General features: G+C 62.3%; 59 protein-coding genes, 1 tRNA gene and 3 pseudogenes (2 of these 63 running past the window's edge). 29 read left to right on the forward strand and 34 right to left on the reverse strand.

Annotated features, from left to right (window positions below; all coding sequences use genetic code 11):
• Positions 1–168, forward strand: partial view of an aldo/keto reductase gene (locus NKI64_RS27885; RefSeq protein ID WP_023669424.1) — the end only. It extends 855 nt beyond the left edge of the window; only the last 168 of its 1,023 coding nucleotides appear in the window; its start codon lies beyond the left edge, outside the window; it ends in the stop codon at positions 166–168.
• A 90-nt stretch (positions 169–258) separates the two neighbouring features.
• On the opposite strand, the gene NKI64_RS27890 is transcribed toward NKI64_RS27885, so the two are convergent.
• The 4 genes from NKI64_RS27890 to clpP form a co-directional block, all read right to left on the reverse strand.
• Positions 259–531, reverse strand: coding sequence for an HU family DNA-binding protein (locus NKI64_RS27890; RefSeq protein WP_023669423.1), 273 nt, complete (start codon positions 529–531; stop codon positions 259–261).
• Between the two features lie 196 nt (positions 532–727).
• Entirely contained in the window at positions 728–3,139 is a 2,412-nt protein-coding gene (gene lon, locus NKI64_RS27895) for an endopeptidase La (protein WP_023682304.1), read from the reverse strand.
• A gap of 273 nt (positions 3,140–3,412) precedes the next feature.
• Positions 3,413–4,687, reverse strand: coding sequence for an ATP-dependent Clp protease ATP-binding subunit ClpX (clpX, locus tag NKI64_RS27900; protein WP_023682305.1), 1,275 nt, complete (start codon positions 4,685–4,687; stop codon positions 3,413–3,415).
• 295 nt (positions 4,688–4,982) lie between these two features.
• Positions 4,983–5,612, reverse strand: coding sequence for an ATP-dependent Clp endopeptidase proteolytic subunit ClpP (gene clpP / locus NKI64_RS27905; protein WP_023682306.1), 630 nt, complete (start codon positions 5,610–5,612; stop codon positions 4,983–4,985).
• Between the two features lie 310 nt (positions 5,613–5,922).
• On the opposite strand from clpP, the gene NKI64_RS27910 reads away from it, so the two are divergent.
• The gene (locus NKI64_RS27910) at positions 5,923–6,513 is read left to right on the forward strand and encodes a hypothetical protein (protein ID WP_352671377.1); all 591 of its coding nucleotides are present in this window, start codon (positions 5,923–5,925) and stop codon (positions 6,511–6,513) included.
• A 107-nt stretch (positions 6,514–6,620) separates the two neighbouring features.
• A complete protein-coding gene (locus NKI64_RS27915; protein WP_352671380.1) occupies positions 6,621–7,868 on the forward strand; it encodes a cytochrome P450 in 1,248 nt (415 codons plus the stop codon).
• A 44-nt stretch (positions 7,869–7,912) separates the two neighbouring features.
• Here the strand turns inward: NKI64_RS27915 and NKI64_RS27920 are convergent, their stop codons facing one another.
• The 8 genes from NKI64_RS27920 to NKI64_RS27955 all read right to left on the reverse strand — a co-directional run bounded on the left by NKI64_RS27920 (position 7,913) and on the right by NKI64_RS27955 (position 13,185).
• Positions 7,913–8,215, reverse strand: a complete 303-nt coding sequence (locus NKI64_RS27920) for a type II toxin-antitoxin system RelE/ParE family toxin (protein ID WP_352671383.1) — start codon at positions 8,213–8,215, stop codon at positions 7,913–7,915.
• Positions 8,212–8,502 (reverse strand): ribbon-helix-helix domain-containing protein, encoded by a 291-nt coding sequence (locus NKI64_RS27925; RefSeq protein ID WP_023711523.1) that lies wholly within the window; start codon positions 8,500–8,502, stop codon positions 8,212–8,214. Before NKI64_RS27925 ends, NKI64_RS27920 begins: the two co-directional genes overlap by 4 nt.
• 100 nt (positions 8,503–8,602) lie before the next feature.
• Positions 8,603–8,929 carry a cupin domain-containing protein gene (locus NKI64_RS27930; protein ID WP_502901407.1) on the reverse strand — a complete coding sequence of 109 codons (327 nt, stop codon included), beginning with the start codon at positions 8,927–8,929 and terminating at the stop codon, positions 8,603–8,605.
• A gap of 249 nt (positions 8,930–9,178) precedes the next feature.
• Positions 9,179–10,459 carry an O-acetylhomoserine aminocarboxypropyltransferase gene (locus NKI64_RS27935; protein WP_023693295.1) on the reverse strand — a complete coding sequence of 427 codons (1,281 nt, stop codon included), beginning with the start codon at positions 10,457–10,459 and terminating at the stop codon, positions 9,179–9,181.
• A gap of 167 nt (positions 10,460–10,626) precedes the next feature.
• Positions 10,627–11,148, reverse strand: coding sequence for a CoA-binding protein (locus NKI64_RS27940; RefSeq protein WP_352671392.1), 522 nt, complete (start codon positions 11,146–11,148; stop codon positions 10,627–10,629).
• A complete protein-coding gene (locus NKI64_RS27945) occupies positions 11,145–11,921 on the reverse strand; it encodes an AAA family ATPase (RefSeq protein ID WP_023693294.1) in 777 nt (258 codons plus the stop codon). The genes NKI64_RS27940 and NKI64_RS27945 overlap by 4 nt, the downstream gene beginning before the upstream one ends.
• Positions 11,922–11,929: 8 nt before the next feature.
• Positions 11,930–12,352: a VOC family protein gene (locus NKI64_RS27950; RefSeq protein ID WP_023689472.1), complete on the reverse strand. Its 423-nt coding sequence runs from the start codon at positions 12,350–12,352 to the stop codon at positions 11,930–11,932.
• An 11-nt stretch (positions 12,353–12,363) separates the two neighbouring features.
• Positions 12,364–13,185: an enoyl-CoA hydratase gene (locus tag NKI64_RS27955; protein ID WP_023689473.1), complete on the reverse strand. Its 822-nt coding sequence runs from the start codon at positions 13,183–13,185 to the stop codon at positions 12,364–12,366.
• Positions 13,186–13,331: 146 nt separating this feature from the next.
• Here NKI64_RS27955 and NKI64_RS27960 point away from each other — a divergent pair, with 146 nt between their 5' ends.
• The 3 genes from NKI64_RS27960 to rpsI all read left to right on the forward strand — a co-directional run bounded on the left by NKI64_RS27960 (position 13,332) and on the right by rpsI (position 14,961).
• A complete protein-coding gene (locus tag NKI64_RS27960; protein WP_023693292.1) occupies positions 13,332–13,796 on the forward strand; it encodes a PaaI family thioesterase in 465 nt (154 codons plus the stop codon).
• 216 nt (positions 13,797–14,012) lie between these two features.
• Positions 14,013–14,477, forward strand: coding sequence for a 50S ribosomal protein L13 (gene rplM, locus NKI64_RS27965; protein WP_023669409.1), 465 nt, complete (start codon positions 14,013–14,015; stop codon positions 14,475–14,477).
• A 1-nt stretch (position 14,478) separates the two neighbouring features.
• A complete protein-coding gene (rpsI, locus tag NKI64_RS27970; RefSeq protein WP_023669408.1) occupies positions 14,479–14,961 on the forward strand; it encodes a 30S ribosomal protein S9 in 483 nt (160 codons plus the stop codon).
• A 267-nt stretch (positions 14,962–15,228) separates the two neighbouring features.
• Here the strand turns inward: rpsI and NKI64_RS27975 are convergent, their stop codons facing one another.
• A complete protein-coding gene (locus NKI64_RS27975) occupies positions 15,229–16,128 on the reverse strand; it encodes a LysR family transcriptional regulator (protein ID WP_023693291.1) in 900 nt (299 codons plus the stop codon).
• Positions 16,129–16,219: 91 nt separating this feature from the next.
• On the opposite strand from NKI64_RS27975, the gene NKI64_RS27980 reads away from it, so the two are divergent.
• Positions 16,220–17,092: an aldo/keto reductase family oxidoreductase gene (locus tag NKI64_RS27980; RefSeq protein ID WP_023693290.1), complete on the forward strand. Its 873-nt coding sequence runs from the start codon at positions 16,220–16,222 to the stop codon at positions 17,090–17,092.
• A 199-nt stretch (positions 17,093–17,291) separates the two neighbouring features.
• On the opposite strand, the pseudogene NKI64_RS27985 reads toward NKI64_RS27980, so the two are convergent.
• A pseudogene (locus NKI64_RS27985) lies at positions 17,292–17,494 on the reverse strand (glycerophosphodiester phosphodiesterase family protein); the annotation flags it as partial.
• Between the two features lie 141 nt (positions 17,495–17,635).
• Here NKI64_RS27985 and speB point away from each other — a divergent pair.
• The 3 genes and pseudogenes from speB (at position 17,636) to NKI64_RS28000 (ending at position 20,478) form a co-directional block, all read left to right on the forward strand.
• Positions 17,636–18,637: an agmatinase gene (speB, locus tag NKI64_RS27990; protein ID WP_023669405.1), complete on the forward strand. Its 1,002-nt coding sequence runs from the start codon at positions 17,636–17,638 to the stop codon at positions 18,635–18,637.
• A 29-nt stretch (positions 18,638–18,666) separates the two neighbouring features.
• Positions 18,667–19,593: an N-acetyl-gamma-glutamyl-phosphate reductase gene (gene argC / locus NKI64_RS27995; protein ID WP_023682318.1), complete on the forward strand. Its 927-nt coding sequence runs from the start codon at positions 18,667–18,669 to the stop codon at positions 19,591–19,593.
• Positions 19,594–19,654: 61 nt separating this feature from the next.
• Positions 19,655–20,478: pseudogene (locus tag NKI64_RS28000) on the forward strand (aminoglycoside phosphotransferase family protein).
• 53 nt (positions 20,479–20,531) lie between these two features.
• Here NKI64_RS28000 and NKI64_RS28005 read toward each other — a convergent pair.
• On the reverse strand, positions 20,532–21,656 hold the full coding sequence (locus tag NKI64_RS28005; protein WP_352671397.1) for a COX15/CtaA family protein: 1,125 nt from the start codon (positions 21,654–21,656) through the stop codon (positions 20,532–20,534).
• Positions 21,657–21,806: 150 nt separating this feature from the next.
• Between NKI64_RS28005 and NKI64_RS28010 the strand changes: the two genes are divergently transcribed.
• Positions 21,807–22,022 (forward strand): DUF2842 domain-containing protein, encoded by a 216-nt coding sequence (locus NKI64_RS28010; RefSeq protein ID WP_023669401.1) that lies wholly within the window; start codon positions 21,807–21,809, stop codon positions 22,020–22,022.
• 15 nt (positions 22,023–22,037) lie between these two features.
• Here the strand turns inward: NKI64_RS28010 and NKI64_RS28015 are convergent, their stop codons facing one another.
• Positions 22,038–23,096: a polysaccharide deacetylase family protein gene (locus NKI64_RS28015; RefSeq protein ID WP_352671400.1), complete on the reverse strand. Its 1,059-nt coding sequence runs from the start codon at positions 23,094–23,096 to the stop codon at positions 22,038–22,040.
• Between the two features lie 91 nt (positions 23,097–23,187).
• On the opposite strand from NKI64_RS28015, the gene NKI64_RS28020 reads away from it, so the two are divergent.
• Entirely contained in the window at positions 23,188–24,417 is a 1,230-nt protein-coding gene (locus tag NKI64_RS28020; RefSeq protein WP_352671403.1) for a GNAT family N-acetyltransferase, read from the forward strand.
• Between the two features lie 3 nt (positions 24,418–24,420).
• Here the strand turns inward: NKI64_RS28020 and NKI64_RS28025 are convergent, their stop codons facing one another.
• On the reverse strand, positions 24,421–25,131 hold the full coding sequence (locus NKI64_RS28025; protein WP_023669398.1) for a GntR family transcriptional regulator: 711 nt from the start codon (positions 25,129–25,131) through the stop codon (positions 24,421–24,423).
• A gap of 263 nt (positions 25,132–25,394) precedes the next feature.
• On the opposite strand from NKI64_RS28025, the gene NKI64_RS28030 reads away from it, so the two are divergent.
• The 6 genes from NKI64_RS28030 (at position 25,395) to NKI64_RS28055 (ending at position 31,379) form a co-directional block, all read left to right on the forward strand.
• A complete protein-coding gene (locus tag NKI64_RS28030; RefSeq protein ID WP_352671406.1) occupies positions 25,395–26,495 on the forward strand; it encodes an ABC transporter ATP-binding protein in 1,101 nt (366 codons plus the stop codon).
• Positions 26,496–26,529: 34 nt separating this feature from the next.
• A complete protein-coding gene (locus NKI64_RS28035; protein WP_352671409.1) occupies positions 26,530–27,819 on the forward strand; it encodes an ABC transporter substrate-binding protein in 1,290 nt (429 codons plus the stop codon).
• 237 nt (positions 27,820–28,056) lie between these two features.
• A complete protein-coding gene (locus NKI64_RS28040) occupies positions 28,057–28,968 on the forward strand; it encodes an ABC transporter permease (RefSeq protein WP_023705046.1) in 912 nt (303 codons plus the stop codon).
• A 1-nt stretch (position 28,969) separates the two neighbouring features.
• Positions 28,970–29,788: an ABC transporter permease gene (locus tag NKI64_RS28045; protein WP_352671412.1), complete on the forward strand. Its 819-nt coding sequence runs from the start codon at positions 28,970–28,972 to the stop codon at positions 29,786–29,788.
• A gap of 2 nt (positions 29,789–29,790) precedes the next feature.
• On the forward strand, positions 29,791–30,537 hold the full coding sequence (locus NKI64_RS28050) for an aspartate/glutamate racemase family protein (RefSeq protein ID WP_023669393.1): 747 nt from the start codon (positions 29,791–29,793) through the stop codon (positions 30,535–30,537).
• A 5-nt stretch (positions 30,538–30,542) separates the two neighbouring features.
• Positions 30,543–31,379 (forward strand): GNAT family N-acetyltransferase, encoded by an 837-nt coding sequence (locus tag NKI64_RS28055; protein ID WP_023669392.1) that lies wholly within the window; start codon positions 30,543–30,545, stop codon positions 31,377–31,379.
• A gap of 98 nt (positions 31,380–31,477) precedes the next feature.
• Here the strand turns inward: NKI64_RS28055 and NKI64_RS28060 are convergent, their stop codons facing one another.
• Positions 31,478–33,703 (reverse strand): GumC family protein, encoded by a 2,226-nt coding sequence (locus tag NKI64_RS28060; RefSeq protein ID WP_352671415.1) that lies wholly within the window; start codon positions 33,701–33,703, stop codon positions 31,478–31,480.
• Between the two features lie 264 nt (positions 33,704–33,967).
• Here NKI64_RS28060 and NKI64_RS28065 point away from each other — a divergent pair, with 264 nt between their 5' ends.
• The 5 genes from NKI64_RS28065 (at position 33,968) to NKI64_RS28085 (ending at position 39,440) form a co-directional block, all read left to right on the forward strand.
• Complete coding sequence (locus tag NKI64_RS28065) at positions 33,968–34,531, forward strand: polysaccharide biosynthesis/export family protein (RefSeq protein WP_023682330.1); 564 nt, start codon at positions 33,968–33,970, stop codon at positions 34,529–34,531.
• 7 nt (positions 34,532–34,538) lie between these two features.
• Complete coding sequence (locus tag NKI64_RS28070) at positions 34,539–35,669, forward strand: glycosyltransferase (protein ID WP_352671418.1); 1,131 nt, start codon at positions 34,539–34,541, stop codon at positions 35,667–35,669.
• A gap of 85 nt (positions 35,670–35,754) precedes the next feature.
• Entirely contained in the window at positions 35,755–37,290 is a 1,536-nt protein-coding gene (locus NKI64_RS28075; RefSeq protein WP_023669388.1) for an undecaprenyl-phosphate glucose phosphotransferase, read from the forward strand.
• Entirely contained in the window at positions 37,287–38,531 is a 1,245-nt protein-coding gene (locus NKI64_RS28080) for an O-antigen ligase family protein (protein ID WP_352671421.1), read from the forward strand. The genes NKI64_RS28075 and NKI64_RS28080 overlap by 4 nt, the downstream gene beginning before the upstream one ends.
• 219 nt (positions 38,532–38,750) lie before the next feature.
• The gene (locus tag NKI64_RS28085) at positions 38,751–39,440 is read left to right on the forward strand and encodes an FkbM family methyltransferase (RefSeq protein ID WP_245260854.1); all 690 of its coding nucleotides are present in this window, start codon (positions 38,751–38,753) and stop codon (positions 39,438–39,440) included.
• A 108-nt stretch (positions 39,441–39,548) separates the two neighbouring features.
• On the opposite strand, the gene NKI64_RS28090 is transcribed toward NKI64_RS28085, so the two are convergent.
• Positions 39,549–40,556, reverse strand: coding sequence for a glycosyltransferase family 8 protein (locus NKI64_RS28090; protein WP_352671424.1), 1,008 nt, complete (start codon positions 40,554–40,556; stop codon positions 39,549–39,551).
• Between the two features lie 23 nt (positions 40,557–40,579).
• Complete coding sequence (locus NKI64_RS28095) at positions 40,580–41,548, reverse strand: glycosyltransferase family 8 protein (protein ID WP_352521823.1); 969 nt, start codon at positions 41,546–41,548, stop codon at positions 40,580–40,582.
• A gap of 143 nt (positions 41,549–41,691) precedes the next feature.
• On the opposite strand from NKI64_RS28095, the gene NKI64_RS28100 reads away from it, so the two are divergent.
• A tRNA-Pro gene (locus tag NKI64_RS28100) sits at positions 41,692–41,768 on the forward strand.
• A 51-nt stretch (positions 41,769–41,819) separates the two neighbouring features.
• Here NKI64_RS28100 and NKI64_RS28105 read toward each other — a convergent pair.
• On the reverse strand, positions 41,820–42,281 hold the full coding sequence (locus tag NKI64_RS28105) for a YbaK/EbsC family protein (protein ID WP_352650364.1): 462 nt from the start codon (positions 42,279–42,281) through the stop codon (positions 41,820–41,822).
• A 312-nt stretch (positions 42,282–42,593) separates the two neighbouring features.
• On the opposite strand from NKI64_RS28105, the pseudogene NKI64_RS28110 reads away from it, so the two are divergent.
• Positions 42,594–42,878 (forward strand): annotated as a pseudogene (locus NKI64_RS28110) (cupin domain-containing protein); the annotation flags it as partial.
• A 178-nt stretch (positions 42,879–43,056) separates the two neighbouring features.
• On the opposite strand, the gene NKI64_RS28115 reads toward NKI64_RS28110, so the two are convergent.
• Positions 43,057–43,503, reverse strand: coding sequence for a helix-turn-helix domain-containing protein (locus NKI64_RS28115; RefSeq protein ID WP_245262868.1), 447 nt, complete (start codon positions 43,501–43,503; stop codon positions 43,057–43,059).
• A 143-nt stretch (positions 43,504–43,646) separates the two neighbouring features.
• On the opposite strand from NKI64_RS28115, the gene NKI64_RS28120 reads away from it, so the two are divergent.
• Entirely contained in the window at positions 43,647–44,261 is a 615-nt protein-coding gene (locus NKI64_RS28120; protein ID WP_023669379.1) for a hypothetical protein, read from the forward strand.
• Between the two features lie 41 nt (positions 44,262–44,302).
• Here the strand turns inward: NKI64_RS28120 and NKI64_RS28125 are convergent, their stop codons facing one another.
• Together NKI64_RS28125 and NKI64_RS28130 are read right to left on the reverse strand one after the other, a co-directional pair.
• A complete protein-coding gene (locus NKI64_RS28125; RefSeq protein ID WP_352671426.1) occupies positions 44,303–44,650 on the reverse strand; it encodes a hypothetical protein in 348 nt (115 codons plus the stop codon).
• 216 nt (positions 44,651–44,866) lie between these two features.
• Positions 44,867–45,070: a hypothetical protein gene (locus NKI64_RS28130; RefSeq protein ID WP_352671429.1), complete on the reverse strand. Its 204-nt coding sequence runs from the start codon at positions 45,068–45,070 to the stop codon at positions 44,867–44,869.
• A gap of 413 nt (positions 45,071–45,483) precedes the next feature.
• Between NKI64_RS28130 and NKI64_RS28135 the strand changes: the two genes are divergently transcribed.
• The gene (locus NKI64_RS28135) at positions 45,484–45,753 is read left to right on the forward strand and encodes a hypothetical protein (protein ID WP_023669376.1); all 270 of its coding nucleotides are present in this window, start codon (positions 45,484–45,486) and stop codon (positions 45,751–45,753) included.
• Positions 45,754–45,826: 73 nt separating this feature from the next.
• Here the strand turns inward: NKI64_RS28135 and NKI64_RS28140 are convergent, their stop codons facing one another.
• From NKI64_RS28140 to NKI64_RS28170, 7 genes are all read right to left on the reverse strand, one after another.
• Positions 45,827–46,129 carry a hypothetical protein gene (locus tag NKI64_RS28140; protein WP_023669375.1) on the reverse strand — a complete coding sequence of 101 codons (303 nt, stop codon included), beginning with the start codon at positions 46,127–46,129 and terminating at the stop codon, positions 45,827–45,829.
• Positions 46,130–46,214: 85 nt separating this feature from the next.
• On the reverse strand, positions 46,215–46,757 hold the full coding sequence (locus tag NKI64_RS28145) for a MerR family transcriptional regulator (RefSeq protein WP_023669374.1): 543 nt from the start codon (positions 46,755–46,757) through the stop codon (positions 46,215–46,217).
• A gap of 134 nt (positions 46,758–46,891) precedes the next feature.
• Positions 46,892–47,215, reverse strand: coding sequence for an integration host factor subunit alpha (locus NKI64_RS28150; RefSeq protein WP_006201891.1), 324 nt, complete (start codon positions 47,213–47,215; stop codon positions 46,892–46,894).
• Positions 47,216–47,319: 104 nt separating this feature from the next.
• A complete protein-coding gene (locus NKI64_RS28155) occupies positions 47,320–48,291 on the reverse strand; it encodes a beta-ketoacyl-ACP synthase III (RefSeq protein ID WP_352671432.1) in 972 nt (323 codons plus the stop codon).
• 9 nt (positions 48,292–48,300) lie between these two features.
• Entirely contained in the window at positions 48,301–49,371 is a 1,071-nt protein-coding gene (gene plsX / locus NKI64_RS28160) for a phosphate acyltransferase PlsX (protein ID WP_023700539.1), read from the reverse strand.
• Positions 49,372–49,518: 147 nt separating this feature from the next.
• On the reverse strand, positions 49,519–50,067 hold the full coding sequence (locus NKI64_RS28165) for a YceD family protein (RefSeq protein WP_023715400.1): 549 nt from the start codon (positions 50,065–50,067) through the stop codon (positions 49,519–49,521).
• A 15-nt stretch (positions 50,068–50,082) separates the two neighbouring features.
• Positions 50,083–50,625 (reverse strand): ubiquinol-cytochrome C chaperone family protein, encoded by a 543-nt coding sequence (locus NKI64_RS28170; protein ID WP_023669369.1) that lies wholly within the window; start codon positions 50,623–50,625, stop codon positions 50,083–50,085.
• A gap of 115 nt (positions 50,626–50,740) precedes the next feature.
• On the opposite strand from NKI64_RS28170, the gene NKI64_RS28175 reads away from it, so the two are divergent.
• Positions 50,741–51,253: an outer membrane protein assembly factor BamE gene (locus NKI64_RS28175; protein ID WP_023669368.1), complete on the forward strand. Its 513-nt coding sequence runs from the start codon at positions 50,741–50,743 to the stop codon at positions 51,251–51,253.
• Between the two features lie 100 nt (positions 51,254–51,353).
• Here NKI64_RS28175 and NKI64_RS28180 read toward each other — a convergent pair whose 3' ends face one another.
• A complete protein-coding gene (locus NKI64_RS28180; RefSeq protein ID WP_352671435.1) occupies positions 51,354–52,394 on the reverse strand; it encodes a helix-turn-helix domain-containing protein in 1,041 nt (346 codons plus the stop codon).
• A 208-nt stretch (positions 52,395–52,602) separates the two neighbouring features.
• Here NKI64_RS28180 and NKI64_RS28185 point away from each other — a divergent pair, with 208 nt between their 5' ends.
• Positions 52,603–53,517 carry a LysR substrate-binding domain-containing protein gene (locus tag NKI64_RS28185; protein ID WP_352671438.1) on the forward strand — a complete coding sequence of 305 codons (915 nt, stop codon included), beginning with the start codon at positions 52,603–52,605 and terminating at the stop codon, positions 53,515–53,517.
• 43 nt (positions 53,518–53,560) lie between these two features.
• Here the strand turns inward: NKI64_RS28185 and NKI64_RS28190 are convergent, their stop codons facing one another.
• Both NKI64_RS28190 and NKI64_RS28195 read right to left on the reverse strand, forming a co-directional pair.
• A complete protein-coding gene (locus NKI64_RS28190) occupies positions 53,561–54,118 on the reverse strand; it encodes a hypothetical protein (protein ID WP_023743612.1) in 558 nt (185 codons plus the stop codon).
• 75 nt (positions 54,119–54,193) lie between these two features.
• A protein-coding gene (locus NKI64_RS28195) for an anthrone oxygenase family protein (protein WP_023669364.1) crosses the window boundary here: on the reverse strand, positions 54,194–54,654 show its 3' portion. The gene runs 1 nt beyond the window's last position; only the last 461 of its 462 coding nucleotides appear in the window; its start codon straddles the right edge of the window (only 2 of its three bases are visible, at positions 54,653–54,654); its stop codon occupies positions 54,194–54,196.

Consider the following 54,654-nt stretch of genomic DNA (forward strand, 5'->3'; position numbering starts at 1 on the left):
CTGCAGTTTCCGCTGCTGCACCCTTCCGTGGTGTCGGTCATCCCCGGCGGCCAGCGGCCGAGTGAAGTCGAAAGCAACCGCGCCCTGCTCGATGCCAAGCTGCCTGCGGCGCTGTGGGCGGACCTCAAGCAGGAAGGCCTGATGCGCGCGGATGCGCCGGTGGGCTGAAGGCTCGCCTCAGCGGGCTGACGGCCTGCCGCCATCGAGGCAAAAGAAAAGCCGGGCGAACCCGGCTTTTCAACATTCTCTGAAAAATTTTTAGTTGACCGCGTCCTTGAGGCCTTTGCCGGCCGAGAACTTCGGCACGGTACGCGCCGGAATCTTCACTTCCGCGCCAGTCTGCGGGTTGCGGCCAGTCGATGCCGCACGCTTGGAGACGGTGAAATTTCCGAAGCCGACGAGCCGTACATCGCCGCCCTTCTTCAGTTCGCCAGTGATGACGGAGAACACCGCCTCAACCGCCGACTGTGCGTCACCCTTCGAAATGCTCGCGGATTCAGCGACAGCGGAAACCAGTTCGTTCTTGTTCATAAAAATTCCCTTCCATGAGAAAACCGGAACTTTCGACTCATCCGGCAGGAGAGGGACTTTAGAAAGAAGCGCTCGCAAACCCAAGTCAAAAAGCCGGAAAAAAGTTGAAAAAAGCCCGGAAATGGTGGGTTTTTCACATGAAAAAGCCGGGCTCAAGGCCCGGCTCTCTCTTTGTGCACTGCAACTTTAGTAGTTTCTAATGTGCAAGCGACTTTCCAGCATCGTCAACGGTATCGGTGGAAGCCGGCGGATTGACTGGCTCGACCCACTCGATTGGCTCCGGCATGCGCACCAGCGCGTGCCTCAGAACCTCGCCGACACGTGAGACCGGAATGATCTCCATACCGTTCTTCACATTGTCCGGTATCTCCGCCAGATCCTTGGCGTTGTCTTCCGGGATCAGCACCTTCTTGATGCCGCCGCGCAGTGCGGCGAGCAGTTTCTCCTTGAGGCCGCCGATCGGCAAGATGCGGCCGCGAAGCGTTATCTCGCCAGTCATCGCCACATCGGCCCGGACCGGAATACCAGTCATGACAGATACGATGGCCGTCGCCATGGCAGCACCTGCAGACGGACCGTCCTTCGGCGTGGCGCCTTCGGGCAAGTGGACGTGGATGTCACGCTTGTCGAACAGCGGCGGCTCGATGCCGAAATCGATGGCCCGCGAGCGGACATAAGAGGCCGCCGCCGAGATCGATTCCTTCATCACGTCGCGCAGATTGCCGGTCACCGTCATGCGGCCCTTGCCGGGCATCATGACGCCTTCGACCGTCAGCAGCTCGCCGCCGACTTCCGTCCAGGCAAGACCGGTGACGACACCGACCTGATCGTCAGCCTCGACCTGGCCGAAGCGGAAGCGCGGAACACCGAGGTAATCGGCGAGGTTCGCCGCCGTGATGCTCACCGTCTTCTTCTTCGTCTTCAGGATCTCGGTCACCGCCTTGCGCCCGAGCTTCATCAGCTCGCGCTCCAGGCTTCTGACGCCCGCTTCACGGGTGTAGGTCTGGATGATGCCGCGGATCGCGTCCTCGCCGACGGAGAATTCCTTCGGCTGCAGGGCATGATCGCGGATCACCTTGGGCATCAGGTGACGCTTGGCGATCTCGATCTTCTCGTCCTCGGTGTAGCCGGCGATACGGATGATCTCCATGCGGTCCATCAGGGGCGCAGGGATGTTCAGTGTGTTCGCCGTCGTCACGAACATCACGCTCGATAGGTCGTATTCGACCTCGAGGTAATGGTCCATGAACGTCGAGTTCTGCTCGGGATCGAGCACCTCGAGCAAAGCCGATGACGGATCGCCACGGAAGTCCTGGCCCATCTTGTCGATCTCGTCGAGCAGGAAGAGCGGGTTGGACTTCTTGGCCTTCTTCATCGACTGGATGACCTTGCCGGGCATCGAGCCGATATAGGTGCGGCGGTGGCCACGGATCTCGGCCTCGTCACGCACGCCGCCAAGCGCCATGCGGATGAACTCGCGGCCGGTCGCCTTGGCGATCGACTTGCCGAGCGAGGTCTTGCCGACGCCGGGAGGGCCGACGAGGCACAGGATCGGCCCCTTCAGCTTCTTCTGGCGGCTTTGCACGGCGAGATACTCGACGATGCGGTCCTTGACCTTGTCGAGGCCGAAATGATCGGTGTCGAGCACGTTCTGCGCAAACGCCAGGTCCTGCTTGACCTTGGAGTTCTTGCCCCACGGGATCGACAGGATCCAGTCGAGGTAGTTGCGCACGACGGTCGATTCCGCCGACATCGGCGACATCGTCCGCAGCTTCTTCAACTCGGCTTCCGCCTTTTCGCGGGCCTCCTTGGAGAGCTTGGTCTTCTTGATGCGCGCCTCGATCTCGGCGGCCTCGTCGCGGCCGTCCTCGCCTTCGCCGAGCTCCTTCTGGATCGCCTTCATCTGCTCGTTGAGGTAATATTCGCGCTGCGTCTTCTCCATCTGGCGCTTGACGCGCGAGCGGATGCGCTTCTCCACCTGCAGGACGGAGATTTCGGCTTCCATGAAGCCCATCGCCTTTTCCAGCCGTTCCTTGACGGACAGCGTGGCCAGCATCTCCTGCTTCTCGGGGATCTTGATGGCGAGGTGCGAAGCAACCGTATCGGCGAGCTTGGAATAGTCGTCGATCTGGCTGGCGGCACCCACCACTTCAGGCGAGATCTTCTTGTTCAGCTTGACGTAGTTTTCGAAGTCGGTGACGACCGAACGGGCGAGCGCCTCGACCTCGACCTCTTCCTCCTCCGGCTCGACCAGCGCCGTGGCGGTAGCTTCGTGGAAGTCCGGACGGTCGGTGAACGAGACGATCTTGGCACGCGAAGCGCCTTCGACCAGCACCTTGACGGTGCCGTCGGGCAGCTTCAGCAATTGCAGCACATTGGCGAGCGTGCCGATGTCGAAGATCGCATCGGGCTCGGGATCGTCATCGGCGGCATTCATCTGGGTGGCAAGCAGGATCTGCTTTTCCTGACCCATAACCTCTTCCAGCGCCTTGATCGACTTTTCACGCCCGACAAAGAGCGGAACGATCATGTGCGGGAACACCACGATGTCGCGCAGTGGGAGGACTGCGAAGACGCCGTCGCTGGGAGCCTTGGATATTTTGGCCATTGTCCAACCTTTCATGTCGCGGCCGCTAATTGAGCCAACCGCGAATCTCATATTAACGACCGGGGATCGTTCCGCCTACCACCGTTTGTGACGGGAGTTTTACAGCACAGAATTCGGCACCACGGCCTTCCGATGTTAGTTGGATGCACGAGGGGCAAAGATCAAGGGTCGACACGTTCGTTCATCCACTCCGTCACAAGGATCGGTACCTCACCACAGCAAAACGGCGCCCCGCGGGCGCCGTTCCATAAAAAGGTTAGGCCAGATGCCAGATCAGGCGCTGACGTTGCCCTTCTTTTCCTTCTGCTCGGAATAGATGTAGAGCGGCCGGGCGCTGCCGGTCACCACTTCTTCCGAAATCACCACTTCGCGCACGCCTTCCAGGGCGGGCAGTTCGAACATGGTGTCGAGCAGGATCGCTTCCATGATCGAGCGGAGGCCACGGGCGCCGGTCTTGCGCTCGATGGCGCGCTTGGCGATCGCCGACAGCGCATTCTCATGGAAGGTCAGGTCGACACTCTCCATCTCGAACAGCCGCTGATACTGCTTGACCAGCGCGTTTTTCGGCTCGGTCAGGATCTGGATCAGCGCCGGCTCGTCGAGGTCTTCCAGCGTCGCCAGGACCGGCAGACGGCCGACAAACTCGGGGATGAGGCCGAACTTCAAGAGATCCTCGGGCTCGACCAGGCGGAACACGTCGCCGGTGCGGCGATCCTCGGGCGAAGCGACGATGGCGCCGAAGCCGATGGAAGTCTTCCTGCCGCGATCCGAGATGATCTTGTCCAGCCCGGCGAAGGCGCCGCCGCAGATGAACAGGATGTTGGCGGTGTCGACCTGCAGGAACTCCTGCTGCGGATGCTTGCGGCCGCCCTGCGGCGGCACGGAGGCGACGGTGCCTTCCATGATCTTCAGAAGCGCCTGCTGCACACCCTCGCCCGACACGTCGCGGGTGATCGATGGGTTGTCGGACTTGCGCGAAATCTTGTCGATTTCATCGATGTAGACGATGCCGCGCTGGGCGCGCTCGACATTGTAGTCGGCCGACTGCAGCAGCTTCAGGATGATGTTTTCGACGTCCTCGCCGACGTAACCGGCTTCGGTCAGCGTCGTCGCGTCGGCCATGGTGAAGGGCACGTCGATGATGCGGGCCAGCGTCTGGGCAAGCAGCGTCTTGCCGCAGCCAGTCGGGCCGATCAGCAGGATGTTGGACTTCGCCAATTCGACGTCGTTGTTCTTGCCGGCATGCGCCAGGCGCTTGTAGTGGTTGTGGACAGCCACCGACAGCACGCGCTTGGCGTAGGGCTGGCCGATGACATAGTCGTCGAGAACCTTCAGGATCTCCTGCGGGGTCGGCACGCCCTCGCGCGACTTCACCATCGAGGTCTTGTTCTCCTCGCGGATGATGTCCATGCACAGCTCCACGCACTCGTCGCAGATGAACACCGTTGGGCCGGCGATCAGCTTGCGCACCTCGTGCTGGCTTTTGCCGCAAAACGAGCAATAAAGCGTGTTCTTCGAATCACCGCTGTTGTTGCCGACTTTGCTCATTTTCCTGTCCTTTCATGGCCGCCCGCCGATGGTCTGGCTGAAAGGGCGCATATTCTATCTATCGCGGGAATTCGCCGCCGCCAGTGTCCCGGCTCCCGCAACGCATTCCGTACGAAACACAAATCAGAAAACGTCGCAATGATTCGCGCCAACCCTGCACAAAGCTAAGCCGTCGAAAATCAACATAGCCTTAACGTAGGCAATCCCATCCACCGAGGGAACAGCCAATTGTGGCCGAAATGCCGCAAATCCCAGCAAAAGCGCGTTATCCAGCCACGCAACTGCCATGCAGCGCTTATGCCGCAGCGCCTTCGACCGGCTCGCGCGACGAAATGACCTTGTCGATGAGGCCGAAATCCTTGGCTTCGTCGGCTGTCATGAAATGGTCGCGGTCAAGCGTCTTTTCAATGTCTTCGTAGCTCTTGCCGGTGTGTTTGACGTAGACCTCGTTGAGGCGGCGCTTCAGCTTGATGATGTCCTGCGCGTGCCGCTCGATGTCGGAGGCCTGGCCCTGGAAACCGCCGGAAGGCTGGTGAACCATGATACGGGCGTTCGGCGTGGCAAAACGCATGTCCTTGTGGCCGGCGGTCAGAAGCAGCGAGCCCATCGACGCCGCCTGGCCGATGCACAGCGTCGACACCGCCGGCTTGATGAACTGCATGGTGTCGTAGATCGCCATGCCCGAGGTCACCACGCCGCCCGGCGAGTTGATGTAGAGATTGATCTCTTTCTTCGGGTTCTCGGCCTCGAGGAACAAAAGCTGTGCACAAACCAGCGTCGCCATACCGTCTTCGACCGGGCCGGTGATGAAAATGATGCGCTCTTTCAGCAGGCGCGAGAAAATGTCGTAGGCCCGCTCGCCGCGATTGGTCTGCTCGACCACCATCGGAACGAGGTTCATGTAGGTTTCGACGGGGTTCTTCATGGACTACCCTTTTTGGAGATGGGGATTCCGGCGCCGGAACATCGGGCAGAATCGGTTCTTGATGGTTAGAATGTAAATAGGATGCCGGCTCACCCTAGCGCAAGGCCGCCTGCTCCTAGCCATCTGGTTAAGTCGAATCAAGGTTTCCGCGCAAGGGAAAGTCCGAACGCGGCCAGCGGCGTTTTTGCGGTGTAGCAATTCCTTAACCGCGTCGCTTAACGAAATGCGGCGAAACCGCTTTCCCCCGGAGAACCTTCCCCTACAATTCAACATTGAACCTCACGTTTCGGGTTCAAACAGGGGGAGTGCCATGATCAGGAAAACTGCTTGCCTCGCCATCTCCGGCCTTGCCGGTCTCGGCATGGTGTCCGATGCGGTTGCCGGCGGCCGGGCCGCCGAATGCTATGAGCCGGTGCACAGGCCGGCGCTCTATGACACCGTCTATGAAGACGTCATGGTCAGTCCCGGCGGGCAGTTGGTCGACTATGATCCGCCGATCTATGGCACCATGGAGCGCGTCGAGCAGATCGCGCCGCCCCGAGTCACCTATGACATCGTACCGGCGAGAACTCGCACCGTTTACCGCACGGTCCAGGTCGACGATGGCGGCTATGCCTGGGAATGGCGCGTCATCCACGGCCGCAAGGTGCTGTGCAAGGTGTGGCGCAAGGCCCGCTACGCGCGTGTGGCCGAAACGGTGGTGGTTGAACCGGAGCGCACCCGCCGGGTTGTGCTGCCGGCCGAATATGAGAGCGTCGCCCATGAAGTGCTGGTGCGGCCCGAGCGGCGGCACCTCACCCAGATAGCGCCGTCATACCAGAGGATGGCGCGCCGGGTGGTGGTGCAGGAAGGCTCGACCAGCTGGCGCCGCGTGCATATTGCCAGGCATTGCGAGGATTAGACTTCGGTACTTCGCCGAGGTCCGCCTCGGTTGGCTCAATCCATAGGGCCGTCGGGTGCCAACATCCGGTCTGGCACCAAGCCGGCAAGCCGCGGTAATGGTCTGGCATGACCACATCCATGCCGCCCTACCTCGCCTTTGATCCAGCCACGCGCCGCCTGCGGCTCGATCCGCACGAACCGGCGTTTTTCCAGAACCCCTACGACGCCTATGCCGTCCTGCATGGCGCATCGAATGCCTTCTTCTGGGAGGAATTCGGCTTCTGGTGCTTTGGCGGCTTCGACGACGTCAACCGGCTGTTGCGCGACCGCCGCTTCGGTCGCCAGAACCCGGCCGGCATTCCCGACAGCCGCGGCATCGGCGAGGATCGCTCGCACCTCATCGCCTTCGACGGCATCGAGACCAATTCGATGCTGGAGCTGGAGCCGCCGGTGCACACCAGGCTCAGAACCCTGGTCAACCGCGCCTTCGTCTCGCGCCAGGTAGAGCAGCTGAGACCGCGCGTCGAAGCGCTGGCCAATGAACTGATCGACCGTTTCGAACCGCGCCAGGTCGATCTATTGCCCAGCTTCGCCGCGCCTTTGCCGATCACCATCATTGCCGGAATGCTTGGCGTGCCGGTGGAAATGGGGCCGCAACTGCTCGACTGGTCGCACCGGATGGTGGCCATGTACATGCATGGCCGGACGCGCGAGACCGAGGAAGCGGCCAATCGCGCCGCGCGCGATTTTTCCGACTTTTTGCGTGGCTATGTCGCTGAGCGGCGCAAGAAGCCTGGCGACGACCTGCTGTCGCTGCTGATCGCGGCGCAAGAGGATGGCCAGAAGCTGTCGGAAGACGAGTTGGTCTCGTCCGCCGTTCTGTTGCTCAATGCCGGCCACGAGGCGACCGTCCATCAAACCGGCAACGCCGTGCGCACGTTGCTGGCGCAAGGCGGCGACCCCGGCCGTTTCTTCACCTCGCCGGAAGCAACCGCTGCGACGGTCGAGGAGTGCCTGCGCTTCGACGCGCCGCTGCACATGTTCACCCGCTACGCCTATCAGGAGGTCGAGGTGACATCCGGGGTTGTCGTACAACCGGGGGAGACGGTCGGCCTGCTGCTCGGCATGGCCAATCATGATCCGCTTGCCCTTGCCGAACCTGGCGCCTTCCGGCCCGGCCGACCAGACCAGAAGAATGTCTCGTTCGGCGCCGGTATCCATTTCTGCATCGGTGCGCCGCTGGCGCGGCTGGAGTTGCAGGTGTCGCTGAAAACCCTGTTCGAGCGGCAGCCGCAACTCCATCTTGCGGAGGAGCCGCGCTTCCGCGACACCTATCATTTCCATGGGCTGGAAAAGCTCGCCGTCGGGTTCTGACGCGAGGATGGGGGTTCTATGCAGGCGGCAACCAGCCCCTTGGCTCAATCCTCGCCGGAAAGCTCAAGCGTACGCCCGGCGTAGAGAATCCGCAGTATGATCACCCTGTCACCGGTGACTTCAAATGTAATGGTAGCGCGACGGCGCCAGCCAACGGTGCGCAAGCCAGGAGCAATCTCGTCATGACGTGTGCCCCGCTCGGGAAATGTCTCGAAGCTCAGGCAATAATCAACAATCCGTCCGACAAAGTTCAGCGCCGTATCGACGCCCGCCCTTGGCGCTAATTCGGCCAGCAACTCGGCAATGTCTTGCTGTGCCGCGGCGTGAAACCTCACCCGATGTTTCATGCACCGGTGCGCGGCCTTGCAGTGACTTTTCGAGCGTAGTCGGAAAGGTTCTTGCGTACCTCTTCGGCCGTCAAAAGGCGCTCGGGATGCGCGCGAGCATCCTCAAGGGTCGGCACCACTTCCTCCAGTAGCCAACGCTGCATGGCGGAATCGCGCGCTACCAGGGTGCGCAAGCCATCGCGGATAACTTCGCTTTCGCTGGCGTATTTGCCTGAGGAAACCTTATCCTTCACCATCTGCGCGAGGTCGTGCGGCAGGGTGATGGTCAGCGGTTGGGTTGTTCGCATGGTCGCATCCTTCCGATCCTCACTCTATAGCATAGTGTATGACTTAGTCATACACTATGTCGAGATCGGATCGCTGGGCCAGAACCCTTGCACCGCGAGATCAGAGCTTGATCACATACTCCTTGCGGGTCGTTTCAAGCACTTCCCAGCTGCCCTTGAAGCCTGGCCTGAGCACGAAACTGTCGCCGGCGCGCACCGTGCGGGCCTCGCCGCCGTCCTCGGCAACCACCGAGACGCCGGACAGGATGTGGCAGAACTCCCATTCGTCATATTCGATGCGCCATTTGCCCGGCGTCGCTTCCCAGATGCCGGCATAGAGGCGGCCATCGCGCTCCTCGACATTCCAGGTGCGGAATTTCGGATCGCCCGCAATCAGACGATCCGGCGCCGGGGCGCCAATCTCGGCGTCGACGCTGTCGGTCAATATGGCCAGGTAATGCGCGGACAGGGTTTGCCTCCAACAGATTAGTGAGTAGTGAGTAGTGCAGTGAGTAGTGCAGTGAGTAGTGAGTAGTGAGTAGTGAGTAGTGAGCGGAAAGCGCTCCCTCGAGCGGGTGGCTGATCACTAATCACTGCTAACTAGTGAATACCGACTACTACTCACTACTCACTACTCACTACTCACTACTCACTACTCACTACTCACTACTCACTACTCACTACTCACTAAAAAAATTCAAACCTTGGTCAAAGCCTGTTCCAGATCGGCGACGATGTCGTTGACATCCTCGATGCCGACGGAAAGCCGGACCGTGTCCGGTCCGGCACCCGCCTTGACCTTCTGCTCGTCGGAAAGCTGGCGATGCGTGGTCGAGGCCGGATGGATGACCAGCGACTTGGTATCGCCGACATTGGCGAGGTGCGAGAACAGTTCGAGCGCCTCGACGAACTTGATGCCTGCGTCGTAGCCGCCCTTCAGGCCGAAGGTGAAGACAGCACCGGCGCCTTGCGGCGAGTATTTCTTCTGCAGCGCGTTGTTCTTGTCGCTGGGCAGGCCGGGATAGTTGACCCAGGCGACCTTGGGGTGGTTGGACAGCCAGCCGGCTACGGTGATCGCATTGTCGCAATGGCGCTGCATCCTGAGTGGCAAGGTCTCCAGCCCGGTCAGGATCAGGAAGGCATTGAACGGCGAAATCGCCGGGCCGATGTCACGCAGGCCAAGCACGCGCGCGGCGATGGCGAAAGCGAAATTGCCGAAGGTTTCGTGCAGGACAAGGCCGCCATATTCGGGGCGCGGCTCCGACAGCATCGGATATTTGCCGGATTTCGACCAGTCGAACGTGCCGCCATCGACGATGGCGCCGCCGATCGAATTGCCGTGGCCGCCGATGAACTTGGTCAGCGAATGGACGACGATGTCGGCGCCATGCTCGATCGGCCGCACCAGATAGGGCGAGGCCAGCGTGTTGTCGACGATGAGCGGCAAGCCGTGCTTGCGGGCGATGTCGCCGATTTTCTCTATGTCGACGAAGGTGCCGCCGGGATTGGCCAGGCTCTCGATGAAGATCGCCTTGGTCTTGTCGTCTATCTGGCTTTCGAAGGTGGAGACGTCGTTGGTGTCGGCCCAACGCACCTCCCAGCCGAAATTCTTGAAGGCATGGCCGAACTGATTGATCGAACCACCGTAAAGCCTTGTGGCGGCGACGAAATTATCGCCAGGCCGCATGAGATTGTGGAACACGATCACCTGTGCGGCATGGCCGGAAGCAACGGCAAGTGCAGCCGTGCCGCCTTCGAGCGCCGCGATCCGCTCTTCCAGCACCGCCTGGGTCGGGTTCATGATGCGGGTGTAGATGTTGCCGAAGGCCTTCAGCCCGAACAGCGAGGCGGCATGGTCGGCATCGTCGAACACAAAGGAGGTCGTCTGGTAGATCGGCGTGGCGCGTGCGCCCGTCGCCGGGTCGGGCTTGGCGCCGGCATGGACGGCGAGCGTGTTGAAACCGGGCGTGCGGGTCATCGAAAACCTCCCTGAGCGGTAAACGTGTGAATGATGAAATGGTCAATGGTGAGCGATGAATGGTGGTCGCAAAGTCGGCCAGTCCCACCTTGATTGCAAGCCGCTCATATGCGGCTTTACCCGGCTTCCAGGAAAATCCTTCTATTCACCATTCACCATTCACTGCCTTACTTCTGGCGCACACCGAAACTCTGGAATCCCGACCGCATCAGCGGCTTCTTCGACGAAAGCACACCGGAGTTGACGCCGGTCCAGCCGATCTCGCCCGACAGCTTGCCATATTCGATCTTCGGGCAGCGGTTCATCACCACCTTGATACCGGCCGCCTCGGCACGCGCGGCCGCCTCGTCATCGCGCACGCCAAGCTGCATCCAGACGACTTTCGGCAAGGGGTCGAGCTTCAGCACCTCATCGACAATGCCGGGCACCGCTGCGGAGGCGCGAAAGATGTCGACCATGTCGACTGGTTCAGGCAGATCGGCAAGGCTGGCATAGGTCATGCGGCCGAGGATTTCCTTGCCGGCCTGCCCCGGATGGATCGGAAACACCGAAAAGCCCTTGGCCAGCAGGTATTTCAGCACGAAAAAGCTCGGCCTGACATCGTTGGCCGACGCGCCGACCATGGCGATGGTCTTCACAGAATTGAGGATGCCGCCGATATAGGCATTGTCGTAGCTATCGTGATTCACTCGTCGGTCTCCCTCAGTGCTTCCTCCATAAAGGACTGCGGGTCCGTGCAGAAGTCGCGCATCATGCGAAAATGATCGGTATCGGTGAAATCTGTGGGGTCGAGGCCGAAGCGGCTGATGCGGAACAGCCGCGCGCCCGGACAGGCCATCAGCAGCGGCGAGTGCGTCGCCATGATCACTTGAGCCGTGCCGGACCGGTCCATGCGCCGCAGCATCTTCAGCAGCTCGATCTGCCGCGATGGCGACAGCGCGCTTTCGGGCTCGTCGAGGATGTAGATACCTTGCCGGCGGCAGCGCTCCTCGAAGAAGCGGATGAACCCTTCACCATGCGACCAGGACAGGAAATCCGGCGGCGCCCCGCCAGATTCCAGCGCCGCCTGATCGAGATAGCGGGCAACCGAGTAAAAAGATTCGGCGCGGAAGAACCAACCCGCTGTGACCTTCGGCAGCCAGTGGCCGCGCAACGTGTCGGCAAGCGCTGCACCACTCTCGTCGATGGCGCCGGAGTGGTCGACGGGCATGTAGCCCTTGCCGCCGCCGGCTTCGTCGTAACCGGCCAGCGCGCCGATCGCTTCCAGCAGCGTCGATTTGCCGGTGCCGTTTTCGCCGACAATGATGGTGATCGGCGTGGTGAATTCGAGCTCGAATTCGCGGCCGCGGAACAGAGGCAGGTTCCAGGGATACTTGTCCCAATCTTCCACGCGCTCGGGGTCAATCAGGATGCGTTTGAGATAAGGCGCCTTAAGCCGGGTCAGTTGCTTGCGATAGCCCATGCGGACGCTCAGTCCGGCAGCGAGATGGTGCCGTCATCCGCGATCGGGAAGGCCGGATTGTGTGCGACTTCCCAGACATGGCCGTCGGCATCGGCGAAATATCCATACCAGCCGCCCCAGAAGGCGCGGCCTGCCGGCTTGACGATCCTGCCGCCGGCCTTCTCGGCGGCCGCCAGCACGTCGTCGACTTCGGCATCGGAGCGGGTGTTGTAGGCGAGGTAGACCGCCGACGGTGCTGCGGCGAAGGCAATGCCTGAATCCTCCTCGGCGCTTGGCCTCGGGAACAGGCCGAGAATGGCGCCGCCCATCTGGAAGAAGGCGACGCCATCGGTGATGCCGGCGTGGCGCTTCAAGCCCATGCCTTCGTAAAAGCGCACGGCGCGCTCGAGATCGTCGGTGGCGATGGTGATGATGGAGATGCGCGGTTCCATGGATCGAAAACCTATTCGTCCGTCCATTCCGGTTTGCGCTTGCCGATGAAGGCGCCGATGCCTTCCTCGGCGTCGCGGGCCAGCATGTTCTCGACCATGACGCGGCCGGTATAGGCATACGCGTCCGCCAACCCCATCTCGGCCTGCGCGTAAAAGGCTTCCTTGCCGGTCTTGACCACCAGAGATGATTTGGAGGCAATGGTTTGCGCGTATTTGGTGACGATCTGATTCAGGTATTCGCGCGGCACGACGCGGTTGACCAGGCCGAATTCCTTGGCGGTTGCGGCATCGATGGTCTCGCCGGTGAGCAGCATTTCCATGGCGTGCTTGTGAGACACGTTGCGTGACAGCGCCACCATCGGCGTCGAACAAAACAGGCCGATATTGACGCCCGGCGTGCAGAAGGTCGCTTCATGCGAGGCAATGGCGAGGTCGCAACTGCAAACCAGTTGCAGCCCCGCAGCGGTGGCTAGGCCATCGACTTCGGCGATGATCGGGAGCGGATGGCGCACGATCTGCTGCATCAACGCCGCGCAAGCCGAAAATGTCTGCTCGAAAAACCCCTTGCCCTTGTCGGCGTCGGCGCGGCGCGCGGTCATTTCCTTGAGATCGTGACCGGCGCAGAAGACTTTCCCGGCGGCCGCCAAGACGATGACGCGGACCGATTTGTTGGCCTTGGCACGGTCGAGCTCGGCGCTCAATGCCGCCATGACGGAAAGCGACAAGGCATTGGCGGGCGGATTGGCGAGCGTCAGGCGCAGCACGCCCTTGTCCAGCCCGGCGATGACCGGCCCGTCTATGGCAACAGGTTTGATCGAAAGGATTTCGGCCATGACAAGGGTCTCCGCGATTCCGCCGGGCGCCGCCAGACTATCTAATATCGGATCGAGTTTCATCAACACCCATCGCTTGCGCCAGAGGTGTTGCCAGAAGCGCATCATTGCGTTCATACAGGCCCGGCATAGAACGAGAGACCGACATGCCCGCCCAGGACAATCTCAAGCCGGTGCTGACGGCGGCTGAAGTCAATGCGCTGATGGCCAGCGTCTACCCCCAGCTCAACGACGAGTTCACGTCGTATGAGGCGCTCGATGTGTTTCCCGGCGGCTGCACGGTGCGGCTCAACGCCAGCGAACGGCATTTGCGTCCCGGCGGCACGGTGTCCGGGCCCTCGCTGTTCACGCTGGCCGACATTGGCGGCTATGTCTGCGTGCTCAGCCATGCCGGGCCGGATGCGCTTTCGGTTACCGTCAACCTCAACATCAATTTTGTCCGCAAGGCCGAAGCCGGGCCGATCGACGGCCATTGCCGCATCCTGAAGCTGGGCAAGAGCCTGATGGTGTTCGATATCGACATCGTCGCCGGACCGAAGGGACACACGGTAGCGCATGCGACCGGCACCTATTCGATCCCGCCGAAGCGCGCCGCCGATGTGGTAAAATAATACCTTTTGATCAAACCTTTGTTTTTATTACACTTTACGAGCAGACGTGCTTTTCCCGCGCCTTGACGTGCACCACCCCCTCGCCTATAAGCCGTCACGAAGCAGCGGCCCGCAAAGGCCGCCGTTTTGTTATTGGCGGCGGGCAAGTGCCTTGTCGCCAATCCAAGCAACAAGAAACGCCTTCTTCGGAAGGTCAAAATCGAAAGCAGAAAATCCATGGCAACCTTTTCGCAGAAGCCTGCGGATGTGGTGAAGAAGTGGGTGCTGATCGACGCCGAGGGTCTCGTCGTCGGCCGTCTCGCCACTGTCATCGCCAATCATCTTCGCGGCAAGCACAAGCCCACCTTCACCCCGCATGTCGACGACGGCGATAACGTCATTGTCATCAATGCCGACAAGGTGGTGTTCACCGGCAAGAAGTTCACCGACAAGGTCTATTACTGGCACACCGGTCACCCCGGCGGCATCAAGGAGCGCACCGCGCGCCAGCTGCTCGAGGGCCGTTTCCCCGAGCGTGTCGTCGAGAAGGCCGTCGAACGCATGATCCCGCGCGGGCCGCTCGGCCGTCGTCAGATGAAGAACCTCCGCGTCTATGCAGGCACGGAACATCCGCATGTCGCCCAGCAGCCCGTCACCCTCGACGTCGGCGCGCTGAACGCCAAGAACAAGAAGGTTGCATAAGATGGCTGAGCTTTCCTCGCTCGCAGAATTGGGCGCCGCCACCGGCAACACCAACACCCAGCCGGCAGCACCCGTCCATGTCCAGAAGCTCGACAAGTCGGGCCGCGCCTATGCCACCGGCAAGCGCAAGAACGCCATCGCCCGCGTCTGGGTGAAGCCGGGTTCGGGCAAGATCGTCGTCAACGACAAGGAATTCGCGACCTATTTCGCGCGTCCGGTCCTGCAGATGATCCTCAACCAGCCGATCATCGCTTCCAACCGCGCCGGCCAGTACGACATCGTCGCCACCGTCATCGGCGGCGGCCTGTCCGGCCAGGCCGGTGCCGTTCGTCACGGCATCTCCAAGGCGCTGACCTACTATGAGCCGGCACTGCGCGCCGTGCTCAAGAAGGGCGGCTTCCTGACCCGCGACAGCCGCGTCGTCGAGCGCAAGAAGTACGGCAAGGCGAAGGCCCGTCGTTCCTTCCAGTTCTCGAAGCGCTAAGCGCTGCGACGTTCCAGACATCGAAAGGCCGCCTCCGGGCGGCCTTTTCTTTTGGGTCTCGGCAGTCACCCCACCCGGCGCTTCGCGCCGACCTCCCCATCGAGGGGAGGTAGGAGGTCGCGGCAGTTTTGCCGCCCGGACAATCCACGATGGTCCAGCGGCTAGCAAACCAGTTCGACCATAAAAACGCGGCACCCTACCTCCCCTCGATGGGGAGGTCGGCGGTCAGCGCCGGGGGGGGTGATGGCGCCGGCCTCGGTTCAAGTCTCAGAACTTGCCGGCCTTGATGTAATCGATAAACGCCCGTAGCGGCGCTGGAACCAGACGCCGTCCGGGATAGTACAGAAATGGTCCGGGAAAACTCTGCCACCACGGTTCGAGCACGGGCTCCAGGGCGCCGCTTTCGAAGTGAGGGCGAAGCCAGCCCTCGAAGAGAGCGACGATGCCGCTGCCGGCAATGGCCGCATGGACGGCAAGATCGCTCGCCCCGCCGATCCGCACGATCAACGGCCCCGTCGTGTCGACACGCACCACCTCGCCGTCGCGCTCGAATTCCCACGGCAGCATCGCACCGCTGGCAAAACGACCGCGCAGACAAGCATGGCCAAGCAGGTCGCTCGGGTGCTGCGGCCGCCCATGGCGCTCGAGATAGGCGGGGCTGGCGCCAGTGGCGAAGCGCTGGACGCGCGGTCCGATCGGCACCGCGATCATGTCCTGCTCCAGTCGCTCGTCATAGCGGATGCCGGCGTCGCAGCCCGCCGCCAGCACGTCGACGAAGTTCTCATCGGCGATGACCTCCAGCCGAATGCCGGGATAGGCGGCGAGGAAGCCCGGAACGATGTCGGGCAATATCAGCCGCGCGGCGCTGACCGGGACGTTGAGGCGCAGCGAACCGGCCGGCCTGTCGCGAAAGCCATTAACCACGTCGAGGGCCGCCTCCACCTCCGACAGCGCCGGGCCAAGCCTTCCCAAGAGGCTGAGGCCTGCGTCGGTTGGAACAACGCTGCGTGTCGTGCGGTTGAACAGCCTGACGCCGAGCTGCGTCTCCAGGCGGCGCACCGCTTCGCTCAGGCCCGACGCGCTGCCGCCGCCGGCGCGAGCCCCTTCGCGAAAACCGCCGGCACGCGCCACCGTCACGAAAGCATTCAGATCGCCAAGATCCATCATTGTTCGCCATTCCGCACAAGCTGTACGGATTGTACCTTATTATCCCAAGGTTGAGCAGCGTCTATCTTCGCCTCCTCAAAGGAGATCGACCATGTCCACCATCCAAAAATCCGGCACATTCACCCTCGGCAGCCACACCGTGAAACGGCTCGGCTACGGCGCCATGCAACTTGCCGGCCCGCACGTTTTCGGTCCGCCGAAAGATCGGGACGCGGCCATTGCTGTGCTGCGCGAAGCGGTGGCGTCCGGGGTCAACCACATCGACACCAGCGACTATTATGGCCCGCATGTCACCAACCAGCTGATCCGCGAAGCGCTGGCGCCCTATCCGCAAGACCTCGTCATCGTCACCAAGATCGGGGCGCGGCGCGGCAGCGACGGCTCATGGCTGCCTGCCTATTCCGCCAAGGAACTTGAGCAGGCCGTGCACGATAATCTCAGGAATCTCGGTCTTGAGGTGCTGGATGTCGTCAATCTGCGCATCATGTTCGGGGTGATGGGTCCCGCCGAGGGCTCGATCGAGACGCAGTTGACGGCGCTTGCCGAACTGCAGCGGAAGGGCCTGGTGCGCCATATCGGCCTGAGCAACGTCACCCCTGCGCAGGTCGAGGAAGGCCGTGGGATCGCCGAGATCGTCTGCGTGCAGAACCAGTACAATCTGGCGCATCGCGACGACGACGCGTTGATCGATGAACTGGCGCGCGCCGGCATCGCCTACACGCCGTTCTTCCCGCTCGGCGGCTTCAGCCCGCTGCAGTCGTCGACCTTGTCGGATGTGGCCACGCGGCTCGGCGCCACACCCTTGCAGGTTGCGCTCGCCTGGCTGCTGCGCCGCTCGCCGAACATCCTGCTGATCCCGGGGACGTCGTCGGTCGGGCATTTGAGAGAGAACCTGGCGGCGGCGGAACTGGAGCTGTCGGCTGATGTCCTGAGGGAATTGGATGGGGTGGCGAAAGCGGCGTGAAGATTTTGCGGGCGGCGCTGTCACCCCACCCGCGCCTTCGGCGCGACCTCCCCATCGAGGGGAGGTAGGAGGTCGCGGCAGCCTTGCATGCCTCGCAATCGCTACGACTGTCGGATCTAAAGCGCCAACGCCCTACCTCCCCTCGATGGGGAGGTCGGCGCGCAGCGCCGGGTGGGGTGATGGCGCCGACGTACGATTTCTAATTGATACTCGCCGTATTCGCGGCTCGGCCGGCTTCCCTCATCCACATAAGGCGCCCGAAACCCATCGGCCCCCAGCCAGCCAATCGCAGCCTTCGGTTCTTCGGTCTGGATGATGGTGGCGCCGCGTTCGGCCCAGAAACCGTGTCTCGGCCGGCATGCCGGCCCGCACCGCCAGTTCATCGCCGCGGCCGCCGGAGAGGAGTCGCCGGGCCTTGCGCCTTGGCGATACAAATCCTGTGTCGCCCCTCTAGAACGCTATGGCGTTTCGCCAAGCTGTGACTGGCATCTTGCGTGCCGGTTCTGTAGTTGTGGCAGCCCGATGAACAAAGAAGGACCCGTAATGGCGAACCAGACCATCGACAACGCCTTCACCGCCCGCTCCAAGACGGGGCCTTCCTTCGAGCCGACCTATGCCGGCGCGCTGTCGTTCATGCGGCGCAAATACACCAAGGATGCAAAGGGCGCGGACGCCGTCGTGTGGGGCATTCCGTTCGATGCCGCCGTCACCAACCGGCCGGGCGCGCGCTTCGGGCCGCAGGCGATCCGCCGCGCCTCGGCGATCCTCGACAACGACCCGCAATATCCGTTCTCGCGCGACCTGTTCGAGCATCTCGCCGTCATCGACTATGGCGATTGCCTGCTCGATTCGGGCAATCACCAGAAGACACCAGGCACGATCGAGCGCGAGGCGGCGAAGATCCTGAAATCGGGTGCCTTCCTGTTGTCGCTCGGCGGCGATCATTTCGTCACCTGGCCGCTGCTCAAGGCACATGCCGCCATCCACGGGCCGCTGGCGCTGGTGCAGTTCGATGCGCACCAGGACACCTGGCCTGACGATGGCAAGCGCATCGACCATGGTTCGTTCGTCGGCCGCGCCGTCAATGAAGGCATCATCGACCCCGACCGCTCGATCCAGATCGGCATCCGCACGCATGCCCCCGATACGTTCGGCATCAAGATCCTTTACGGTCACGAGATCGAGGAGATGCGGGCTTCCGACATCGCCTATGCGATCGTCGACCGCACCGGCGGCAGGAAGACCTATCTCACCTTCGACATCGACTGCCTCGACCCGGCCTTTGCGCCCGGCACCGGCACGCCGGTTGCCGGCGGACCGTCCTCGGCGAAAATCCTGTCGACGCTGCGCCAGCTCGGCCAGGTCGATATTGTCGGCGCCGACGTCGTCGAGGTTGCGCCGGCCTATGATCACGCCGATATAACGGCGATCGCCGGCTCGATGGTGGCCATGCACTATCTCGGCCTGGTGGCCGAGCGAAAAGCGCGGGCGGAAGAGCTGAACAGCGGCAACCATGGCGCGGCAAACCATGGCCAGGGCATATAGGCCTGAATTAGCAGGGAATTGACGGGCACATGAAACCGAAAATCTTCATCGATGGCGAACACGGCACCACCGGCCTGCAGATCCGGGCGCTGCTGGCCGAGCGCGGCGACCTCGAGATCATCTCGATCCCGGCCGAGCGCCGCAAGGAAACGGCGGCGCGCGCCGAGTTCCTCAATGCCGCCGATGTCGCCATCCTGTGCCTGCCGGATGCGGCTGCCAAGGAAAGCGTGTCGCTGATTGCCAACGACACCACCAAGGTGATCGACGCCTCCACGGCGCATCGCGTCGCCGAGGGCTGGGAATACGGTTTTGCCGAGCTGGACAAGGATCAGGCCAGGATCATCGCCAATGCGAAACGCGTCGCCAATCCCGGCTGCTGGCCGCAAGGGCCGATCGCGACGCTGCGGCCGCTGGTCGCTGCCGGTCTGCTGCCGGCGGATTTCCCGATCACGGTCAATGGCATTTCGGGCTATTCGGGCGGCGGCCGGCCGATGATCGAGGACTATGTCGCCAAGGGCGAGGATGCCTCTGAATTCCAGGTCTATGGGCTGACCCTGCAGCACAAGCATGTGCCGGAGCTGCGCACCTATGCGAAGCTGTCGCACGATCCGATCATGCAGCCGGCGGTCGGCAATTTCGCCCAAGGCATGATCACGGTGGTGCCGCTGCAGCTCGGCGGGCTTGACCATGTGCCGGCCGGCGCCGAACTGCACGCGGCAATCGCCGACCATTTTGCCGCCATCAAGGGCGGCGTGGTCGAGGTAGCTCCTTACGAGCACGTGGAGCGCCTGCCCGAGATCAATCCCGAGGTCTATAACGGCACCAATCGGATGAAGGTCTATGTCTTTGCCAATGACGACAGGGCGCAGGCGCTGCTGATTGCGGTCTATGACAATCTCGGAAAGGGCGCCTCGGGTGCTGCCGTTCAGAACATGGATCTGATGCTCGGCCTTTAATTCAGTTGGAGAGAGCATGTTGCCCGAAAACCGCTTAACACTTTTCGGCATCACGCTCTGAATGGACGCGCCTGCATTTCCAAAGCGCTGGAAGATCAGCGCGCCCGAGCTCATTGCGGAGACGTTTTCGAGCCGCATCTGGAAGGTGCGGCGTGAGGACGGCTCGCCGGCCATCGTCAAGGCGCTCAAACCATTCGACGATGTCGAGGACGAGTTGCGCGGCGAGCACTATCTCGCATGGCGGTGCGGCTGCTTGGCCGGGACGGCCACCGCATGCTGCTCGAATATGCCGGCGACACCCTGCTTTCCGACGTTCTGGCCAAAGAAGGCGACAACGCCGCGACCGCAATTGCGGCCGAGTTGATGGGGAGACTGTTCTCGCCCACAAGACACCCTGCCCCGCCGGACCTGCAGCCGCTGCGGACACGGTTTGCCAGCCTGTTCAAAAAGGCCGGAGCCGATCGCGACGCCGGAGAGCACAGCCTCTATATCGAGGCCGCCGAAATCGCGGACCGGCTGCTCGATGCCCCGCATGCGGTCAAGCCGCTGCATGGCGACCTGCATCACGACAACATTTTGCACGGTGCGCGCGGCTGGCTGGCGATCGACCCGAAGGGCGTGGTCGGCGATCCCGGCTTCGACGCCGCCAATCTGTTCTACAACCCACTGGGGCGCGACGACCTCTGCCTCGATCCCGAGCGCATCGCGCATATGGCCGAGATCTTCGCCAGGACACTCGGCCAGACGCCGGCTGCCATTCTCGACCATGCCATCGCCTATGGCTGCCTGTCGGCCGCATGGCATCATGAGGACGAGAATGCGGTCGACGAGAACCGCGAGCTGTCGGTTGCGGGAGTGATCCGAAAGGTGCGGCTCAGCTTCTGACCGGCGCAGCCTCGCGCGTTAGACGTAGCGAGGCAGTTCGTTCGCGAAATAGATTATTGCGACGGCCAAGACACCGTAGACGATGTACCTGCGTTCATGGGCGGCCGCGTTGGCAGTGGATAGGCGCCTTTGGTGCCGCGCCAGTGGGCGGCGGCAAATCCCAGCAGGACAAGCGCGAAGGCCTGATGGGTCAGCGCCATGTGCAGCGGCACCTGCATCAGCAGCGTGCCGATGCCGATCGAGGCCTGGACCAGCACCAGCAGAAACAGCAGCGTCGCGCGGCGTGCGTGTGTCGTGCCTGGTAAACGCCGGCGTGTCGCGATCATGTGCCAGAGCGCGACGGCAAAGACCGTGTAGGCGCCCAGTCGGTGGACGAACTGCACCGTCTTCGGGTTCTCGAACAAGTTGCGCCAGGCCGGCTCGAGCAGAAGCAAATCTGACGGGATCACCTTGCCGTCCATCAGCGGCCAGGTGTTGTAGCTCAGGCCGGCGTCGAGCCCTGCGACCAGGCCGCCGAGATAGATCTGGATCAGCGCCAGCAGCACGATGAAGCCGGCCAGCCTTTGTGTCGGCCGGTCGGCGGCAGGCTCCGAATGCGGCGCCAGCCCGCGCGCGACCACCATGGTGGCAGTGAAGATCAGGGCGGCAAGCGTCAAATGCGTGGCCAGCCGGTACTGGCTGACGGAGACGCGGTCGACCAGGCCGGAGGCCACCATCCACCAGCCGATGGCGCCTTGCAGGCCACCAAGCAGCAGAATACCGACCAGCTTTGGCCCAAGGCCGCGCTCGATGCGGCGCGTCGCCCACAAGACCAGCAACGGCAGGCCGAAGACCAGGCCGACACTGCGCGCCAGGATACGGTGCGCCCACTCCCACCAGAAGATCGACTTGAAGGCATCGAGGCTCATGCCCTTGTTGAGCTCGGCATATTGCGGAATCTTCTGGTAGAGCTGGAATTCCTCCTGCCACTCCGCGTCATTGAGCGGCGGTATCACACCGTGGATCGGCTTCCACTCGGTAATCGACAGGCCGGAATTGGTGAGCCTGGTGGCGCCGCCGACCAGCACCAGCGCAAACAGCACCAGAAGCACGACATACAGCCAGCCGCGCACCAGCGCCCGATTTTTCAAGTCGCGATCGCGGTCAATGTAAGGCGCGGCGGCTGATATGGCGGCCATGGTTGGTCCCGGCAGGTTGACGTGGCGGATTGGTGAACCATCGCAACCCGGCTGACAAGACCGGACGGCGCGGCACGCCGTCGCGCCGCATCTCCCGGGTTGCACAGGCGCGCGGTTGGGCCTAAGCGGAGGCGATCAACGAGAACGCTCATGCCCATCCGCCTGAAAAAGCTGATCGGAACTTTCCTGCTGGTGGCGCTGGTCATCATCTATGCGCTGGTCGCGTCGATCATAGCGGTCGCGCAGCTGTCGCAATCCAGCCCGCTGGTGCACTTCCTGTTCTTCCTGTTCAGCGGCCTGTTCTGGGTGCTGCCTGCGATGGGCATCATCAAATGGCTGATCCTGGAGCCGCCGCCGAAAGGCTGAAGAGCCCGCCCCAGGTTAGATGGTGACCACCATTTTGCCGGCATTGGCCAGCGGCGTCGTTAAGCCCGACAACATGGTGCGGATATGGGCGACGCTCTGGTAGCGGCCGTTGATCGAAATGCGCGGCAGCGCGTGCAGGAAGCCGGCGTGCTCGGCGTGCAGCACGCCGTGGCGAGTGGTCACCGCCGAGGCGTAGCCGGCGTCGCGGGCAAAGCCCACTTCGCGGCAGCCGACAGCGCTGGCGTAACCATAGGGGTAAGCGAGATGACGGGGGTCTTCGCCGAGCTGCGCCTGCAGTTGGCGCCTGACGTCGACGATCTCATGGCGCGCATCGCCTTCGTCGAGCCGCTTCAGATTGCGGTGGTTGACCGTATGCGCGCCGATCGTCACCAGCCTGTGCCCGGCCACGGCGCGGATGTCGTCCCAGGTCATCAGCGTGCTTGGGCGCAAGCCATCGAGGTCGATGCCGTTCGAGTGCGCCAGATCGCGCAGCACGGCGCGCTGATCCTCCTCGCGCACCTCGAGCGTCAGATAGGTATGCAGACGCGCATTGGCGTGGAGTTTCTTGCCGTGGGTCGAGCAGTCTATGGTCACCGGCCCCTTCGGCGTCGCCAGCGTCAAACGCTCCCGCGCGTTGACGATATCCTCGACCACGTCCCACCATAAATCGGCGCTGCCGTCGATCAGACCCGGCGCGACATAGATGGTGATCGGCGCGTCGTGCTTTTCGAGCACTGGCAGCGCTTCGGTCATGTTGTCGCGATAGGCGTCGTCGGCGGTGATGGTGGCGAACTGGCCGTCCTTGCCGCCGGCCTTGATGCGCTCGATCGCCTCGTCGAGGGTGACGAAGGCATAGCCCCTCGACTTCATGTCGGCGACGAGAGCGTCGAGGAATCGCGGGGCGATGTTGAGGTGGCGGTTAACGCCGTCCGGCTTCTCCGGCGTGGCGGTGACCCGATGCAACATGAGGATGGCGCCAATGCCGCCGACAAACGGCTTGGCCAGCGGTGCAAGGCCGGTAAAGCGGGCGATATTAAGCGCCAGTTTCCGAACTGCCTCACCACCGTCGATCATTCATTCACCTTTTGCGCCTAGGCTCGATCCAAGCACGGAACGCGCCGACGCGAACTCCTGATCGCGACGAATACGCCTTAAGGATTGAGGTATGGTTGACGCCACCGCGTCATTTGACGGCAATCGGCTCGCCGCAAGCAAGGCGTCTGCGCGCACGCCGGCTGCCGACCAGACCAGTCTGTCGGCGTCGATCGCAGATGCTGCCGCGCTCGCCTCTTACGGCGAATTCTGCCGTTCGGCGCTGTTTGCGCCGGCGCAAAGCGCGGACTGGGTTCGTGCCTGGACGGCGCAGGCTAATCCCGATGCCGTCATTGCCACGCTGACAATCGAGGACAGGCCGGTCTTTGCACTGGCACTGGAAATCACGCGAACTGGTCCATTCCGCGTCGCCCGCTTCATGGGCGGGCGCCATGCCAACGGCAATTTCGCCGCCGCCGATCCGGCATGGCTGGCAAAGGCAGATGCTGGGGGGATCCGCAGGCTGGTGACGGCGATCGGCAAGGCGCGTCCCGACATCGATCTCGTTGCCTTGGAAAGGCTTCTGCCCGACCTCGATGGCGTTGCCAATCCGCTGGTGGCGTTCTCCAACTTTCCGAGCCCAAACCTGTCGCTCGCCGTCAATCTCGACGGTGGTTTCGATGCGCTGCTGTCGCGTGTGGGCGGCAAGCGCAAGCGCAAGAAGCACCGTTCGCAGACACGAAAATTCGAGGCGGTCGGCGTTCATCGCCGCATCGAGGCGCAGACACCCGAAGACGTGAACCGGCTGCTCGACGCTTTCTTCGAGATGAAGGAGTTCCGCTTCGCCAAGATGGGCATCGCCAATGTCTTCGGCGAGCCGGAGGTGCGGGCTTTCTTCCGTGCCCTCTTCGCCGGCGCGCTGGCCGAGGAGAAACCGGCCTTTGTGCTGCATGGGCTCGAAGTGGCCGGCAAGCTGCGTGCAATCACCGGCTCGAGCCGCTCGGGCAAACGCCTGATCTGCGAATTCGGCGCCATCGCCGAGGACGATCTCGGCCACACCAGCCCCGGCGATTTCCTTTTCTTCGACATCATCGAGGAAGCCTGCCAAACAGGCTTCGATGTCTATGATTTCTCGGTCGGCGACGAGCCCTACAAGCGGCTCTGGTGCGATATCGAGTCCCAGCATTTCGAGGTGCTGGCGCCCCTGACGCTGAAGGGACGCGCCCTGGCGTCGGCGCTGCGGCAGGGCGCACGGGCGAAAGCCTTCATCAAGAACAACCCGACGGTCTGGAAGCTGACCAAGATGCTGCGCCGCAAGGCCGCCGGACAGGCAGCGCCCGCTCCCACGGACGACGAAAACTAGCGTTCAGAAATTCAGCGCTTCGCGGAGCGCCGGGCCGGCCCTGACCCGCAGGTCGAGATCCGCCTCGATGTGGTCGATATGGTGCAGCATCAGCCGGCTCACCAACCCGCAATCGCCGCTCTCCAGCGCGCCGACCATTTCCGTGTGCTCACTGTGCCCGCAGGCCGACACGCCGGATCGTCCGTAAAGGGCGATGACCAGCGACGAACGCGCCACCAGCTCCTCCATGAAGCGCTGCAGGATGGCATTGCCGGCGACGGAGGCGAGCAGCAGATGGAAATCGCCTGATGCCTTGATTTCGGAGCGCCGGGCGGTTGGGCCGCGCTCGGCGATGAAGCGCCCTTCCTCGTCGAGCTGCGCTCGGAACGCAGCGATATCGGTGGCTGTGACCCGCCCGCAGGCGGCAATGGCGATGCCCGGCTCGATCAGCCGGCGCGATGCGAACACCTGGCGCGCTTCCTCGGGCGAAGGGTTGGCGACGAAGGCGCCACGGTTGCGTTCGGTACGCACCAGCCCCTCGAAGGACAGCATCTGCAGCGCCGCGCGCGCGACCGTGCGCGAGACGTCGAACAGCGTGCCGACCTCGCCTTCCGACAGCTTGGTGCCGGGCGTCAGCCGACGGTCAACGATGGCGTCCCGCAGATTGTCGCGGATCGCCTGGGCGCGATCCTGGTTGGCGCTGTCGGCGGAATGGATCTGATCGGCAATGTTCATGGCGATGATGGTTCCCAGCCTCTTCTAGCGCAACTGGTCGCTTGCGTACGAGAGGCAAAGTGGACACCAAGCGAAAAAAGATTGCATACGATTCTTGCGCGGATCGCGCACAATCGCCCATAATTTGTGCAATGCACAAGATAGCCCACCGGCTAGGCAGTGGGCACGAATCCCGATTTTGCTGATGATTCAAACGCTTGGCCGAATCTCGCCGATTGGCACGCATAATGCATTGGTTAATGCGACCAAACGGGGAAGCCTGAATGTCCAAAGCCGCCGAGATCGACATCATCTCCGTTTCGAAAGTGTACGGAACGACGACTGCTGTCGAGGCCATCAGCCTGAAAATACCGGCAGGCACCTATTGCTGCCTGCTTGGCCCCTCCGGCTGCGGCAAGACCTCGACGCTGCGCATGATCGCCGGCCACGAAAGCATTTCGTCGGGCGATGTCCGCCTCGGCAACATTGTCGTCACCGACCTGCCGCCGGCAAAGCGCGGCACGGCGATGATGTTCCAGTCCTATGCGCTGTTTCCGCATCTCGACCTTGTCGACAATGTCGCCTTCAGCCTGAAGATGAAGGGCGTCGACAAGGAGCAGCGCCGTGCCAAGGCGCTCGACATGCTCAAGCTGATGCAGATGGAGGCCTATGCGACGCGCAGGCCGGCGCAGCTTTCCGGCGGCCAGCAGCAGCGTGTTGCACTCGCCCGCGCTCTGATCACCGATCCCGAGGCGCTGCTGCTCGACGAGCCGCTGTCGGCACTCGACCCGTTCCTGAAGATACGCATGCGCGCCGAGCTGAAGAAATTGCAGACCTCGCTTGGCATCACTTTCGTCCACGTCACCCACAGCCAGGAAGAGGCCATGGCCTTGGCGGACCTGATCGTGGTGATGAATGACGGCCGCATCGAACAGGCGGCGCCGCCGCGAGATGTGTTCGAAAGGCCGGCCACGGCCTTTGTCGCGCGCTTCATGGGCGACCACAATGTCATCTCCGGCCGGGTCACCGGCGAGCGTGGCGGCATGGTCGTCTTCGACGTCAATGGTGGCGCCTCGCTCGCCGCCCGCGGGCAAGGCCGGGAGGCGGGCCAGGAGGTGGGCACGGCGATCGACATTGCCATCCGCACCGACCATGTGCGCATCGGCGAAGCGCCCTCGCCCGGCCTTGGCTTCACCGGCATCGTCTCCAACATCGAATATCGCGGCGCCACGGTGAAGCTGTCGGTCACCGGCGGCGGCATCGACGATTTCACCGTTATCATCGACGATTCCGACTTCTTCGCCAAACCCGTCGCCCTTGGCGACGCCGTACCGCTCGCCTGGGATTCCGAGGACGCCATCGTCCTCGGCCGCCTTCATTCATGAATTCAACGAAGCAAAACAAAACAGGGGAATAGGAATGACAAAAACAGTAGAAACAAAGACCGGAATTTCGCGCCGTTCGTTGCTCAAGACAGGTGCGGCCGCCGTCGGCCTCGCCGCAGGCTCGGGCGCCATTACAGGCTTCCCGACCATCTGGGCGCAGTCCAACATCACGCTGCGCCAGTTCGGCACCGGCGTGTCGAACCTGAACGCGATCGCCGACAAGTGCAAGGCCGACCTCGGCATCACGCTGGAAATGACGGCGACCGATTCGGACGCGGCCGCCCAGCGCGCCGTGACCCAGCCCGACAGCTATGACATCGCCGACATCGAATACTGGATCTGCAAGAAGGTGTTCCCGAGCGGCGTGCTGCAGCCGATGGATGTCAGTAAGCTGAAATACTACGACGAGCTGGTGCCGTTGTTCAAAACCGGCAAGCTGACGCCCGACAGCATCATTGCCCAGGGCACCGCGCCGCACACGGTCGGCTATGTCGAAGCGCAGGACTCAAAGACCTTCGCCAAGGCGCCGACCAAGTGGTTCACCATGGTGCCGACGATCTACAACGCCGATACACTAGGCATCCGGCCCGACCTCGTCGGCCGCGACATCACCACCTGGGCCGACATCATGGACCCGGCCTTCAAGGGCAAGACCGCGATCCTTAACATCCCGTCCATCGGTATCATGGATGCGGCCATGATCATGGAGGCCACAGGCAGCATCAAATATGCCGACAAGGGCAACATGACCAAGGAAGAGATCGACAAGACGATCGACTTCCTCATCAAGGCCAAGCAGGCCGGCCAGTTCCGCGCCTTCTGGAAGTCGTTCGACGAGAGCGTCAACCTGATGGCATCGGGCGAAGTGGTCATCCAGTCGATGTGGTCGCCGGCCGTCGCTGCCGTGCGCTCCAAAGGCATCGCCTGCCGCTTCCAGCCGCTCGAGGAGGGCTATCGCTCATGGGGCGGCGGCCTTGGCCTTGCCGCCCACCTCAAGGGCGCCGAACTCGACGCGGCCTACGAATACATCAACTGGTATACGTCGGGCTGGGTCGGCGGCTATCTCAACCGCCAGGGCTACTATTCCGCCAATATGGTCTCGGCCAAGAAGTTCATGTCCGAGGACGAATGGGGCTACTGGATCGAAGGCAAGCCGGCCGAGGGCGAGATCAAGGCGCCGGACGGCACCGTCATGGAAAAGGCCGGCGCCGTGCGCGACGGCGGCTCGTTCGAAGAGCGTATGGGCAAAGTCGCCTGCTGGAACTCGGTCATGGACGAGGACCGCTACATGGTGAAGCGCTGGAACGAGTTCATCGCGGCGTAGAGCGGACGCGTTCACTGTGATGTTGCGATCCTTCGCGCCCCCCTCTGTCCTGCCGGACATCTCCCCCACTTGGGGGGAGATTGGCAGCGTCATGGCCGGCTCTTCGTTAGCAACGTTGGAGATTGGCGAAGGCCGTTATGAGAGTTCGATCTCCCCCCTCGTGGGGGAGATGTCCGGCAGGACAGAGGGGGGCGCGAAGGATCGCAAGTCATCGCGATCACGCGGAGGATTTTCCCAATGACAGTCGCGCTCGAACGCCCCGCCATCGCAGCAGCCAAGCCCGCCAGACGCCGGCGCTTCTCCATCAGTGCCGTCACGCCTTACCTCCAATCGGCGCCGCTGGCGCTCATCCTCGGTGCGTTCCTGCTCTTGCCAATCATCATGATCGTCGTCGTCTCCTTCTGGGATTATGACTTCGCCGCCATGTATCCGGATTTCCTGACGACGAACTATTTCGACGTGCTGGGATCATGGGTCACCTGGAAGACCTATCTCAACACCATCAAATTCGCTGCCATCGTCTGGGCGCTGACCTTGTTCATCGGCTTCTGGGTGGCCTATTTCCTCGCCTTCCATATCCGCACCACCGCCATGCAGATGGTGCTGTTCCTTGTCTGCACGGTGCCGTTCCTGACCTCCAACATCATCCGCATGATCTCGTGGATCCCGGTGCTTGGCCGCAACGGGTTGATCAACTCGGCGCTGGTGCAGTTGGGGCTGGTGCCAAAACCCATCGAATGGCTGCTCTATTCGGAATTCGCCGTGGTGTTGGCCATGGTGCATCTCTACACGCTGTTCATGGTAACGCCGATCTTCAACACGTTGATGCGCATCGACCGCTCGCTGGTTGAGGCCGCGCGCGATGCCGGCGCGTCCGGCTGGCAGGTCTTGTGGAACGTCGTCATCCCGCTGGCCAAGCCCGGCATGGCGATCGGCACCATCTTCGTCGTCACGCTGGTGATGGCCGATTTCTCCACTGTGCAGGTGATGTCGGGCGGCCAGAGCGCGTCGGTCGCACTGATGATGAAGAACCAGATGTCGCTGCTGCAGTATCCCGCAGCCGCCGCCAATGCCGTAGTGTTGCTGGTGTTGGTACTGTTGATGGTCGCGGGCATCCTGCGCATCGTCGACATCCGCAAGGAGCTTTGAGGTGGGCCACGAAAAACGCACCCTCGAATTCTATGTGCTTGCGGTCTTCTTCACTCTGTTCGTGCTGTTCCTCTACGGCCCGCTGTCGGCGATCCTGATCCTTTCTTTCCAAGGCGAGACCGGCGGCCTCACCTTCCCGCTCAATGGCGTGTCGCTGCACTGGTTCGCCAATCTGTTCGAGCGCCAGGCGGTCGGCGATTTCGGCGGCAGCTTCAAGCGCTCGCTCGTGCTCGGCCTTATGGTGATGATCGTCACCGTCGTCGTGTCGCTGCTGGCAGGGCTCGCTTTCCGGCAAAAATTTCGTGGCGCCACCGCTTTGTTCTACCTGGCGGTCGCCAGCCTCGTAGTACCCTCGATCATCATTTCGCTCGGCATCGGCGTCGTCTTCCAGCAGGTCGGCTTCCGCCCAGCCTGGTACACATCGGCCTTCGGCGCGCACCTGACCTGGACCTTGCCCTTCGGCGTGCTCATCATGTTCGCCGTCTTCAACCGCTTCTCGCCCGCCTATGAGGAAGCCGCGCGTGACCTGGGCGCCAACTCCTGGCAGACCTTCGCCCATGTCGTGCTGCCGATGATCGCGCCGAGCCTGATCGGCGTCGGCCTGTTCGGCTTCACGCTGTCCTATGACGAGTTCGCCCGCACGCTGATGACGTCGGGCACCTTCAACACGCTGCCGCTCGAGATCTACGGCATGACCACCAATGTCACGACGCCGGTGCTCTACGCGCTGGGCACGGTGACCACCGTGTTCTCCTTCCTGGTGATCCTGGCCACACTGGGCGCCATCCTCTATGTCGGCCGCAGGCGGGCCAGGGTTTGATGGTGCAGATACTGGTGGTGAACCCCAACACAACGGCGAGCATGACCGAGACGATCGCGGCGGCGGCGCGCGGCGTTGCCGGCGCCGGGACCGAGGTGATCGCGGTCACCTCCTCGATGGGCCCGGCCTCGATCGAGGGCTATTATGACGAGGCATTGGCCGTGCCCGGCCTTTTGATGGAGATCGCCGCCGGCGAACGTGCCGGGGCTCAGGCCGCCATCATCGCCTGCTTCGACGATACCGGCCTGGATGCGGCACGCGCCATGGCCTCCATTCCGGTCATCGGCATCTGCGAGGCCGCACTCAGTGTCGCCTCCTACATTGCCCAGCGCTTCACAGTGGTGACGACCACCGAACGCTCGCGTGTCCCTGTCGAGGGGCTGGTGCAGCGCTATGGCATGGCCGGGCGTGCCCGCGTGCGCGCCGCCGACATTCCCGTACTCTCGCTTGAAGACGCTGCTTCCGGCGCTGTCGAGAAACTGCGCGCCGAGATCGCCCGCGCCATAGCGGAAGACCGCGCCGAGGCCATCGTGCTCGGCTGCGCCGGCATGGCCGACCTGGCACACCGGTTGCAGCAAGAGTTCGACCTGCCCGTCATCGACGGCGTCGGCGCCGCCCTCAAACAGGCCGAGGCGCTGATCGCATTGGGCCTGTCGACCTCGAAGCGCGGCTCCTATGCCAGTCCGCTGGCCAAGCCCTATCGCGGCGTGCTGAAATCCTTCTCGCCGGGGGTGGTCGCCGCGGAGTGAACGCTATGAAGCCTACCGTCCGCGCATTGTCTCCGCCGGAACTGACCGTTCTCATCGACTGGGCGGCGGCTGAAGGCTGGAACCCTGGCCTTGACGATGCCGCGGCGTTCCGGCCAACCGATCCTGAAGGGTTCATCGGCGCTTTTGTCGACAACGAGATGACCGCCGCCATCTCGGCTGTCGCCTATGGCGGCAACTTCGGTTTCATCGGTCTCTACATCTGCCGACCAGACATGCGCGGCAAAGGCCATGGCAAAGCAGTCTGGAATGCGGGCATGGCCAGGCTGGCCGGCCGAACGGTCGGCCTCGACGGGGTCGCCGCGCAGCTGGCGAATTATCGCCGCACGGGATTCAGCTCGGCGTACGAAACCATCCGCTTCAGCGGCCGTATCGCGACCCCGCCCGTCCGAAGCGAAGGGGTGCGCATGATAACCACGCAACTCGTGCCCGACATCATCGTCTATGACGCCCGCTGTTTCCCCGCGCCTCGACGAGCCTTCCTGCACCGCTGGGCGCAGCCGCCGCATTGCGGGTTCGCCGCGATCAGTTCACTCGGCACCATAGGCTACGCCGTGGCTCGTCCCTGCCGTTCGGGTTACAAGATCGGCCCGCTGTTTGCCGACGACACCGAGACGGCGATGCAGCTCATGGGCAGTCTGGCTGCCGCATGCGAAGGTGGCGACCTGCATATCGACGTTCCTGCCGAAAATTTCGATTTCACCACGGCGCTTTCAGCAATTGGTTTCAGGCCGACCTTCACCACCACGCGCATGTACAAGGGCCCGCCTCCGAAGGTCGACTCGCGCCGAATATTTGGCGTGACGACCCTGGAGTTGGGGTAGATCCCGGCGCCGACTGACAGGCTTGGTTTTTCGGGAGCCGGCGGGCGATGGACGAGCCGATCCGTAGTAGCGCCGCCTAAGTCGAATTGTCTGCTGTCTCAGGCGGCGCTACGTCGTCCCGGCACGGGGTTACCCGGCGTCTCGTGGCCGATCGGCGTCACCAGAGTGAGGTCGGGATAGCCGCTTTCGATCAGCTCGACGGCGGCCTGCGCCACCTCATCGTCCGCCTGCAGCATGGACATGAAGACCTCGGTGCTGTCGCCGACCAGTCGGCTGATGCCTTGCGCATCGGCCGGTCCGCATTCGACGATGACCAGATCATAGGCGGTGGTCAGCGACTGCATGATGATCGGCAGCCGGTCGGCGGCGCGCATGGCGCGAACCGGATCGGCGGTGCCGACGGGAACGACATGGCAGTCCGAATAGAGGTCGGCGTGGATGACGTCGCTGAACTGCGCTTCCGAAGCCAGCAGATTGGTGATGCCGGGGAAAAGTCCGCTGTCCAGCATCGGCCGCGAGGCGGCACCTGACGCCGTGAGATCGAGCAGCAGCACGCGCAGGCCAGCGTCGGAGACTTCGCGCGCTACCAGCACTGCCGATGCAGCCGCCTCATCGCCTTCGGGCGACACGAAGATGGCGCGCGCAGCACCGCTGGCGATCAGCTTTTCCGCCGCCTTCTCGACATCGATCTCGCCAAGGCTGGAGCGTACCCGCTCGGGTTCGGATTGCGGTTCTGGATCGGCAGCCGCTGCTCCTTCCAGCACTGAAGGAGCCGGCTCCTGCTCCGGCTCGGGCGCCAGTTCAGACTCCATGGCCGTCCGCTGATCGACCACCTTCTCGGCCACGACTGCGGCCGGTTCCGGGTCGACGGCCGGCGCCGACATTGCCGGCATCGCAACCTGTTCGATGCGGTCCAAGCGGGCGCCGGGCGCCGGGCGCATGGCGCGGCCCGAAAACAGCTCCTGCAGAAGCGTGATGACCGACATCAGAACCAGCGAGCCGACGAAGGCGGCGCCGACGATCGGCACGAGCTTGGGGAAATAGGGTTCCGACGGCACGCGCGCCTCGGAAAACACGCTGGCATCGACCGGCAGATAGTTTTTGCGCGAGGACACTTCGCGGAAGCTCGCCATATAGGATTCAAGCTGCTGGCGCCGGACGTTCGCCTCACGCTGCAGCGCATCCAGCTGGACTTGCTCCTCGCCGGCGCGCGACGACGCCGCTTTCAGCTTGTTGACGTCCGATATCAGCTGGTTTTCGCGCGCCTGGGCGGTCTGCGCCTGCGTCAGCAACCCGCGCATGATTTTTTGCGCTTCGTTGCGGATCTGGCCGTCGAGATCGGCAAGCTGCGACCTCATCGCCCGCAGGCGGGGATGGTTGTCGAGCAAGGTGGTGGAAAGATCGGCGATGTTGGTTCTGAGCTCGATCTGACGCTCACGCAGCCGCTGGATCAGATCGGACGACAGCACTTCGGGTACAGCGTCCAGCGAACCGCCATTCTGCAAAGCCTGGCGCACCCTTTCGGCCGTTGCCTCGGCCGAAGCGCGGCTGGCGCGCACACGCGACAGCTCGCTCGACAGCTCGGACAATTGCTGTGTCGCCAGCACCGAATTGTTGCCAGCCATCAACAGGTCCGACTGAGCGGAGCGGAAGGCCGCGACCTTGGCCTCTGCATCCCTGACCTGCTTCTGCAGCTCCTCGATCTCCGGCCCGAGGAAGGCGGTCGCGGCGGCGTTCGACGTGGTCTTGGCGTCCGCCTGATAGGCCAGGTAGGCCTTGGCGATGGCGTTCGGAATGTCAGCGGCAAGCTGGGGATCTTCCGAGGAAAATTCGACGGCGATGACGCGGGTCTTTTCCACGCCATAAACATTGAGCTTGTCGCGCATCTTCGTCAGCACGCGCTCTTCGAGCGGAATTTCTTCCGGATCACTTTTCAGTCCGGCAATGACAAGAAGTCGGGCTGCCGGCGACATGCCGAGCGCATCGTTGAACTCGGGCTTGTCGCCCAGATGCAGATTGCCAGCCACCTTATTGAGAATGTCGGACGAGGAAATGACCTGAACCTCGGTTGCTACACCTTCCGCATCGAGCACAGGTTTGTCGTCTTCATTGGTACCGGCAGGCCGCGTATAGGCCGATTCGCTCAACTGGATTTTCAGCTGCGTCGTCGCCTTGTAATGCGGCGTGGCAAGCCACGCGAAGGCGAAGGCGAGACCAGTGACGAGAAGCGTGATCACAAGAATGCGCAGCCAGTTCCGCGCCAGGCTGGCGAAGAGCTGTCTCAGGTCGACATCGACATCTGCGGCCGCGGACTGGTCGGACATGCATTCCTGCTCCGGACATGAGGCTAGATGGTAGCGTAAACAACTATGGTAACTCAGCCGTTAAGATCGCGGTAAGCAGCTGTTAGGGTTTGCTGACATCCGGTAAACAAAGCCAGCAAAACTATACGGCTTTTTGTCGATTGCCGCCAAATCGGCCGCGTCCCTTTACCGGCCATTAACCCTAACAGGATGATAACGAACCCAGATCCTTAAGGTTTGCCGCCGTGTCCTGGCGGCCATAGCGACGAAGGTGTGTGTCCGATCATGAAAAGCGCTGCTGGTCTGTTTCGCGCTCTGCTGGCCGTGTCGATCCTCGCCGGCTGCTCCAGCTACCGGCCGACGCCGGCGGCCTTCCACGAGGTACTCGACCAGCCCTATCGGCTCGGCGCCGGCGACCGTGTCCGCGTCACCGTGTTCGAACAGGACGGTCTGACCAACACCTACAGTGTCGATCAGTCCGGCTACATGTCCTTCCCGCTGGTCGGCGCGGTGCCGGCGCGCGGCCACACGGCCCAGCAGCTGGAAAAAGCGCTCGCCGACAAACTGCGCCAAGGCTATCTGCGCGACCCCGACGTGTCGGTCGAGATCGATCGCTACCGGCCGATCTTCGTCATGGGCGAAGTGGGCGCCGCCGGCCAGTATTCCTACGTGCCGGGCCTCACCGTGCAGAAGGCCATCGCGATTGCCGGCGGTTTCTCGCCGCGCGCCAACCAGGAAAGCGTCGACATCACCCGCGACATCAACGGCAAGGTGATGACAGGCCGGGTGGTTACCTCCGATCCGCTGCTGCCGGGCGACACGGTCTACGTTCGCGAACGCCTGTTCTGACATCAACGTGGCGGACCAGCTCAGGATCGTCCACTGCTTTCGCTCACCCGTCGGCGGAATCTTCCGGCATGTGCGCGACCTGACGGAGGCCCAGCTCGCCGCCGGACATGTTGTCGGCATCGTCTGCGATTCGACCACCGGCGGCGAATACGAGGAACGCCTGTTCGACCAGATGAAGGACAGCCTGGCGCTCGGCATCCATCGCACGCCGATGCAGCGCCATGTCGGGCCGGGCGACTTCGCCTCGGCCTGGCGCACTTACAGGATCATCAAGGAATTGCAGCCGGACGTGTTGCACGGACATGGCGCCAAAGGTGGCGCCTATGCCCGTCTGTTCGGCTCATTGTTGCGGGTATCTAGGTCTCGCGTAGCCCGCCTCTATTCGCCGCATGGCGGCTCCCTCCACTATGATGAAACGACGACGACCGGGAAGCTGTTCTTCGCGCTCGAGCGCTTCATGGCGCGCTTCACCGACTGCCTGCTGTTCGTCTCCGACTATGAGCGGCGCACCTATCGCAGGAAGGTCGGCGAACCGCCTATCCCGAACACGCTGGTCTATAACGGCCTGCGCGCCGCCGAGTTCGAACCGGTGGTCGCACAACCCGACGCGGCCGACCTGCTCTACATCGGCATGATGCGCGACCTCAAAGGGCCTGACATTTTCATCGAGGCGCTGGTGCTGGCCGGGTCCCAGCTTGAGCGCCGCTTGACCGCGGTCATGGTCGGCGATGGCGACGACCTGCCGCGCTACCATGCGCAGGTGAAACGGCTGGGCCTCGAAAAACAGGTCCGCTTCTTGCCGCCTATGCCAGCCAGGGAGGCATTTTCGCTGGCCGATCTGGTCGTCGTCCCCTCCCGCGCGGAAGCCATGCCCTATATCGTTCTGGAGACGCTAGCGGCCGGCAGGCCGATGATCGCCACGGCCGTCGGCGGCATTCCCGAAATCTTCGGTGAGGGATCCCCTGCCCTGATCCGTCCCGATCCGCGCCAACTCGGCGACAAGGTGGGTGAAGCGCTGCGCGATCTCGACGCCTACCGGCGCGTCATGCCCGATACGGCCAGCCTCAAGGCGCGATTCGGCGCCGATGTGATGGCCGCCGAAATCGAAAAGGCCTATTTCGCCGCGCTCAACAGATAGACGACCCTCCAAAACCACAAGTTGTCTCAAGGTTTTTTTAGCTCTCTTTCTGCTATCGTCATCGCGGAAGCTTGTGGGAAACCCGATGAACGAGACCGACCCCACGCGCCGCTTTTCGGCCGATGCGGTGCGCAAATTCGACAGTCCTGCCGAGAGCCCCACGCCCGGCGGCATGAACAGTGTTGCCCGCCAGGTCGCCTCGCAATACCGGCGCGATACGATGTCGCCGGTCATGGTCAGCGGCGTATTGCGCATAGGCGAATTCGGCTTGCTGTTCCTGTCGGGGCTCGCGCTCTACTTCCACTTTGTCGGCTTCTTCAACTATCTCGCCTGGCAATATCCGCTGACCATTGCCGCGGCGTCATTCGTGGCCGTGGTGCTGCTCGACGTCAGCGATTGCTACCAGATCTCCGCCTTGATGCGACCGATCTCCAATCTCGGCCGCGTGCTGATGGTCTGGGCCGGCACCTTCGCGCTGATGGCGCTGACGGCCTTCATCATGAAAATGTCGGAGGATTATTCGCGTCTGCTGTTCGGCACCTGGTTTGTCGTCGGCCTGCTTCTGCTGTTCGGCCTCAGGCTGGTGATGTCGAAGCTGATCCGGCGCTGGGCGCGCAACGGCCGCATGGAACGCCGCGCCGTCATCGTCGGCGGCGGCAAGGCGGCCGAGATGCTGATCCGCTCGGTCGAGAAGCAGCCAGACAACGACATCCGTATCTGCGGCATCTTCGATGACCGCGGCGACAAGCGCTCGCCGCCGATCGTGGCCGGCTATCCCAAGCTCGGCACCATTTCGGAGCTGATGGAATTCGCCCGCATCGCGCGCATCGACATGCTGATCGTGTCGCTGCCGCTGACTGCCGAAACGCGCGTGCTGCAACTGCTGAAGAAGCTGTGGGTGCTGCCGGTCGACATCCGGCTCTCGGCGCATTCCAACGCGCTGCAGTTTCGCCCGCGCGCCTATTCCTACATCGGCTCGGTGCCGATGCTCGACATCTTCGACAGGCCGATCAACGACTGGGATTCGGTCGCCAAGCGCGCCTTCGACATCGTCTTCTCGCTGATCGGCATCATCCTGTTTTCACCGGTGATGCTGGCGACGGCCATCGCCATCAAGCTCGACAGCAAGGGTCCGGTGCTGTTCAAGCAGAAGCGGCACGGCTTCAACAACGAGATCGTCGAAGTCTACAAATTCCGCTCCATGTATACCGACCGCTCGGACCCGACCGCCAAGCAGACGGTGACCAAGAACGATCCGCGCGTCACCCGCGTCGGCCGCTTCATCCGCAAGAGCTCGATCGACGAGCTGCCGCAGTTCTTCAACTCGCTGTTCGGCACGCTGTCACTGGTCGGTCCGCGCCCGCATGCGATTGCCGCGCAGTCGCACAACCTTCTCTACAACGAGGTGGTCGACGGCTATTTCGCGCGCCACAAGGTCAAGCCCGGCGTTACCGGCTGGGCGCAGATCAATGGCTGGCGCGGCGAGATGGACACCAATGAGAAGATCCGCATGCGCACGGAATACGACCTCTATTACATCGAGAACTGGTCGATGCTGTTCGATCTGCGCATCCTGCTCATGACGCCGCTGCGGCTGCTCAACACGGAAAACGCCTATTGAGCGCGATTTCCCATGATTTGTCGCAGGCTGCGGTCAATGCCAAGCTGATCGCGCTGATATCGTCGGGCGCGGTGTTTTTCGGCGTCTTCCTGTCAGGCTTCGTCATCGACGAGCCGGCGCCTTACGATCTTTTCATGGTCGGGCTGATCGGGGTGTGGGGGCTGTTTGGCCTGCGCATATCGCGCGCGGCCGTGCCGCTGCTGGTGCTGCTGATCACGATGAACATCGGCGGCATGATTGCAATGACGCAGATGGCCGATCTCGCCAACACACCGCTCTATCTCGCGGTCTCGCTGTTTCTCGCGGTCACCGCGGTGTTCTTCTCGTCGGTGACGGCGGTGCAGCCCGGCCTCTACCGGCTGATCTTCATCGCCTATGTCGTCTCCGCGGTGGTGACCTCGCTGCTCGGCATTGCCGGCTATTTCCACGCTTTCCCGGGCGCTGAAATCTTCACCAGATACGACCGCGCCCAGGGCGCCTTCCAGGATCCGAACGTGTTCGGGCCGTTCCTGGTGCTGCCCGGCATCTATCTGCTCTATCTGCTGTTGACCGGCTCAATCGCGCGCATGCCGCTTCTGGCGGTGCCGCTGCTGATCATCACCGCGGGCATCTTCTTTTCGTTCTCGCGCGGCGCCTGGGGCATGTTCGCCGTCTCGGCCATCCTGCTCACCGGCGCCCTGTTCCTGCAAAGCAACAGCGGCAAGTTCCGGCTGCGCGTCATCATCATGACCATTGCCGCCGTCACCCTGCTGGTGGTCGCCATGATCGTCATTCTGCAGCTGCCCGGCGTCGGCGAGATGTTTTCCAGCCGCGCCCAGCTGGAACAGAGCTACGACACGGCGCGCCTTGGCCGCTTCGCCCGCTACACGATCGGCTTCGAGATGGCGCTCGAATATCCGCTCGGCATCGGCCCGCTGGTGTTCGGCACCATTTTTGGCGAAGACACGCACGACATCTGGCTGAAGACGTTGATGGATTATGGCTGGCTCGGCTTCGTCTCGTTCCTGTCGCTGACGCTGTGGACGATCGCCGCCGGCTTCCGCATCCTTTTGCGCGACCGGCCATGGCAGCCCTATCTGCTCTGCGCCTACGTCGCTTTCATCGGCAATATCGGGCTCGGCACCTTCATCGACATCGACCACTGGCGCCATGTCTACCTGCTGCTCGGCCTGATCTGGGGCGCGATCGCGCTGGAATACAGGCATCAGCGCGGGTTGCGGGCGGTGGCGCAACCGAGGTAGCCGAGTAATCCTAAAGGACAGGAACAGCCGCGCACGCCAATACCGGGGTTGTGCAGGCCCTCGCAGGCTTTGATCTGCTTGCTCCAACCCCTGGTCGAATTGAGCACGGGTTGCCGGCGGCGCATTTATGTTGTGATGGTGGGAAAACGTCGCTAAACGCGACTGACAAAATTCCAATTGAGTTGGCGTGCTTGCCGGGCTGGATAATATTCCGGGTTGGTGGGCGCCACTAATCTGACGGGCGTGGTTATGCTGAGGGAAAGCTATTTCGAATTCATGCTGCGCTGGTACGCGTATCGCCGATGGCACAGGCCCCCGCGGCGTGTGCGGCAGGCCGAATACGACTTCCATCAGCTTATGAAAAAGCTTCCCGCCGATAGTCTGTTCATCGATCTCGGCGCCAATATTGGCGACGTCACGGGACATGTACTAGCCTATGGGATGCGGGTGATTGCTTTCGAGCCTGACCCTGTTGCTCGCCAGATTTTGACGAAAAGGTTTGGCAACAACGACCGGGTGACGATCATTCCGAAGGCTGTTGGTGGATCAGCGCGAGCGGCCACATTCCATCAGAGGCCGGACGTCAGCGATCTCCGCAGGACCGAATCGTCGTCCCTGATCCAGACACACGAACACACGAACGGGAAAAGCTTTGAAGTTGAGGTGGTTGACCTGGTGCAGTTCCTGCAAGGTCTCCATGAGCCGATCGCCATCGTCAAGATGGACATAGAAGGGGCCGAAGCGGAATGCATCGAAGCCATGCTGGACGCCAGCATTCACCGTTCGATTGGACAAATCCTGGTCGAGACACATGAACGGTTCTCGCCAGACCTGGCCGACCGGATCGGCAAGCTGCGGGGCCGGATCGCGCAGGAAGGCATCCGCAACATCAATCTGGATTGGAGCTAAGTATCGGCTCGGCCTTGAGCGTGCTAGCCGGAGGGCATCAACCAGCGAGGCAATAGACTTATCGAGGAAGATTGGCGGGAGGAACCGCGTCCGGCGGAGCGTCAAGTTCTATCTGGCTATGCCAGCTACCCGTTCGGGGTATTGCACGGCCAACATCGAATTGTCCGCATGGCTGGCAAAGATGGCGCTGACCTTTTCGGCGTCGAACCGCGCCCGTCGCTTGCGCTTCTCGTCGTTCAGCAAAATCCCGCTGATGGCGTCGAACTTGCGGCCGAGGTTTTTCAATATGCCTCTCTTGATCGGCCAGTTGCTGTTGAAACGGCCGGCCCAGGGCGTGCCTTTCGCCAGATCACGATAGATCGCCATGGCGCCGACCTCGACACCGATCGGCGGACGGTCCCAGGGCTTGCCCCAGGCGAAGTGGCGGGCGTAGCAGCGGCTGAAAGAAATCTGGCTGGTGTAGTTGGTCATCACGTTCCAGAACGGGTGCATCGTCTGCCACCTGCCCTCGAAAGCCACGTTCAATGCACCTTGATCCATCCCGTAAACCTGCTCGGAGGCCAACTGCCGGGTACGCTCCAGAAGCCCCTCCTGCCTGACCAGTGGCATGTTGAACACCAGCACGCCGGCATTGAACTTCGGCGCGCCTGGCTGCATCGGTAAATGCTGTCGATACTTTACGTCGAAATAGGTCTGCTCATCGTGTGCGGCCAGCAGCGGAGCGTTGAGCGGGACGTTGCAGAGGTCTTCTATCGATCTGTTGAAAAGCACATCGGCGTCGGAATAGGCGATGCGGTCATATGGTTCGAACTCCGGCAATTGATCGGCAAACAGCCTGATGTAGGTCGCAAGGGTTGGGTGCGTTCCGCGGTTGAAGTTTGTCGCTTCCATGAATTTCGTGACATCCAGGATGCGGATCTTCCCACCGAGCAGACGCTCTCCGATAGCTCGGTCTTCGTTGGAGATGACACCGGTGTGCAAAATAAAGCCGTCGAGGTGGTCCGACACATTCAGCACGCGGCGCGCCGCCAGGCTGGCATACGGGAAATACCTCTGGTCGGTGGCGAAAAAGAAACACGATTTTTGCGGCATGCTACAACCTGTTGCCTGACCCATTCGCGAGAGCTCCGTTGCGGGTCTCAGGCGAAACCACCGAGTACTTCCGGAAACTGCACAGCCATCGCCCCGGCGTCAGCATGCTCGGCATATATCTTATGCACCTTGCTGCCGTCGTACCGTGCGCGCCGCCGATACCGGTCCTTGTTCGGCAACATCCCCATGATACCGTCGAACCTTCGGGCGAACCGCCTCATGACGCCCCGCTCGAAGGGAATACGCTGCCGGAAGGGCTCAAGCCACGGCGTATCCCTTGCCAGATCGCGCCAGACGGCAAGCGCCTCAGGCTCCACATCGACCTGGCTCCCCCATGGCTTGCCGCCGGCGAAATGCCGCGCATAGGCTTGGGCGAACCGAAACTCCTTCGTATCGTTGGACATCAAATTCCAGTTCGGGTGCATCGTCTGCCACTTGCCCTCGAAGACGATGTTCAGCGCGTTCTGATCGTTCATTTGCCCGGCAACGGCAACATCTCTGGCGCGGTGCAAAAGTCCCTGTTGACGCACCGGCGGCATGTTGAAGACGATGATGCCGGCGTTGAAATAAGGCGCCCCCGGCTGCATCGACAGTTTGTTCCGATAGCCCGGGCGGAAATACATGTAATCGTCGTGAGCGGCCAACAACGGAGCATGAAGTGTCTGGCCCACGAGATCCGCGATATCTCGATTGAACAGAACATCGCAATCGACATGGGCGATGCGGTCATAGTCCGCGAACTGAGGCAGTTGGTCGGCGAAAAGCCGAACAAAAGTGCCGACATTGCTTGGCCGGAAAGTATGGCCAGCCTCCGCAAACAGCCCCGAAACGTCCATTATGCGAAGACGGTTCTTCAGCAGGCGTTCAGCAACACGCATATCGGCATCACGTGCGCCGACATGCAGGATGAAGCCTGGCGTTGCGTCTCCCGAAACCTCCAGAATTCTGCGCGCCGCCAAGCATGCATACGGAAAATAATTGGCGTCGGCCGCCAGAAAAAAACAGGAATTTGCCACGCGCAATCCTTCGTATCGATACTGCGCGAGCCATATCGCCTTGGCGTTGCGGCGACAAGGCCGAATGCTGGCGACTTTCAGGCCCGGCGCGCCGTTTTAGCGCTTGCACCATACCCCTTGAAAATATATGGCTTTGCGCGGTCCGGAGTGTAGCGCAGCCCGGTAGCGCACTTGACTGGGGGTCAAGGGGTCGTCGGTTCGAATCCGGCCACTCCGACCATTTTTAGACAGGACTTGCCCCCAAAGGTCCTGCTTCTCAAATCACCAACATTCATCCTTGGCAGACGTCGACCCATTCGGCGCCGACGATGTCGGCCATGCGCTGCGGGCTGAGCCTTACAGCGGCGTTGGTGGCGCCGGCCGCGGGCACGACTTCATCGAAGGCGCGCAGCGAGACGTCGCAATAGACCGGCAGCGGCGCCGGCAGGCCGAATGGGCAGACGCCGCCGACGGGATGGCTGGTAATCGCGACAACCTCGTCGGCGTCAAGCATGCGCGGCTTGCCGCGGAAACGGTCCTTGAATTTGCGGTTGTCGAGCCTCGACATGCCGCCGGCAACGATCAGCATGGTCTCACCGCCGACGCGCAGGCAGATGGTCTTGGCGATCTGCGCCGGCTCCACGCCATGCGCCTCAGCCGCCAACGCCACCGTCGCGGAACTCGCTTCGGTGACGAGCACTTCGACATCGGGCGCATGGGCAGCCAGGAAGGCGCGCACGGATTCAAGGCTCATCTCGGCATAGTCCCATTCGAAAATGCGGTTAGTGGTCACACTGGATAGCTTCACGCTCGATCGCCGGCAACTCCCCGCCCCCTCGACGGTCGCAGCGATGCCAAGCCAGCCGGGTCGCGCCGCATGTCAGCAACGCAAGGCGCATCCCCCGTGCGGGAGATGTGTTCGGGCTACTGCCTTGGTAGGTCGCAATGGACCAGGGCCGGCGCTGATGCTGTGCTCCCACGACCAACCGGAGAGATCATCATGCTCAAGCTCGCCTCGGCTCTGGCGCTGCTGCTTATCGGGACGGCGCCGCTGCTTGCCGACGACATGCCGATAAACGCGGACGCCATCAAATGGGGCCCTGCTCCTGCTGTCCTGCCCGCCGGCGCGGACATGACTGTCATCGCCGGGGACCCCTCGAAGGATGGCATCTACGTGCTGCGGTTGAAGCTGCCGGCCGGCTACAGGATTGCCGCGCACAACCATCCCACCTCGGAATATGTGACGGTGATTTCCGGCAATTTTCATATCGGCATGGGCGACAAGCTCGACGAGACCAAGGGCATCGAACTGACCGCCGGCGGCTTCGGCGTAGCCCCACAGGGAATGAACCATTACGCCTGGGCGACAAGCGCTACGATCGTCCAGGTTCATGGCGAGGGGCCGTTCGCAATCACCTACGTCAACCCGGCGACGATCCGAGCAAGAAGTGACATTCGCCGCGGGGCGAATGCAACAAGCCCGCCAGGGCAAACCATGGCGGGCTTGTTGAACGACGCTTGGCCGTTGTTTATGAAACGGACCGATTTTCCACAGGCGCCGTGGGCGCCGGGGCATCGATCAGGGCCGTTTCCGGCAATTGCAATGCTGCGGCGATCCGGCGAAGTTTCGTCGGATCGGTGTCCTTGCCGCTCTCTATGTCGGCAATCTCGCTGGTCGACAGACCGCAGGTCAGGGAAAGCTCTTCAATACTGTATCCCTTTGTCTCCCGGATGGCTTTGAGGCCGGGGTGCTCGAGCGCAACGTCGGCCGCAACATCGGCCGCCAGCCTGGAGAAGGGTTCGTGTTTTGCAGTTTGGGGCATTGGCAACTCCATGGGGCTAAAGAGTTTTGGATCAAATGATAGGGTGTTGCCTGAGAGCCGGGACAATGCCCGCTTGACGGCGATTTGCCAAGGCCCAAACCGACCGTCACAGCATCGTGAACCGGCGTCAAAACCGCAGGCGCCAGGGCACATATAGGATCTCCGCCCCGATCTCCCAATCAAGTTCTTTTGAAGGGCCGCACGCCGAAGTGTTCAGCGGTTTTGCGCCGCTCGCGCGTTAGCCTGATGTTGCTGGCAGCCGCATCGGGCCAGCTTTTCCCAAGAGGATCAGATCCATGACATTCAAGACATCAGCCATCGTGCTCGCCACGATTTCAGGCCTCGCTGGCGCGAGCATGGTCGCGGCGCAAGCCGCCGAGGCCGTGCGCATTCGCGGCACGGTGACCGCCTTTGCCGGAGCGACGCTGACGGTGAAGACCCGCGAAGGCGCTACCGACGCCATCGCGCTGGCTGAAGGGTGGAAGATTTCCGGCGTCGCCAAGGCGGATGCCGGGGATATCAAGCAAGGCGATTTCCTCGGCATTGCCTCTGTTTCGAAGGCCGATGGCGGCAGCGGCGCGCTCGAGGTGGTGATCTTCCCGGCCGCGCTGAAGGGCGCCGGCGAAGGCGACCGCCCGTGGGATCTCGAGCCCAACAGCCGGATGACCAACGGCACGGTCGCCGATGTCACCGAGATTGCAGGTCGCACGGTGACGCTGACCTACGACAATGGCCAGAAAAAGCAGATCGCGATCCCGCAGACGACGCCGGTGGTGACCTTTGCGCCGGCGACGCCCGCCGACCTCAAGCCTGGCGCTGTGGTGTTCGTCAACGCCGAGCGCGGCAGTGACGGCAAGCTGACCGCGGGCCGGGTCGTTGTCGGCACAAACGGCGTCATTCCGCCGATGTAAGTTGCCGACGAAGCCGCCAGACACAATCCAGAAACAAAATTCTACAGTCCGGAAAAACTGTCGAAAAGTTCGGAGGCGATAGTCATGACTGCGGGGTTCACCGGCACCGATCTTGCTCGGTGACGGCCAAATTCAGCCCGCGCAGAAAAGGAAACGAAGTCATGAAGAAGTCCCTCCTGTCGGCTCTCGGGCTGGCTTTTGCCCTGGCTGTCTCTCTGCCGCTCATCGGCGCCAGCAGCGCCGACGCAGCACCGCTGCACAAGAAGCATCACCACCATCATCATCATCATCACAACAAGCATCACCGCCATCACCATCACCATCACCACCACCACCACCACCACAAGAAGGTGGAGGCCAAGAAGGCCTGACACGGCCGACTTGCCCAACGGGAAGGCTGGTCCTGGAGTCCTCGCCAAGGCCGCCTTCCCGTTGGTTTTTGCCAGGCGACACGTGGAAAAGCTGAAGGCAGGATTCGATGGCGCCGATGCGCCAGAACGCGAGCAACCACAGCGCACCCCAACGAACGTATCAGGCGCAAGGCCGACAACACAGCGGTTGCCAGTTGCAGGACACCACGGGTCTCTCAATGCTGTCGGAACCCGCTAGGACGGCGCCGCGAACGCGAGCACTATTGCGATCAAAATCAAAAGCGGTCCCATCCATTTGAAATGCTTCGCGACCTGCAGCCACCATGGCTGCTGACCTTTCTGGGCCTGAAAAGGACTTTGGAGCAGCCCAAAACCAACGCCTGTCATCCACAGCCCAGCGCAGAACATGATGAACCCGTCGATGTAATTTGCGACCACGCCCGTCTCCTCCGCCGGTACCTTTGGACTGGCGTTATAGTCGCAGCCGGGAGTGGCAGAAAGCGCGGTGCCAAGTGGCGGCAATGACTGCTGCCGCCACCTGACAAGAGCCGGGCGCGGACTAGGTCTTGGCCGGCCATTTGGGCACGCCACGGTGTGACCTTCGCATGGGATGCCGCGCCGCTACCTCAGCGGCCTTCACGCGAAAATGCATGATCGATGCCGCCCCCGCCAGGCGCCGTCCGTTGGCGAAGGCTAAAAATCGACGTCGCGAAAAAACGCGAAGAAAATTCGAACCACGCATGAACCTTTGCTTTGGAGGCCGCACTAACCGGCATGGACGCCGAGAAGGCGATCCCAACACAGAAGGACGCCATGGTGGCGATCCTCGATCCAGAGAAGGAAATGCTCAAATGACCAACTTCAAGCGCATCACGCTCGCCGCGGCCCTCATCGTCTCGGCCTTCGGTTCGGCTTCCGTTCCGACCTCGGCTTTCGCCAACGGCACGCATCCCACGGGCGACGGCGGCGCGGTTTGCAAGGGCTCCGGTCATTGCCTGGTGCTCTCGATCGAGTGCAAAGGCACCTATACCGACGCCACGGACAAGAATGGCACTGTCTATGGCAAGTGCAGCCAGACCGCGCAGGTTTCGCCGCAGGCCAAGATCAAGCTCGCCAAGTAATCGGCCGCAGATCAGGGAAATGGCGGTCGTCCGCGGGACGGCCGCCATTTTCTTTTTGTTTTCGTGAATTGTTTTAGCGCCGGCTGAGCAACAGGCTGGCGAGAAGGCCGACCACGACCAACCCAACAGCAGCGGCTGTTGCCGGACGATCGCGCGCCGTCTTTTCGATCGCCCTGCCCTGCTTCCTGATCGCCGGCAGCGCATCGCTGACAAGGTCGGCAAGCTGCCCATAATAGTCCGAAGCGGCATCGCGCCCGTCCTCGTAGTAAGCACCGCCGCGTTTGGCCACGACTTTGCGCAACGCGGCGAGCTCTTTGGAAAGGGTCGCGACCTGCTTTTCGAGATCGAGATCGGAGAGGGTCGAAAGCGATACCATGATTGTTTTTCCTTCTTTTGAGAGAAGGCCAAACGCATGGCCGCAGAACCGGTTCCGGTCTGCTTGCCCGAGGGCAGCGGAAAGGTTAGCGCACCTGGTCGAGCAGGCGCTTGCACTCCAGGAGGTCAAACAGCGCCTCCTGCAGCAAGGCCCGGTTGTCGCGCGACAGTTTCGATGCGCCAGGCTGGACCGGACCTTCCTCCTCGGTCTTGCCCAGGCCGAAAAAGCGGCGGCTGGGTTTTACCTTGGGCTGGCCGACCAGCATCTCGTCATCCATGCCGCGCGGCTGGGCGGCTGGCGTCAGCGGCACCTGATCGGCCTGCCTGCGCTGCGAGATCGCTTCGACGGCAGCCATGTCGCCATTGCCGATGGCGACCAGGAAATGGTTGCCGTTCTCGCGCAGCAGTTTCTGCACGCCCTTGATCGTGTAACCCTGGTCGTAGAGCATGTGGCGGATGCCCTTGATCAGTTCGACATCCTGCGGCCGGTAGTAGCGGCGGCCGCCGCCGCGCTTCATCGGCTTGATCTGGTTGAAACGGGTTTCCCAGAAGCGCAGCACGTGCTGCGGCAGATCGAGATCCTCCGCGACCTCGCTGATGGTGCGGAAAGCGTCGGGGCTCTTGTCCATGGGCGAAATCCTCACGCTGGACGGCGATCCGGCCCAGTCTGCCGAATCGGGTATCATTTCAGCGGTTTATGAAACAATATTCAAGCCCGGCGTCAAAACGGCCCGGCGTTTTCAACCGAAGCCTGCGGCAGAACCTATTTGCCGCCCTTGGCCTTGCTGTTCTGGTGCGAGCGCAGGATACGGCTTTTCAGCACGTTCGACGACTTGAAGGTCATCACCCGGCGCGGCAGGATCGGCACTTCCTCGCCGGTCTTGGGATTGCGGCCGATGCGTTCGTTCTTGGAACGGACGTGGAAGGTGGCGAAGGACGACAGCTTCACCGTCTCGCCGCGTACGATGGCTTCACAGATTTCGTCCAGCACCGCTTCGACGAGTTCTGCCGATTCAGTGCGTGACAAGCCGACCTTACGGTAAACAGCTTCGGCAAGGTCGGCGCGCGTAAGTGTCTTTCCCCCCATGCGACCGTCCCATCAGTTCAAAAAACATAAATCGATACAGGTAAAGGCAGAGCCTAAGTAATTGATCCGGCAAGGTCAAGGACCGAAACCGGACCGTTCGGCACTTACCAGCGAACGAGAACCGCGCCCCAGGTGAAGCCTCCGCCCATCGCTTCCAGGAGCACGAGATCACCCTTCTTGATGCGACCGTCGGCGAAGGCCACCGAAAGCGCCAGCGGCACGGAAGCAGCCGAGGTGTTACCGTGCAAATCGACGGTGACCACCACCTTTTGCTCAGCAATCCCGAGCTTCTTGGCCGAAGCGTCAATAATGCGTTTATTGGCCTGATGCGGCACGAACCAGTCGAGGTCGTCGGCGGTTATGCCGGCCTGCGAAAACGTCGCCTCGATGACATCGGTGATCATGCCGACGGCGTGCTTGAACACTTCGCGGCCTTCCATCCTGAGATGGCCGACCGTGCCGGTGGTCGAGGGACCGCCATCGACGAAAAGCTTGTCCTTGTGGGCGCCGTCGGAGCGCAGGCTCATCGCCAGCACGCCACGGTCGGCAATGCCGCCGGTGCCCTCATCCGCTTCCAGCACCAGCGCGCCGGCGCCGTCGCCGAACAACACGCAGGTCGAGCGGTCGCTCCAGTCGAGGATGCGGGAAAAGGTCTCCGCGCCGATCACCAGCACGCGCTTGGCGAGGCCGCCTCTGATGTAGAGGTCGGCGGTGGTCACCGCATAGACGAAGCCCGAGCACACCGCCTGCAGGTCGAAGGCAAAGCCGTGATGCATGCCGAGCCGGTTCTGGATCTCGACGGCGGTCGCCGGAAAGGTGTTGTTGGGCGTCGAGGTCGCCAGCACGATCAGGTCGATGTCGGCAGGCGAAAGACCAGCATTGTCGAGCGCTGCGCGCGCCGCCGCCTCGCCCAGGGATGCCGTCGTCTCGTCATCGGCGGCGATATGGCGCTGGCGGATGCCGGTTCGCTGGGCGATCCACTCGTCCGAGGTCTCGACCATGCCTTCGAAATCGGCATTCTTCATGATGCGGCGGGGCAGCGCAGCACCGGTGCCGCGCACGACTGATCTGATCAAAGCTCTTTCCTATTCCTTTTCGTCGACGGTGGCGTCGGATTTCCTGCTTGCCTGGGCATGCGGGTTGCGCGCATGGAACAGGTCGAGATCGGCCTCGATGCGGTCGATCAGATTGTTGCGCACCATGTCGTAGCCAAGCTCGATGGCCGCCGCGAAACCGTCCGAATCGGCGCCGCCATGGCTCTTTACCACGATGCCGTTCAGACCCAGGAAAACACCGCCATTGGAGCGGCCCGGATCGAGCTTTTCGCGCAGGCGGTCGAAAGCGCCCTTGGCGAAGACATAGCCGATCCTGGCCATCAGCGTGCGGTTCATCGCGGCGCGCAGATAGCCTGAGATCTGGCGCACAGTGCCTTCTGCCGTCTTGAGCGCGATGTTGCCGGCAAAGCCCTCGGTGACGACCACGTCGACCGTGCCCTTGCCGATGTCGTCACCCTCGACGAAGCCATGATAATTCATCGAGGCCATGTTGGCCTCGCGCAGCATGCGCCCGGCTTCCTTGACCTCTTCCTGTCCCTTGATCTCCTCGACGCCGACATTGAGCAGGCCGACTTTCGGCCGGTCGATGCCGAACACCGAGCGCGCCATGCCGGTGCCGAGAATGGCAAAGTCGATCAGCTGGTGCGCATCGGCGCCGATGGTGGCGCCGACATCCAGCACCACGCTCTCGCCGCGCATCGTGGGCCAGATCGCCGCGATCGCCGGACGGTCGATGGTCGCCATCGTGCGCAGGCAGAATTTCGACATCGCCATCAGCGCGCCGGTATTGCCGGCCGAAATGCAGGCCTGCGCGCTGCCACTCTTGACTGCTTCGACAGCCTTCCACATCGACGACTTCCAGCGGCCGTGGCGCAGCGCCTGGCTCGGCTTGTCGTCCATCCTGACCGCGACTTCACAATGGTGGAACTCGCTGACCTCGGCCAGTTTGGGGAATTTGGCGAGTTCGGGGCGCACCAATTCCTCGCGCCCATATATGACGAAGCGGATGTCGGGACGCCTGACGGCGACCGTCATGAGTGCCGGGATGACCACGTTTGGCCCGTGATCGCCACCCATGGCATCGATGGAAATCCTGATCACGCGGTCTTTATCTCACTAGCTTGGGCCAGGGCACATGGCCCGCGAAAGAAATACGAAACTCGCGAAATTCAGGGGCTCGCGAAGGTTCGGCGAAAATAGCGGTTTTGGGCTGCCGCACAACCGGCTTTTCTCCGATCGCTTCGTGTTTTAGGATTTTCCAAGCAAGGATCGCAGCTTTTGCTGGAATTCATTCTCGACGGGCTCGTTCGGGCCGGCGGCATCGAGCGAGGCGCCTGCCTTGCGCGGATAGGGATCGATCGCCAGCCCGAAGAACTGTTCGGCGAGCGCGCCGACGTCGATCGTGTCGCCGGAGAAAGTTTCCGGGCTGTCCGGCCCTTCGGCGTCGAGCAGGATTTCGCCACCGCCTTCGAAACCTTGCCGTCCGAGTTTGGATTGTTCGGGCAGGAACAGCGCCTCGACCTCTTCGTCGATATGGGCCGCGACCGGCTCAAGGGTGACGATGCAGGCCTGGGTGATATCAGCCTCGACGCGGCCGCTGACCTTGACGCCATTGCGCTTCCACGGCGCCACCAAAAGCTCAGCACGGTAGTTTTCGACCGAAAGCAGCTCGTGCTCGCGCGCAAGCATTGCGCGCTGCGCGGCGTCGGCGTCGATCACCACCTGCAAACCTTTGTGCGGCAGGCGGCCGACATTGGCCGCAAATGAGACCGGGCTAGGCGTGTCCACATGTTTCATCTTGGTCTCCCCTCCTCACTCCGCTTTCGCGACGGGAAACGCCACGGCACCGGAAACGATCGATTCGGACGGCTGTGCTTCAAGCTGCCTTGCGGCATCGATTACATAGGACGCCAGCGGCAAGGCTTGCGGCCAGGCGCCGGCATCGGGTCTGACATTGCGCGCCAGGGCGGCAGCAAGCGCGTCGCGGTCGCTGCGTTCCAGCGCGTCGTCATAGGCGGCGGTACGGCCGTAGAACATTTTGGCCAGCCTCTTCATGCGCTTGGGCACGCCGACATCGCCAACGCCCAGTTCCCGCAGCGAATGCTCGACATCGAGAAAGAACTCGTCGATCAGCACCTGCGCGACCTCATGCGCGACGCCCTCTTCGCCGCGGAGCCGGTGCTGAAACAGGAACATATGCAGCGACAGCATCTCGAAACGGCCGAGCGGCGTATCCGGCACATTCCAGTGGGAATAAAACACGGTCTGCCGCGCCGCCGCCACGATTTGTGCGTAAAGCGCCTCGGTGATAGCGCGGTTGGCGTTGCGTTCGCGGCCAAAAAGGCGCTGGAACATTGAGGGTGGTCTCCTGGGGACCGATTGTTTGAATGGGCCTTGTTGCATCGGCAAGCAAGCTGGTTTACCGGTTTTGCCGCCCAGCGCAAGTTGCGGCCAGCTAATGGAGTTGTTGTTGCGCGCGCTGAAATTCAAGTCGACTTTTCTGCCTGGGGCCACCGCCGCGGTTTCGCTGGTGCTGGTGGCTTCCGCGCTGTCGGGCTGCAATTCGTCCAAGATGTTCGGCGACCTTAACCCTAGCGAGACGCTGACGCAGGGCTATGTTATCGACCAGCAGGCGGTCGATTCGGTGCCGGTGGGCTCCAGCCGCGAACAGGTGCTTCTGGCGCTCGGCACGCCATCGACGAAAGCCACCTTCGACAATGAGGCGTTCTATTACATTTCGCAGACGCGCAAGCGCTATGTCGCTTTCGACAAGCCGCGCCTGGTCGACCAGAAAGTGCTCGCGGTCTATTTTGGCGAGGACGGGCGCGTCACCCAGATTGCCAATTACGGTCTGAAGGACGGTAAGATTTTCGACTTCATCTCGCGCACCACGCCGACCGGCGGGAAGGACCAGAACTTCCTCAGCCAGATCATCAAAGGCGCCAGCAAGCTGGCGCCCCCCATTCCTGGCGGCGGCGCCTAAGAAGCGACCGCCTTCCTCAGATTTTTGCTTCCCCCGAAGCGACACCATCTCAGGCGACCAAAAACCCGCGGGAGCGATCCTGCGGGCTTTTGTTTTGAGGTCATGCGGCCGCAACACCCGTCGCGCTTTGCAGCGCGTGGCCTGTTCGGCCGCCGGGCTCCAGCGAGGCGCGGTGCACAGCCGCACTCTGCCGCGCTTCCGAAGGCGTCATGCCGAAATGCCGGCGGAAGGCGTGGTTGAAGGTCGAGAGATCGCCGAAGCCGGCGTCGAAGGCGATGGCGCCGATGGTGCGGTGTGCCAGGCGCAGGTCGGATAGCTTGCTGCAAACCAGCGCCAGCCGCCGGCCAAGCACGAACTGCGACAGCGAGGTCCCCTCACCCTCGAACAGCTTTCTGATATAGCGCGCGCTGACGTGGTGGCGCCCGGCCAGCGCGTCGGACCCGACATCGCCGGAAGCCAGATTGCTTTCGATATCGGCTTTGATGGCGCGCAGCCGCGCGGCGCGTATGCCGCGACCTGCGGCGACCTCGGTGGCGTCCTGCGTTGCCCCGACCACGACCGCGACAAGGTCCTGTATGTGCTTGGCGGCAAGCCAGCGCAATTCGGATGCGGCCAGGTTCGGCTCCTGCATCAGCAGACGGACATAGCTGGTCAGCAGCAAGAACTTTTCGCCCACGCATGACATCGGCGTCATCAGGGCGGCATCCGCATTCGCAGCCATGGGCCCGAGCGCTGCCTTGGGGATGGTGATGAAGAGATGATGCGACATCGCCCGTTCGATCACATGCGGATCAGAGGAGGACAGAAGGATTGCCTGGCCGGCCTCGATGCTGGCCTCGCGGCCGAGATGCGAGAAGGTGGCAGCGCCCTCCAGACACATGAAGAAAATGTAGTCATCGGTCCCCTTGGCCATGGCGCGGGAACGGATGGTGCGGAAGGCGGTGGTCCTCGAATCGGCAATGCCGACGCCCGGTAGCCGCAGGATGGTCGCGTCGACGGAGAGCTTTTCCTCCGTGACGTTAAAATCCATGTCGGTCACCATCCGGCGCAACAGGTCGCAATAGACGTTTCGCCATTCCGCTCGCGGCCACATGGCGGTCGAAAAGCGCGCATGCGCAAACTCGGGGGGTCGAATAGTCATGGGGTACTCCCAAGCGATTGTCTTCATTTCACTGTCGTTCGTAGTCGAGGCTCGTTCCATGAACGGCCTCTCATTCGACGGCGGCAATCGGGGGGCAGTGGATGGCTACAATGATTTGCGCACTTGGACAAAAGACTATTTACGAAGCTATGGATGAGCTTTGTTCATTCATGCTAAGGAACCCATGGGCGGCATCGGGTAACGGCAAATGACAAGACGGCTTCCACAACTGGAATCCATTCGTGCTTTCGCGGTCATTGCCCGGCTGGGCAGCTTCAAGCGCGCCGGCGATGAGCTGAATGTTACGCCAAGCGCGCTCAGCCACCGCATCGCCGATCTCGAAGCCGATCTCGGCGTGCTTCTGTTCACCCGCCATGTCCGCCGCGTCGAACTCACGCTTGAAGGCGAACGATTGTCCGCGGGCGTGAGACGCGCACTGCTGGAAATCCAGAGCACGATCGCGAGTGTCGCGCGCAACGAGCGCACGAGGCTGAGGGTCACCGCCATTCCTTCGCATGCCGTGCGCTGGCTGGCCCCGCGTCTGCACAGGTTTCGCAAAAAGCATCCCGAAACAGAGATCGACATCAATGCGGATCTTGCAGTCGTCGACCTTTCGCAGCGAACAGTCGACATCGCATTGCGGTTCGGCGGCGGACACTATCCGGCCGTCGAGACCGAATGGCTGATGGCAGATGCGATCTTTCCTGTCGTCAGTCCCGACTATCTCGCCGCCAACGGCCCGGTCAGAGACCAGCACGATGTGCTGCGACTGTTCCGCATCCTCGACACGACGGCCGAAAATGACGAGAGTGGCGCCAATTGGCGCCACTGGTTCGAGAGAAACAATCTCCCGCTGGATACGGTTGGCGACGGCATGAATCTGAATGGCACCTTGTTGGCGGTCGAAGCGGCGGCGAGCGGTCTGGGCGTCGCCATCGCGAGGAAGTCGCTGGTCGAGAGCGATTTGCGCACCGGCAGGCTCGTCCGCCTCCTGACGACGGACATACCGACGAACTGGAACCACTACGTCGTCGTCCACCCGTCCATCTCCGCCTGGGAGCCTGCCAGATCGTTCATCAACTGGCTGAAGGCGGAAGCCGGCGACAACACCGGCGACGGTTGACCTCGGCGGCCGTCCAGGAGCTCTCATCGGAAGGCGTCGGGGCTCACGGACTCATCGTATCGGCCAGTTGCTCATCCTTGCGGCCCGACTGGTTCGCCGCCTTGGCGGCAAGCGCTGCCGCCATCTGGCTCTCCAGCTCGCGCAGCTTGGCGTCGAGTGTCGCCATGCCGCCCCAGGCGAATGTCGCGCGGTACAGCGGTGCGATCTCGGGCGTCAGGAATTCGACCAGGGTTTCGTCCTCGACCCAGACCTTGAGCACCTTGAACAGGCGGGCATCGATCAGCCCGCTATGCCAGCCCATGCGGGCGGCAATGCCCTGGATGGTTTCGGTCGAATTGGGCGTGCTGAGCAGCACATGCGAGCCGGAGCGCAGGCGCATGTTCGGGTCGAAGCCGATGCCGAGCGGCGCTTGCTGGTCCAGAACCGTGCCGCACGGCAGGATTTCGATCAGCGAGCCGAAATCGTCGCCGAGGCAGACAAACCATGCGCCCTCAGGAAATGGCGGCGACGGCGCACGAACCGCGGTGGCGACAAGCATTTCGGCAAGGACGCTGGCGACGGCCTGCGGATCGCGGGCGTTGAATGAAGCGTGATGCAGCATGGCAATACTCCTGTTTTCAACGCCGGCGGCCGGCAGAAGTGCCGACCCATGCCGCGGCGTTCCGCAAAAACTGAATCACCGGCTGAGCGTCAGGATGACCGCGGCAAACAGGCAGGCGTATTCGGCCAGTCCAAGCACAAGGCGCAAATTGTGGTTGGCCGCCCAGCTGTCGCGCGTCTGCGCCCAATCATCGGGGATGGTCACCGGCGTCCAGCTCTGCACCTGTTTGTTGAGCGGCACCTGACGGCTGACGGTGAAGCCAATGTCGATCACCACCAGCGCCGCGGCGACGATGGTCAGGATGCGCGGCAGGCCGGCATCGACCGCAAACATCGCCATCGCCGCGATCAGCACCAGCGTCGTCAGCCTGACGAACGGCATCACCCGGGTAAACGTCCGGTCGCGCATCTGATGCATGGCCATGTACTGGCCGGCGGTAAGATCATCGATGCGAAAATCGTGGATTACACCCGAGACGTAGATGCCGGCAATAATTCCAGCCAGCGCAAGCGAAGCCGCCATCAAGAAAATGTCCA

Source organism: Mesorhizobium sp. M0478 (assembly GCF_040321305.1).
In the GTDB taxonomy this organism is placed as follows: domain Bacteria; phylum Pseudomonadota; class Alphaproteobacteria; order Rhizobiales; family Rhizobiaceae; genus Mesorhizobium.

Coding starts and splice junctions, on each gene's coding strand:
- NKI64_RS27890 (WP_023669423.1), bottom strand. CDS start 531: ATGAACAAGAACGAACTGGTTTCCGCTGTCGCTGAATCCGCGAGCATT.
- lon (WP_023682304.1), bottom strand. CDS start 3,139: ATGGCCAAAATATCCAAGGCTCCCAGCGACGGCGTCTTCGCAGTCCTC.
- clpX (WP_023682305.1), bottom strand. CDS start 4,687: ATGAGCAAAGTCGGCAACAACAGCGGTGATTCGAAGAACACGCTTTAT.
- clpP (WP_023682306.1), bottom strand. CDS start 5,612: ATGAAGAACCCCGTCGAAACCTACATGAACCTCGTTCCGATGGTGGTC.
- NKI64_RS27910 (WP_352671377.1), top strand. CDS start 5,923: ATGATCAGGAAAACTGCTTGCCTCGCCATCTCCGGCCTTGCCGGTCTC.
- NKI64_RS27915 (WP_352671380.1), top strand. CDS start 6,621: ATGACCACATCCATGCCGCCCTACCTCGCCTTTGATCCAGCCACGCGC.
- NKI64_RS27920 (WP_352671383.1), bottom strand. CDS start 8,215: ATGAAACATCGGGTGAGGTTTCACGCCGCGGCACAGCAAGACATTGCC.
- NKI64_RS27925 (WP_023711523.1), bottom strand. CDS start 8,502: ATGCGAACAACCCAACCGCTGACCATCACCCTGCCGCACGACCTCGCG.
- NKI64_RS27935 (WP_023693295.1), bottom strand. CDS start 10,459: ATGACCCGCACGCCCGGTTTCAACACGCTCGCCGTCCATGCCGGCGCC.
- NKI64_RS27945 (WP_023693294.1), bottom strand. CDS start 11,921: ATGGGCTATCGCAAGCAACTGACCCGGCTTAAGGCGCCTTATCTCAAA.
- NKI64_RS27950 (WP_023689472.1), bottom strand. CDS start 12,352: ATGGAACCGCGCATCTCCATCATCACCATCGCCACCGACGATCTCGAG.
- NKI64_RS27955 (WP_023689473.1), bottom strand. CDS start 13,185: ATGGCCGAAATCCTTTCGATCAAACCTGTTGCCATAGACGGGCCGGTC.
- NKI64_RS27960 (WP_023693292.1), top strand. CDS start 13,332: ATGCCCGCCCAGGACAATCTCAAGCCGGTGCTGACGGCGGCTGAAGTC.
- rplM (WP_023669409.1), top strand. CDS start 14,013: ATGGCAACCTTTTCGCAGAAGCCTGCGGATGTGGTGAAGAAGTGGGTG.
- rpsI (WP_023669408.1), top strand. CDS start 14,479: ATGGCTGAGCTTTCCTCGCTCGCAGAATTGGGCGCCGCCACCGGCAAC.
- NKI64_RS27975 (WP_023693291.1), bottom strand. CDS start 16,128: ATGATGGATCTTGGCGATCTGAATGCTTTCGTGACGGTGGCGCGTGCC.
- NKI64_RS27980 (WP_023693290.1), top strand. CDS start 16,220: ATGTCCACCATCCAAAAATCCGGCACATTCACCCTCGGCAGCCACACC.
- speB (WP_023669405.1), top strand. CDS start 17,636: ATGGCGAACCAGACCATCGACAACGCCTTCACCGCCCGCTCCAAGACG.
- argC (WP_023682318.1), top strand. CDS start 18,667: ATGAAACCGAAAATCTTCATCGATGGCGAACACGGCACCACCGGCCTG.
- NKI64_RS28005 (WP_352671397.1), bottom strand. CDS start 21,656: ATGGCCGCCATATCAGCCGCCGCGCCTTACATTGACCGCGATCGCGAC.
- NKI64_RS28010 (WP_023669401.1), top strand. CDS start 21,807: ATGCCCATCCGCCTGAAAAAGCTGATCGGAACTTTCCTGCTGGTGGCG.
- NKI64_RS28015 (WP_352671400.1), bottom strand. CDS start 23,096: ATGATCGACGGTGGTGAGGCAGTTCGGAAACTGGCGCTTAATATCGCC.
- NKI64_RS28020 (WP_352671403.1), top strand. CDS start 23,188: ATGGTTGACGCCACCGCGTCATTTGACGGCAATCGGCTCGCCGCAAGC.
- NKI64_RS28025 (WP_023669398.1), bottom strand. CDS start 25,131: ATGAACATTGCCGATCAGATCCATTCCGCCGACAGCGCCAACCAGGAT.
- NKI64_RS28030 (WP_352671406.1), top strand. CDS start 25,395: ATGTCCAAAGCCGCCGAGATCGACATCATCTCCGTTTCGAAAGTGTAC.
- NKI64_RS28035 (WP_352671409.1), top strand. CDS start 26,530: ATGACAAAAACAGTAGAAACAAAGACCGGAATTTCGCGCCGTTCGTTG.
- NKI64_RS28040 (WP_023705046.1), top strand. CDS start 28,057: ATGACAGTCGCGCTCGAACGCCCCGCCATCGCAGCAGCCAAGCCCGCC.
- NKI64_RS28055 (WP_023669392.1), top strand. CDS start 30,543: ATGAAGCCTACCGTCCGCGCATTGTCTCCGCCGGAACTGACCGTTCTC.
- NKI64_RS28060 (WP_352671415.1), bottom strand. CDS start 33,703: ATGTCCGACCAGTCCGCGGCCGCAGATGTCGATGTCGACCTGAGACAG.
- NKI64_RS28065 (WP_023682330.1), top strand. CDS start 33,968: ATGAAAAGCGCTGCTGGTCTGTTTCGCGCTCTGCTGGCCGTGTCGATC.
- NKI64_RS28075 (WP_023669388.1), top strand. CDS start 35,755: ATGAACGAGACCGACCCCACGCGCCGCTTTTCGGCCGATGCGGTGCGC.
- NKI64_RS28090 (WP_352671424.1), bottom strand. CDS start 40,556: ATGGGTCAGGCAACAGGTTGTAGCATGCCGCAAAAATCGTGTTTCTTT.
- NKI64_RS28105 (WP_352650364.1), bottom strand. CDS start 42,281: ATGAGCCTTGAATCCGTGCGCGCCTTCCTGGCTGCCCATGCGCCCGAT.
- NKI64_RS28115 (WP_245262868.1), bottom strand. CDS start 43,503: ATGTGCCCTGGCGCCTGCGGTTTTGACGCCGGTTCACGATGCTGTGAC.
- NKI64_RS28120 (WP_023669379.1), top strand. CDS start 43,647: ATGACATTCAAGACATCAGCCATCGTGCTCGCCACGATTTCAGGCCTC.
- NKI64_RS28135 (WP_023669376.1), top strand. CDS start 45,484: ATGACCAACTTCAAGCGCATCACGCTCGCCGCGGCCCTCATCGTCTCG.
- NKI64_RS28140 (WP_023669375.1), bottom strand. CDS start 46,129: ATGGTATCGCTTTCGACCCTCTCCGATCTCGATCTCGAAAAGCAGGTC.
- NKI64_RS28145 (WP_023669374.1), bottom strand. CDS start 46,757: ATGGACAAGAGCCCCGACGCTTTCCGCACCATCAGCGAGGTCGCGGAG.
- NKI64_RS28150 (WP_006201891.1), bottom strand. CDS start 47,215: ATGGGGGGAAAGACACTTACGCGCGCCGACCTTGCCGAAGCTGTTTAC.
- NKI64_RS28165 (WP_023715400.1), bottom strand. CDS start 50,067: ATGAAACATGTGGACACGCCTAGCCCGGTCTCATTTGCGGCCAATGTC.
- NKI64_RS28170 (WP_023669369.1), bottom strand. CDS start 50,625: ATGTTCCAGCGCCTTTTTGGCCGCGAACGCAACGCCAACCGCGCTATC.
- NKI64_RS28180 (WP_352671435.1), bottom strand. CDS start 52,394: ATGACTATTCGACCCCCCGAGTTTGCGCATGCGCGCTTTTCGACCGCC.
- NKI64_RS28185 (WP_352671438.1), top strand. CDS start 52,603: ATGACAAGACGGCTTCCACAACTGGAATCCATTCGTGCTTTCGCGGTC.
- NKI64_RS28190 (WP_023743612.1), bottom strand. CDS start 54,118: ATGCTGCATCACGCTTCATTCAACGCCCGCGATCCGCAGGCCGTCGCC.